The sequence below is a fragment of the Methylobacterium sp. SD274 genome, assembly GCF_017355285.1.
In the GTDB taxonomy this organism is placed as follows: Bacteria; Pseudomonadota; Alphaproteobacteria; order Rhizobiales; family Beijerinckiaceae; genus Methylobacterium.
The window spans coordinates 1-57,312 of sequence record NZ_JADIJP010000026.1 but is presented as its reverse complement, the minus strand read 5'-3'; the positions used below and the strand labels follow the sequence as shown (position 1 = coordinate 57,312).

Here is a 57,312-nt window from a genome sequence, read left to right as displayed (position 1 = left end):
AAGGCTCGCGCCATCCGTGACGACATCGATCACGCTCTCGCCGATAGCCGGCGGGGAGAGCGTCTGCGGGAGGGTTACGTCGTGGTTCTCTCAGGGCCGCCCAATGCCGGCAAGTCCACGCTGCTCAATGCTCTCAGCCAGCGCGATGCCGCGATCGTTTCTGCCATTCCAGGCACGACCCGCGACCTTATCGAGATTCGTTGCGATCTCGGCGGGCTACCGGTCATCATCGTGGATACGGCCGGCTTGCGGGATACGACCGATCCAGTGGAGGCCGAAGGCATCCGGCGCACCCGCAACCGGATGGACCAAGCCGATCTCATCCTTGCGCTCCAGCCAAATGACGATCCACACGACCCAGCGAACGACCTGCCAGATCGCACGATCCGGGTTCAGACGAAGTCGGATTTGGGCGTTGCCGTGAATGGGGGACACGCCGTATCCGCGTTGACCGGTGCGGGTATCGACAACCTGCTACGCTTCATTGAAGCGAGGGCGGAGCAGGCCCTTGGCGGCGGCGATGCTCTCATTACTCGCGAGCGGCACCGCGATGGGTTGACCCGCTGCAGCCATCACCTCTCCAGGATCGTGTCGGGCCCTGCCCTTCCGGAGCTGCTTGCCGAGGATCTGAGGCTTGCCGTTCGCGCCTTGGGCGAGGTCGCCGGCCGGGTCGGCGTCGAGGATATGCTCGATCGCCTCTTCTCCGGGTTCTGTATCGGTAAGTGACGGGTGGCGCCAAGGCTGGTGGTCCCTGGCCGTTCGCTGCGGGAAGCTAGGCCCCGTTCGAGATCTCGAAACGGCGACACAGGGCGTCGAGCTCTTCCGGCGTTTCGTAGCGGATGCGAATTTCCCCGCTGCCTTGAGTCTTCGACTTCAGCGATACCGTGACGCCAAGCGCGCGCGCCATGGCTTGCTCCAGGCTACGGACCTGTCCATCGCGCTCCGGCTTGCGCGGACGCCCCGGGCGGGGGGCGTCGCCTTCCGGCACTTCAGCTGAGGCCAGGGCCTCGACCTCACGGACGGACAGCCCTTCAGCCACGATTCGTCGCGCGACGGCTTCGGGCTCCCGCACAGCAAGAAGAGCGCGGGCGTGACCGGCTGTGATTTCCCCAGCGACGACTCGGTCCTGGATCGCGCTGGACAATTGCAGAAGACGCAACGTGTTGGCGAGATGGCTGCGGCTCTTTCCGATGATTTCGGCGAGCTCCGTTTGGCTATAGCGAAACTCGCTCATGAGCCGCTCATAACCAGCCGCCTCTTCGATGGCGTTGAGATCACTGCGCTGGACGTTCTCGAGAATGGCGTATTCGAGGGAGGTCCGATCGTCGATCTCGACGACAACGACTGGGGCCTCGTGCAGCCCGGCACGCTGAGCGGCGCGCCAACGACGCTCGCCGGCGACGATCTCGTAGGTATCCGGAACGCCTGCCAGAGCGCGGACCACGATAGGCTGAATGATGCCGCGGATCTTGATCGAAGCGGCTAGCTCGTCGAGTTCGGCTTCGTGGAAGCGCCGACGCGGGTTTCGCGGATTTGGGCGCAGAAATTCGACGGCGACCTTGCGCTGTGCCTGCGGCTTCCCCGCATCGCCGCTATCGTCGCCGAAATCTCCGATCAGGGCCGCAAGCCCACGCCCGAGTCGAGGCCGCGCCACATCATCCGCCATCGCCACCTGCTTCAACTCCGATACGCTACGCATTCACGAAAAAGAACGAGCGACCTACGCCGCGACTGGAAGCCGCCCCTCGCGTTGGATCACTTCCGAGGCCAGGCGTAGATAGGCCTGCGAGCCGGCGCATTTCAGGTCGTAGAGCAACACCGGCTTGCCATGCGACGGGGCCTCCGAAACGCGAACGTTGCGTGGAATCGTGGTCTCGTAGACCTTGTCGCCAAGGAAGCTACGGACATCGGCCGCAACCTGATTCGAGAGGTTGTTGCGCGGATCCACCATAGTCAGCACCACACCCTGAATGGTGAGACGCGGATTGAGCGCGCTGCGGACCTGATCGACAGTGCGCAGGAGTTGGCTCAACCCCTCCAGGGCGAAGAACTCGCATTGCATGGGCACGAGCACGGCGTCGGCGGCTGCCAGTGCATTGATCGTCAGCAGGTTCAAGGAAGGAGGACAATCGATCAGGACATAGGTCACGCCCTCGGTGGCACCGGCCTTACCGAGATCGATCATGGCGTTGCGCAGGCGGTGAGCCCTGTCGGACGAACTCGCCATTTCCAATTCGAGGCCAAGAAGATCCATCGTCGAGGGGGCGAGAAGCAGCCGGGGTACGGCCGTGGGTACTACCGCTTGGGCCAGGGACGCATCGCCGGCGAGCACGTGGTAGGTCGACAGCTTGCGCGAGCGGCGGTCGATGCCGAGCCCGGTGGAAGCGTTTCCCTGCGGATCGAGGTCGATCACCAAGACGCGTTCACCAATAGCAGCGAGCGCGGTACCGAGATTGATGGCTGTCGTCGTCTTGCCGACACCGCCCTTCTGGTTGGCCAAAGCAAGGATGCGCAACGGCCGCTCGGGCGTCGCCCTGGAGGCGGAGGAGGGTTCGATGGTCATGAATCCACGCGGGAGAGGGCGGTGACGCGGACGATCCGCGCGTCCGACTCAGTACGGCTCGTCACCAGATCGTAAACGAATCTCCACCGTTGCGCTGCATTGGTCAATTCCGCCTGCGCATCACGGCCCTTCGGAAAAAGCCCGATGGTGCCTGTTGTCAACAGCGGTTCCGTCCATTCGAGCAATTGGGGGAGGGGAGCCAAAGCACGGGCGCAGACGGCGTGAACTCCAACGTGTCCGGCGATAGCGTCCTCAATGCGGACGTTGCGAACCCGCGCCGGAGCTTTCGTCAATCGGGCCGCCTCCGTGAGAAAGGCGCATTTGCGCGCATTGCTCTCGATCAGGTCCACCTGAAAACCCGGCCGATCACGTCCTGCGATAGCCAAGATGAGGCCAGGAATTCCAGCCCCCGAACCGAGATCGAGCCACTTGCTGGCGTCGGGGGCGAGATCGAGCAGTTGGAGGGCGTCAGCAATGTGGCGGGTCCAAACCTCCGTGAGTGTGGCGGGACCGACGAGGTTCTTGACGCTTTGCCACCTCCTTAGCTGCTCGACATAGATGTCTAAAGCCTCGGCTGTTTCACGTGAAACATTTGCCTGGGCGAGAACGCGAGTTCGGTCGTCATGCCTAGCGGCCATGGACAGCCGCCGGATTGGAGCGGTCGGCGCGACGAGCATGGGCTGCCAGCAACGTCAGCGCAGCAGGAGTCACGCCCTCGATCCGTGCAGCCTGACCAAGCGTGCCGGGCCTCACCGTTTCGAGTTTGGCCTGCATCTCATTGGACAAGCCGGGAATGGCGCCATAGTCGAGCTTCGTTGGAAGCGACAGGGCCTCGTCTCGTCGGAAAGCCGCGATGTCGGCATTCTGGCGATCAAGATAGACGGCATAGGTCGCATCCGTTCGGAGGCGATCCGAGATACGAGGAGACACGCTCTGAAGCTCGGGCCACACCTCGGTCAGACGGTCCCAGTCGATCTCCGGATAGGAGAGCAATTGAAAGGCACTTCGGCGAATACCGTCCTGGTTAAGCGCGATCTCATGCCGAGCCGCTGCGGCCGGTGTCAGGCTGAGCCTATCGAGCAGCCCCCGCGCTGCCTCCAGTTCACCTTGTGACCGAGCGAAATGCTCGGCCCTCTCGGAGCCGACACAGCCGAGAGCGGCCCCGCGCGGGGTCAGGCGCTCATCGGCATTGTCCACGCGGAGGGACAGCCGATATTCCGAGCGCGAGGTGAACATGCGATAAGGTTCGCTGACGCCGTGGGTCACGAGATCGTCGATCATCACCCCAAGATACGATTCGGCCCGGTCGAAGCGCGACAGGGTCGATCCCCCGGCGAGCCGGGCGGCATTGATCCCAGCCACTAGCCCCTGCCCCGCGGCCTCCTCGTAGCCGGTCGTGCCGTTGATCTGTCCAGCCAGGAACAGGCCGGGCAGTCGCTTGGCCTGGAGGGTCGTGTCGAGCTCGCGAGGATCGACGTAGTCATACTCGATGGCATAGCCGGGTCGCACGATGGCCGTACGTTCGAGACCCGGGATCAGAGCGATGACATCGCGCTGAACGCTCTCCGGCAGCGCGGTGGAAATGCCGTTGGGGTAGACGGTCGGGTCGTCCAGCCCCTCGGGTTCCAGGAAGATCTGGTGACCTTCGCGGTCTCCGAAGCGCACCACCTTGTCTTCGATGGACGGACAGTAACGCGGCCCCCGGCTGCTGATCCCCCCCGAATACATCGGCGAGCGGTGAAGATTCGCACGGATGAGATCGTGCACTGCCTGGGTCGTACGCGTGATGCCGCATTGGATCTGCGGTGTGGTGATCCGTTCCGTGAGGGTCGAGAACGGCACCGGATCGTCATCGGCCGACTGCATGTCGAGGCCCAACCAATCAATAGTGCGGCCATCGAGACGGGCAGGGGTGCCGGTCTTGAGACGTCCGAGCGCAAAACCCAGCCGGTCCAGCGTCTGGGCGAGGCCGATGGATGGCCCCTCCCCGACGCGCCCGGCGGGAATCTGCACTTCTCCCATATGGATGAGGCCTCGAAGAAACGTGCCGGTGGTCAGCACGACAGCGGAGCAGGCAACCGTTCTCCCATCCGACAGAATCACCCCGGCGACCTGTGCGGCTGCAATGTGAATGTCCCCGACTTCACCCTCGATGACATGAAGGTTCGCGATGCTGGCGACGGCTTCTTTGATGGCCCGCGCATAGAGTTTGCGGTCGGCCTGGGTGCGCGGTCCGCGCACTGCCGGCCCCTTGCGTCGGTTGAGCAGGCGGAACTGAATGCCGGCTGCGTCGGCGGCACGGCCCATCAGTCCGTCGAGGGCATCGACCTCGCGAACGAGATGACCCTTGCCGAGACCGCCAATGGCCGGGTTGCAGGACATCGCGCCGATCGTGGCAGCTGAATGCGTGACGAGGGCGGTACGGGCGCCGATGCGGGCTGCAGCAGCAGCGGCTTCCACGCCAGCATGGCCGCCTCCGACCACGACCACGTCGAAGGAAAGACTTGTCTGAGACATAGGGTGATTAGGCGCGACCGGAGCGAGTCGTCAACGAGGAGTGCGAGCGTATCCCATCCTCTGCCGAATCCGGCCGATTCACATTCGAAGTCGAAGCCCGTCCTGCCATGGAGGCATCGCGGGAAGGACGATCGGAGACGGACGACAGATCGCGTCAGCCACGCCGACGCGCCGCCTCCGTGGCGATGCGCAGGAGCGTCGCGGAAGCATGGGCATGGGCGAGGTCAGGCGGGGAGCGTCGACAGGCAAGCACGGCCTCCTGAAGCAACTGCACGGCGTGGCGGAGGGCAACGGGAGACCAGCGCCCAAGCTGGGCTTCGACGAGCGCCTTACGGCGGAAATGCAGCCCACGCCAATTGCCAACCATCATGCTCGGACTCTGTCCTTCACCTGCAATCCGTGTCGACAGCAGAGTAAGAGCGTGGCGCAGCGCAGAGCCAAGCATCATCGACGGATCCATACCTTCGTGCCGGAAGCGGCGGTAATCCCGTTCGACCTCCTCGCTCCGTCCGACGAAGGCGGCATCGATCAGCGTATTAAGGACGCTGCCGGCGACGTCGCTGATCACGGCCTCCACATCGTCCAGGGTAATCTCGGTCTGGCCCCTGGCATAGAGGGTCAGTTTCTCGATCTCCGACAGGCTCGCTCGACGATCACCGCCCAGGCTCATCGCCAGGATGTCGCGCGCCTCGCGGGCGATCCGCTGGCCATTCTCCTGAAGCGTGCGGTCGATGAGCTCCGCCAAGGCCCGCTCGTCATCGGCGTAGCAGGGCAGGGCGAGCGCCCGTGTGGATTTCTCGCAGAGTGTTCGCAACGGTGCGCTCTTTGCGAGGTCTCCCGCCTCTACGACGATGCGGGCGCCGGCGATCTCTGCCTTCAATGCCGCGTCCACGGCCGGGGCGTAATTGCGGCTTCCGGCCCGTACCCAGATGCTACGCTGACCGCCGAACAGGCCGACGGTGCCGGCCTCGTCCACGAGGCGACCTGCATCCGAGGCGAGGGTATCGCCATCGATCTTGACCAGCGCAAAAGGATCGGAGGGATCGGTGACGAAGCTCTCGGCCAGACGCTTGGCGCGCTCGAAGACCAGGCCGGTATCCGGTCCGTAGACGAGGATCACCGCGATCTGCGACGCGGGTCCGCGTCGCAGCAACGCTTCGATATCGCCAGCCTTTACGGCGGTCAGGGCTTGGTCACCAGCACGGATGCGACCCGCGTCTTGATCTGGTCGGCCAAGGTCTTTGCCAGCCGGATCTCAGCGTCGCGGGCCGCACGCAGCGAGGCGAAGCGCTGGATCGAGCGGTCATAGGTGGTGGTGGCGACGGCCACACCCTCGGTGATGATCTTCGAACCGTCCAGGGATTCGAGCGAGAAGCGGATGGTGCCAACCAGCGTGCCGGCCTCGGCGCGTCCAGTCTGTGACGACACGATGGGGGTCTTCACGGATTCGCTGCCCTGCATCTTCAGGCGGTAGCGCTTGGGAGAAGGCTGGCCCGAACCATCGAGATCGAAGATGAGTTCGCTGCGCAGATAATGGCCAAGCCGCTCCTGCCCGGCAGCGGTGGAGACGTCGTCCACTTGGATCGAGGCGAGGAGCGCAGCCATGGGCTCGCCCGACGCGGTCGGTCCATAGAGCGGGCGAAAGCAGGCCGAGAGATTGACGGCCATAAGGGAGACCAACGCGATTTTCGCCGCGCGGGACCGTACCGCCTGTCTCAGCCCATGGATCATCATCGCAGCAATGCTCTCCGTCCGGTCTCGCTCTTTACGGCGATCCCGCCTGTCGCGTCACCTGTATAAGCGGCAAGCTTTACGATTCCTCTGCGGCAGGACGATGGTGGTGCCCGAAACGACATCGCCCTGGAGGGGCGTCCTTCGTCCTGCCGTTATGCAAAGTCTCGCCCTGCCCGGGCCTTGGCGAGATCTGATTTGCGAAGCCGCGCCTCGCTCACACCACGAGATTCACGATCCGACCCGGCACGACGATCACTTTGCGGGGGACACGGCCTTCGAGCGCCTTCTGCACGGCCTCGTCGGCCAGAACGAGCGCTTCCACCGCGGCGGTGTCGGCCGTGCGCGGCACGGTGACATCCGCCCGCTTCTTCCCGTTGAGCTGAACGGGGAGGGTGATCTCGTCCTCCACAAGCAGGGCACGATCGACTACCGGCCACGCGGCTTGAGCGACCAGTCCCTGCCGTCCGAGGACCGACCAGCATTCCTCGGCCAGATGTGGCATCATCGGCGCAACGAGCTGCGTGAGGATGCCCGCGGCTTCCGTCGCCGCATCGCGCGAGACGGTAGCCGTACGGATCGCCTCATCGAGAGCGTTCGACAGCGTGTAGATATGGGCGACGCAACGGTTGAAGCGGAGGCGCTCCACATCCTCTTCCACCGCAGCAAGAGCCTTATGGGCGGCCTTGCGAAGCGCAGCGTCCGACGCTCCGCTCGCTGCCGGCACGCCCACCGCGAGGGAGACCAAGCGCCAGACTCGCTGAACGAAGCGGGCCGCGCCCTGCACTCCATCCTCCGTCCAGATCACGTCACGCTCGGGCGGAGAATCGGACAGCATGAACCAGCGAGCGGTATCGGCCCCGTAGCTCGCGATGATGTCGTCCGGGTCCACCACGTTCTTCTTAGACTTCGACATCTTCTCGATGGAGCCGATAGCGATCGGCGCATCTGTTTTCACGTGAAACGCCTGGCGCCCGCCGCCCTCGGCGGTGATGCGGATATCCGCAGGCTGAACCCATGCGCCCGCTGCGTCCTTGTAGGTCTCGTGGACGACCATGCCCTGTGTGAACAGGCCGGCGAAAGGCTCCGAGACGCCGGACCAGCCCGTCGCCTGCATCGCCCGGGTGAAGAAGCGGGCGTAGAGCAGATGCAAGATCGCGTGCTCGATGCCGCCGATATACTGATCCACCGCCAGCCAGTGATCGGCCGCAGAACGGTCGGTCGGCGCATCCTTCAGCCAGGGAGCGGTGAAGCGGGCGTAGTACCAGGACGAATCCACGAAGGTGTCCATCGTGTCGGTCTCGCGCCGGGCGGCAGCGCCGCAGCGCGGGCAGGGCACGTTACGCCAGGCATGGTCGCGTTCCAGCGGATTGCCGGGTGTGTCGAACGAGACCTCGTCGGGCAACTTCACCGGCAGGTCGGAGACCGGCACCGGCACCGGACCGCAGGAATCGCAATGGATGATGGGGATTGGGCAGCCCCAATAGCGCTGGCGCGAGACGCCCCAATCCCGCAAGCGGAACTGAACCTTGCGCGCCGCCACCGGCTCGCCGTCCAGGATCTCGCCCTCCAGGCGGTTAGCTACGGCATGGAAGGCCTCGTTCGTCGTCATGTCGTCGAGGAAACGCGAATTGATCATCCGTCCATCGCCGTCATAGGCGGTGTCGGTGACGACAAAGCTCGCTGCGTCCTGCCCCTCTGGACAGACCACGGGCGTATTGCCGAGGCCGTACTTGTTCGAGAAGTCGAGGTCGCGCTGGTCGTGAGCCGGACAGCCGAACACGGCGCCGGTGCCGTAATCCATCAGCACGAAATTGGCGACATAAACCGGCAACAGCCAGGACGGGTCGAGGGGGTGGCGCACCCGCAAGCCGGTGTCGAAACCGAGTTTTTCGGCGGTATCGATCGCTGCCTGCGCCGTGCCGGTGCGGCGACATTCCTCGATGAAGCTCTGGAGTTCGGGCCGCGTGGCAGCCACGGACGCGGCGACCGGGTGGTCGGCGGCAATGGCCAGGAACTTCGCGCCGAACAGGGTGTCGGGACGGGTCGTGTAGACTTTGATCTCGCCGTCACGCGCGTCGAAGGCGAAGCGGACCTCCAGCCCTTCCGAGCGGCCGATCCAGTTCTTCTGCATCACCCGGACCTTCTCCGGCCAACGCTCCAGGCCGTCGAGTGCGTCGTAGAGATCCTGCGCGAAATCGGTGATCTTGAAGAACCACTGGGTCAGCTCGCGCTGCTCTACCAGCGCGCCCGAGCGCCAGCCGCGCCCGTCGATGACCTGCTCGTTGGCCAGCACGGTATGGTCCACGGGGTCCCAGTTCACCTTGGCCGTGCGGCGGGTGACGAGTCCCTTGTCGAGGAAGTCGAGGAACATCCGCTGCTGGTGCTTGTAGTAGTCGGGATCGCAGGTGGCGATCTCCCGGCTCCAGTCGAGGGACAGGCCCATGCTCTGCAACTGGCCGCGCATGGTGGCGATGTTGGCATAGGTCCAGTCGCGCGGGTTGACCTTGCGCTCCATGGCGGCGTTCTCGGCCGGCAAGCCGAACGCATCCCAACCCATCGGATGGAGCACGGCGAACCCCTTCGCGCGCTTATAGCGGGCCACCACGTCACCCATGGCGTAGTTGCGGACGTGGCCCATATGAATGCGCCCCGACGGGTAGGGGAACATCTCCAGCACGTAGTATTTCGGTCTCGGGTCGTCGTTGCGCGTGGCGTAGATGCCGTGCGCGGCCCAGGCCTCCTGCCAGCGCGGCTCGGCATCCTTGGCGTTGTAGCGCTCGGGAACGGGCATGGGGGAGGAGGTCATGAGAGGAACTCTGAGATACGGGCCAGGATGGCCTGGCAAGGCGCCTCACGCGGCGCCGGAGAGGTTGGATGCCGGACTAACACGGCCTGTTTGCCGGTCAACAGAGCCGTCACCGCCAAAGCCCGGCGCTTGCGGACCACGTTGCGGGTGTTAGGTCAGGCAGGACCTGCCCTTCCTCTCAAGGCCGACGAGACATCATGCCCGACTCTACCCCGCCGAGATACGCTCATCCGCACGCGGCCGACGTCGTCGCCGGCTTGAAGGCCGTGCGCGAGACCATCGTCCAGGCGGCCCAGGATTCCGAGCGGAATCCGGCCGAGATTTCGCTGGTGGCCGTCTCGAAGCTCATCGATGCGGATGGGATCATCCCCGCCCTAGAGGCAGGTCATCGGGTTTTCGGCGAGAATTACGTTCAGGAATCGAAGGCGAAATGGCCGGCTTTGCGTGAGCGCTTTCCCGATGTGGAGCTTCATCTCGTTGGGCCGCTCCAATCGAACAAGGCGCGCGAGGCGGTGGAATTGTTCAACGTGATCCATGCCCTCGACAGGCTGTCACTGGCGGCGGCCCTGGCCAAGGAGATCGACCGTACCGGGCGGACGCCAAAGCTGCTGGTTCAGGTCAACACCGGTGACGAACCGCAGAAAGCCGGCGTCTCGCCGTCGCAGGTGGATGTTCTTCTCAGCGAATGCCGAGAGACCCATGGCCTGGCGATCAACGGTCTCATGTGCATTCCCCCCGCCGAGGACCCGCCGTCGGCGCATTTCGCCCTCCTGGCGCGCATCGCCGAGCGCCACAACCTGCCCATCCTCTCCATGGGCATGAGCGCGGATTTCCCGGCGGCGATCCAGATGGGGGCCACGCATATCCGCGTCGGCACAGCGATCTTCGGCGAAAGGCCGCGCCCCGCCGGAGCGTGATGCGGTTCCAAGTGGGTTAGCCGGCCGGGGAGGGGGCTGGTTGGTGAGGAATGGAACGCCCTTCCCCACCGGCGCCAGCTTTCCCGGGCCTGCGGAGCGGAGCCCGGGATTTGCCGCACCCTAGCCGAATGCGCCCACCTCATGCTGGATCATGCCCGACAACTCGCGGACACGAGCGAAGGACTGGCGGATCGGGCCGAAGATCGTCTTGTGCTCCGATTCATAGGTGCCGACATCGCGCGGGCCGGCGGGCTCACCGAAATTGAGACCGAGCGTCGGGTCCGGCGTGATCGGAAAGATTTCGTCGAGCATGGCGAGGCAGCCGTCGATGTCGAGGCGCAGGAAGCGCTCGATCAGTTGCTCGCGAGTGATGCCCGATTGCGGGCGGAAGCCCGGAATGTGCACCGCCAGGAACCAGATCCGGTGGATCAGGGCGAGGCGCAGGGCATGAAGCATGGTCAGCCGCACCGACATCTTGCCGAGGTCCGGGGCGGCTGATTGCAGACTCAGCCAGTCGCTGGTGAGGCGCCCGAACAGACGGCGCAGATCGGGCGCAAGCCGCAGGCGGTCGAGGGCGGTGGCGATGACGAGGAGTTCGTCGCGCCGGTCGTCGCGCTGTGTGCGCCGTGCCCGTTCGAGCCACATGGCCGGGTCGAGCGTATCGATATAAGCGCGCAGCACATCGAGGTCGCCCACCGCCGAGGCATGCTGGGCGAGGCGGAACGCGCGCGAGAACCGAACCGAATCGCGGCGCATGTCACGGAACAGATCCGGTGCGCGGCTCGCCGCCCGGCCGAGGCCGTGGAGCGAATTCGCGAGATAGCCCAGCTGGTGCAGGATCGCGTTGTTCGGAATCGCCCGCATCTGGCGGGGATGGGTGATCATGCTGGGGCCGCCGCTATCGGTCTGGCGGGCCACGGGACGCGAGCCGGTGCGGTCGAGCAGGCTCGGGCCGAACGTGCCCAGCAGCGCCGCGTAGCCGGGATCATCCACCAGGGCTTCCATGTCCTGCCGGGCCACGGTGAAGAACTCGGCGGCGAAATCGGCCTCACCGTAGATCGGGTCGTCGGTCTCGTCCGCCCCCGGCGCGTCGGACAGAACATAATCGGCAAAGGAATCGTCGTCGGCCGTGTCGAAGGCGAAGACGTGTTCGGCGATCCGCTCCACCGTCGAGCGGGCAAGGGCCTGGGTGCCGAACATGAGGTAGCCGTCCGAGCCCTGGAAGCTCGATTCCAGGCGCACCTTGATCCCCGCCTTCCGGTTCTTGTGTCGTGAATCCTCCGGCGCGAGATAGGCGAGGCGGTCCCGAAGTGAGGTCGGATGGGCACCGCGGCCGATCGATTCGCCGTGGGTATCGAAGATCGCCAGTTCGATGCCGGACAGGCCGTTCTGCGTCATCAGGTCGGTGATGCGCAGGCGCAGGCGCTCGATCCAGAAACTCGCGGCGAGCTGGCCGACATAGCGCCCCGAATCCGAGTAGCCGAACTGCACGGTTAGTCGGCCGATGCGCTTGAGATAGGCGCGCCAATGCGGGTTGCGCAGGGCGTCGTCGAGGACGCGGATGCCCTGTTCCAGTGCACTCGCCGTCTCGAAGAGCGGCGTGATCTCGACCTTGTCGCTGATCCCGTAATGCCGGGCCAGCCAGAGGGCGGCGAGAAGGGTGTAGCCGGTCTCCGTCTCGGCGATGAGGAAGCGCACCGGATGGGTGCCGTCCACGTGTTTCAGGATCTGCGCGATGGTCATCATCAGGCGCGCGGCCGAGGCCCGCTCGGCGGCGAGCGCTCCGAAATCCACGGCCACCGGCTGCACATCGTTCAGAAGGGCATGGATGGTGGCGAGATGCGAGCGCCGGTGGGCTGCGTCCGTCGGCTCGCCGTCGAGATCGATGACCCGGCGCACGGCATTGTGGATCTGGCTGGCGTTCAACCGGAAATGCGGCAGGGCGTTCGACAGGCCGTGTGTCGCGATGCCGGAGCGCAGGAGGGCGATGGCGCGCCTGTCCTCGTCACTCTCCACGCCGCCTATGGCTCCGGCGAGGCCGGCCAGGATCGGTCCGGAATCGGTCTGGGCCCGCTCGCGCTCGATGATGAGCGCCAGCGAGAAGCGGTGCACAGCCTCCAGGGTAGGTTTGGTCCCGAGGCGCGGGGCAACGGCGAGCTGCCGGTTCACGGCCGCCAGCGCGCCTTGCGTCAGCTCACGCACGACGTTGGTGGCCGGCACGTCAGGCAGGTGGCGCATCACCCGGTCGAGCTGCATCCGCTTCGATTCCAGGCGATAGCGCAAGGTGTCCCACCAGCCGATATCGGTGCGTCCATCCGTGTCGCAGCCGACCCAGGATGCGATGGCGAAGGGTTTGGGCACCAACTCGGTCCAGCGGTCGGGCCAGCGCGCGCGGGCCGCATCGAGGAGGGCGGCGTTGAAGCTGTCCAAGGCCGTACGACCGTGATTGGCCGCGAGGCAGGCTTGTTCGAATTCATCGTCGAGGCTGATCTTTGCATCCGGCCGGGTCGAGAGGGCCGCGGCTTTCTCGAGCAGGGGCAGGCGTGCTGCCTCGCTGTCCTGCGACGTGGCCTCGGCGATGAGCGCCGCCACGGCCTTCGGCATCCCGAATGTCGGGTGGGCAGTGAACACCACGGCGAAGCCGGTACGGCCGACGAGGTCGCGGAAAGTCTCGAAATCCCCCGTTCCTTTCGGAATCGCAGCCACGAGACGGGCAGGCATCGTGTTGTCCGCCGATGTCTGGGTGTCCCGGTCCAGCCCGACATAGCCGCGCAGGCGCTCCGCCCGAGCGATCAACGATTGTGCGCGCAGGCGGGTGAACAGGCCGTCGAGGTCGTCGTCGTCAATCTCTTCGCGGTCGAAGCGGCGGGTAATCGCGAGCGTCACCGCCAGGACGGGATTGCGGAACGGATCCTCGCTCGAACGCTCGCGAGATTCCTCGATGAGGGCGATGAGATCCTGTTCCAGCTCGCCGGGATCGGGCACCGCATTGGCTGGGCTGCGGTCAAGCATGCGCATCGATCAACCTTGTCTGGACAGAAGAAAGAGGACGGCCCCGGAGTCGAGTCGCCTTAGAACAGGTTGGGCATCGCGCCGAAGACAATGCGTGCATGACGACCCGTCATCCACCGACGGATGGCTTGGCCGAACAGCATCACCACCGTGCAAAGCCAATCCGTCCGCATGGTTTCGGCTCCACGTTCCCTCGGCGCAAGGGGTCGAAACGAGACGCAAGGACCGTTCCGACCGCGGTAACCCGAAGTGCGATGCCCGGCCCTTGTGCGAAAGCGCTCCTGTGGTGCGAGACAGGTGGATGCAACCCGGTTCCGGCTGGGGTAACCCTCTGGGCCATGCAGATCCATCAGATCCCGTCCTGTCCTCCCGGCGACCCGAGCTCCGTGTTTCGGGCTCGGAGGATGCGGAGCGGGAGCCGCTTGGCGCTGGTCTCCTGCGTTGCCCTCTTATGCGGAATGCTGGGAGCTGCTCCCGGACTCGCGCAAGAAGACGCCGCCGCACCTCTGGGCGAGGCCGAGGCACCGGCCCCCAAGCCTAAGCCGAAACCAAAGCCCAAACCGAAACCGAAACCCGTCGCCAAACCTGCCGAGATGCCCGATGCTCCTCCGGCCGCGCCCCTGCCGATGCCGGCAGCCAATCTCGCTCCCGTGAAGCTGCCCGAGCTCATCGTCGTCTGCGACAACGGTCAGGGTGCGTTCTACGAAGGGCAGGGCGCGGTCTCGCTCTGGGTGACGCGGAGCGGCACGATCACCGTCGACAACCCGCTTCGCCCCCTGACGCCGGAGGCTACCCGCGTGCTGCAGGTCGTCATCGGCAACAAGGCCGCCACCGCCTTCGGCCCCGACCTCCTGGCCCTGCGCCGGGGCGGCAGCCCCGCAGCCCTGGAGGCGACGATAGGCGGACCGGTCCGCTGGGACGAGCAACTCACGGTGCTGCCGGATTTTCTCAACATCGTTTCCGAGGCGGGCGAGGTCCTGGCGCGTCTCGATTATCGCCGCTGCGGCGATGCCCCGGAGGTCAAGGCGGCGCCGGTCGCCAAGGTGAAGCCCAAACCCGTCGCCAAATCACCGCGCCCGCCCAAGGCCTCCGCCGCCGAGGGAGCTGGGCGAGGGGAGGGCGCAGCCCCTCGCGGTCTTCAATTGCCGCAGGGCGCCATTCCGGCCGGCCAATAATGATCGCCGGACGAGGGAGAACGACATGAAAGCCGCCGAGGTGATCGCCAAGCTGGGGCTCCAGCCCCACCCGGAGGGCGGCCATTATCGCGAAACGTTTCGCGATCCGACGGAGGTCGATGGCCGTTCGGTGGGCAGCGCGATCTACTACCTGCTCGATCTCGGCGAGACCTCGGAATGGCACCGGGTCGATGCCAGCGAGATCTGGTTCTGGCATGCCGGCGCGCCGATGGTGATCACCACGAGCCCGAACGGTCACGATGCCTCCGCTACCTATCTCGGCCCCGACCTCGCCCATGGCCAGCAGCCGCAGATCGTCGTGCCGGCGGGGCATTGGCAGACCGCCACGAGCCTCGGATCGTGGACATTGGTGAGCTGCACCGTCTCCCCGGCCTTCCGGTTCGACGGGTTCGAGATGGCGCCTCCGGGCTGGCGGCCGGTGCCGCGCAGCTGAGGGAGAAGAGTTTCTCCGTTCGCCTTGCCCGGGGCCTAGCCCTCGATCTCGTCCTTCTTCGCGATGAGCGGCACGAGCGGGGTGATCCGCAGGGCGGTGATGCGGTTCTTCGCCTTGCGCAGGACCTGAAACCGGAAGCCGTGGAAATTGAAGGCGGTGCCGGTATCGGGGATCGCCCGCGCCTCGTGGATGACGAGGCCGGCGATGGTCGTCGCCTCCTCATCGGGCAGGTTCCAGTCCATGGCGCGGTTGAGATCGCGAATGGCGACGGAGCCATCCGCATTCACCGAGCCGTCGCCCTGGGGGCGCACCCCGGAAACCGCGACGTCGTGCTCGTCGGCGATGTCGCCGACGATCTCCTCCAGGATGTCTTCCAGCGTGACGAGACCCATCACCTCGCCGTACTCGTCGACGACGAGGGCGAAATGGGTCTTCTTGGTGAGGAAGGCCTTGAGCTGGTCGCGCAGGCTCGTCGTATCGGGCACGAACCAGGTCTCGAGGGCCAGGGTCTCGACCTTCAGGCCTGAGGCGTCGCCCCCGGCGGCGTCGAGGGCGCGCAGCAGATCCTTGGCGTGGAGCACGCCGATGATGTTCTCCGAGGTGCCGCGCCAGAGCGGCATGCGCGTATAGGGCGAGGACAGAACCTCGCGGACGATCTCCTCCGAAGGAAGGTCCGCATTGATGGTGCGCATCTTTGTGCGGTGCACCATGACCTCGGACACGGATAATTCGTGCAGATCGAGCAGGCCGCCGAGCATGTCGCGCTCGGCTTTGGCGACACCGCCCTCGCGGTGGAGCAGGGCGACCTGCCCGCGAATTTCCTCGGTGGGCGAGAGGATCGACTGATGCTGCCCGATACTGACGCCGAAGGGGCGCAGCATCAGCCGCACGACCTTCTCGATGGCGATGGCGGCCGGTCCGAGGAGCGCTACCGCGAAGGCGACGGGCCGCGCCATCACCAGGGCGGCCTGGTCAGGCTTGTTGATGGCGAGGGTCTTCGGCAGCACCTCGGCGAAAACGATGACGAGCACCGACATCACCCCGGTGGCGTAGAGCACCCCGCTCTTGCCGAAGATCGTGGTCAGCACGCTGGTGGTGAAGGCGGAAGCGCCGATGGCGACGATGTTGTAGCCTATCAGCATGGCGCCGATGAACCGCTCGCGCGAGGCGAGGATGCGGTTGACGAGGCGTGCCCGCAGGTCGCCATTGTTCTCCAGGGAGAGCATCCGTGCCCGCGAGGCCGCGGTGAAGGCGGTCTCAGCCCCCGCGAAGAAGGCCGAGAGCAGCAGCGACATCACCACGATGCTCGCGGCGAGCCAGAGATCGGTATGCGTGTCCATCAGGCGGTCGTCGCACCAAGCCATGCCGCACCGGCACTGTGCCGGTTCCGGAAAGCCCCCTCATATACCAACCCAGGAGCGAATCGATGCCGCAGGCGTCGGGATCGGAGGGGATGCGGTTCATGGAGCGCATCATCCCCAGTTGAAGCTCCAGGCCTCCAGTACAGGGAGGCGATCCGGTCACGCCTCGCGTAGTTCGTCCGTCAGGAAGGCCTTTACCTCTGTGCGGTCGATGCCCGGTGCGATGAAGCTCTGGCCGATCCCCCGTGCGAGGATGAAGGTCAGCGCGCCGTCCCGGACCTTCTTGTCCTGGGCCATGGCGTCGAGGATGGCGTCGACGCCCCCGCATCCGCCGGGGACGGCCTGAAGCCGGGTAGGCAGGCCCGCCAGGGCCAGATGGTTAGCCACGCGACCGGCATCCTGGCCGGGGCAGAGGCCGAGGCGGGCCGAGAAGCGGAAGGCCAGCGCCAGACCGATGGCGACGCCCTCGCCGTGGACGAGGCGGGCGGATTCGTAGCCGGTGAGCCGTTCCAGGGCATGGCCGAAAGTGTGGCCGAGGTTGAGCAGGGCGCGCTCGCCGTCCTCGCGCTCGTCGCGCACCACGACGCCGGCTTTTGCCCGGCAGCAGATCGCCACCGCCTCGTCGCGCTCCGGGCCGCCGGAGAAGATGCCGGCCCAGTGGGCCTCGCACCAATCGAAGAAACCGGAATCGGCGATGAGGCCGTATTTCGCCACCTCGGCGTAGCCGGCGCGCATCTCGCGTTCGGACAGGGTGTCGAGCGTGGCGGTATCGGCCAGGACCAGACGCGGTTGGTGGAAGGCGCCGATCAGGTTCTTGCCCAGCGGCGAGTTGATGCCGGTCTTGCCGCCGACCGAGGAATCGACCTGGGAGAGCAGGGTCGTGGGTGCCTGGACGAAGCGGACGCCGCGCCGGAGCGTCGCCGCCGCGAAGCCGGCGAGATCGCCGACCACGCCGCCGCCGAGCGCCACCACGAGGTCGTTGCGCTCGATCCGGTGGGCGAGGAGGCCGTCGCACACCTGTGCGTAGACCGCATAGCTTTTCGAGGCCTCGCCCGGCACCACGGTGACGAGACCGGAGCGCAGGCCCGCCGCCTCCAGGCTCTCGCGCAGGCGTTCGCCATAGAGGCCCGCGACCGTCTCGTCGGTCACGATGGCGGCGGCCCGCGCGCCGAGGGCGGCCACGCGTGCACCCGCCTCGGCGAGGAGGCCCCGCCCGATATGGATGTCGTAGTCGCGGCCCTGGTCGAGGGGGACGTGGACCGTCTGTCCGTCACTCACTGCGCGGCGACGCCTTGGTTCGAGGGGCCGTTGAGATAGGCATCGAGGGCCTCCATCACGTCCTCCACCACGCGATCATGCGACACGTCGCGCGAGGGGATCATCACGTCGGCACTGCCATAGACGGGATGCCGGATCTCCATCAACTGCCGCATCGTCTCCTCGGGGTCGTCGGTCTGGAGCAGGGGCCGGTTGCCGCGCTTGCGGACGCGGCGCATCAGCACGTCGAGTTCCGCCTTCAGCCACACCGAGACGCCGCCCTGAGCGATACGGGCGCGTGTCGCCTCGCGCATGAAGGCGCCTCCGCCGGTGGCCAGCACCAGCGGCCCCTCGCGGATGAGCCGGGCGATCACACGCTCCTCGCCCTCGCGGAAGCTCGGCTCGCCGTAGATGGCGAAGATGTCGGGGATCGTGAGCTTGGCCGCCGCCTCGATCTCGTTGTCGGCATCCTTGAACATCAGCCCAAGTCGCGTCGCCAGACGTCGCCCTACCGTGCTCTTGCCGGCACCCATGAGACCGACGAGCACGATCGAGCGCGCGCCGAGAGCGCGGCGGAGCCTGACTTCAATGGGATCGGGAGCGATGTCGCCCTCCGATGGCTCGATCTCGGTCATCGTTGAAATCTTGATATACCTGTTCTCGCGATCCTAGCGCGTTTCACCGTCCGGGCGAAGCGAGGCCGTAAACCACGACGCGATTCTTAAAGGCGTCTTCATAGGGCCTGCCTCCAAAGCCGCGAAGCCTCCCGATCCGGTGAGGCCGATCGCCGCTCGTCGACCGGGATTCTCTTGCGGTGCACCCTGTGGCTCCGAAGTGCTTGCCATTGTGGGCCCGGCATGGTGCAACCCCTTGGCTTGGCTGTGCAATGACTTGCCTGCCGATCTCGCGGACCGAAGCCGTCCATTTCCGCAGAGTTCCCTCCGACCGAGGTTCGTCCGAGTGCCGACCCTGTTTCGTTTCCTCGCCACGCTCGCCATCCTCGGCGGATTGGTCTTCGCGGGCATGTTCGCGCTCGCGACCTTCGTTCAGCCCACGCCCCGGGAAATGAGCGTCAGCATTCCCGCCGCGAAGCTACAGCCGCCGAACCGGTGACGGGCTCGCCCGGGGACGAGGCGGGGACCGACAGCCCCGCTCTCATCGTCGCGTATCTCGACATGCTCGCGGCCGAGCGGGGTGCCGCCGCCAATACGCTCGCCGCCTATCGCCGCGACCTCGACCACTACCTCGCGGCTCTGACCGCTTCGGGACGTGACCCGCTCGAGACCGATGCGGGCGAGGTCCGCGCCTATCTGGCGGATCTCGAAACCCAAGGGTTGAAGGCCTCCTCCGCCGCGCGCCGGCTGTCCTGCATTCGCGGCTTCCACAAGTTCCTCTACGCGGAGGGGTTCGCCGAGGCAGATCCGAGCGCGCCCGTGGGTGGTCCGCGCAGGGGGCGCACCCTGCCCAAGGTGCTGTCAGTGGCCGAGGTGGACGACCTGCTGCGCACCGCCCGCGAGCGAGCCGTGGCGTCGGAGACCGGAGACGCTCCGGGCGAGCGGCGGCGCGCGGTACGGATGCTGTGCCTGCTCGAAACCCTCTACGCCACCGGCCTGCGCGTGTCGGAACTCATCGCCCTGCCACGCTCGGCCGCCACCACGAAACAGCGCTACCTCGTGGTGAAGGGCAAGGGCGGACGTGAGCGGCTGGTCCCGCTCACCGATCTCGCGCGGGGCGCCATGCGCGAGCACCTGGCTCATCTCAGCGGAGAGGGTCCCTTCCTGTTTCCGGCCGACAGCGAGAGCGGCCACCTGACCCGGCAGGCTTTCGCCCGCGACCTCAAGGTGGCGGCGGCGGCGGCGGGGATCCGTGAGGACCGGGTGAGCCCGCACGTGTTGCGCCACGCCTTCGCCAGCCACCTCCTGCAGAACGGGGCCGACTTGCGGATCGTGCAGGAGCTTCTGGGACATGCCGACATCTCGACGACGCAGATCTACACGCATGTCCTCGACGAGCGGCTGAAGAGCATGGTCCGCGATCTCCACCCCCTCATGGACGAACCGGCTGAACCCGACAGCGCTCCCATCTGAACGGGCCACCGCGCCGTTCCGGCCGTGTTTCACCCGGCGATCTGCCTCCCCTTGCTGACCGCGATCGTCGCCCCACCCATGAGCGAGAACACGATACCTGCGTTGCGCAAGGCACCGACCACCTGATTGCGGTTGGCGACCGAGACGGAGGCGATGCAGCCTTCGAGCCGCCGGATCGTCGAGAGCGACACTCCCGAGGCTCCGCTCAGATCCGCCATCGACCAGTCGAGCAGCGCGCGTGCCGCGCGGATGTGCCCGGCTTCGAGGCTCTGTTCTAGGCCGAGCAGAAGGCGGCCGGTGGGCCTGATCCGCAATTGGATCGGACCGATGAAGTGGGTCCAGCTTTCGATCTGCCCCGCATCGTTCAGCAGGGGAGCCACTAACAGGCGGTATCGCACGGTGTCGCCGTTCGCCAGCCTGAGGTCCGGCAGCAGATATGAGGCGTGATTGGACGCGTACATCCCCCCGATACGCGCCGACCATGGCGCGCCCTCGCCCTTTAGGAACGGCCGCGCGGGGTCCTGCAGGAGCTCGCTCTCGGGAAGGCCGACGAGGTCGAGCCATTTCTCCGAGAATTTTGTGAAAGGAAACGTGTGCGTGGTCGAGGTGAAGGCCCGGACGGAATCGAAGATCGCCTGGTCTCTCTGCCGCTGCGCTGCCTCGGCGCGGGCCAGCATGGCAGGATCGCTGATATTGGCGAGGATGCCATGCGCGCTCAAGGGCCGGCCATTGGGCGTGGTCGTTACCTCCACGCGGCTCATGACGGTACAGATTCCGGAATCCGGTCGGACGATGCGGAAGATCGAGGGCGGTACCGTGTCCGATTGCCTGACGAAGTCGGGTTCCATGGTCCGCGGGCAATCATCCGGATGAATGAGCCGGAACAGAAGCGTGTAGTCGGGCCTGATGAGGCCATCGGGAAGCCCTAGGATCGGATAGAGCCCGGGCGACCAGACATGAGTGTTGCCGACGAAATCCCAGTGCCAATGACCGACGGTGCCAAAATGTTTGATCTGGCTTGGAACGTCATACGAAAGGCTTCTCGGTACCCCACCATACATTGTGAAACCGCGATCTCACGACAATCGTCAGAGCTATGGCCAAGCCAATGGGAGCGACGACCTGAAGCAACGGATACCTATCTTTTGATAAGATCGCAATATTTCTCGCAGAAATACCCTCATCGCAACGTGAGATTGTAGGACGATCGTCGGCCTTATTGGTCGGTATGTCTAAGCCCCCCTTGGGGAGACGCCTCGATCTCGATCCCGGATCTCCGACGCCGCTTCACGATTACTGGAACAAGGGCGATCATTTGGATGACGGTGGCCATTTAAGATGGCAATGCAAATGCGTCGGGTGGACCGTCGATCCATCCGCTCCGCGTCGTCGTCTCGGGTGTTGTCGTCAAGTTTGGCCGACAGCGTCGCGCTTAGACGCTCGCGTCCTCGTCGAGCGTGTCCTCGATATAGACCTGTTCCAGCACGACCTTGATCACCGCCATCAGCGGCAGCGCGAGGGCGATGCCCCAAAGGCCGAACAGCACGCCGAGCACGAGCTGGCCTGCGAAGATGGTGGCCGGCGGGATGTCCAGAGCCTGCTTCTGGATGAAGGGCGTCAGCCCGTAGCTCTCCAGGCATTGCACCACGAGGTAGACACCGAAGGCGCCGAGAGCCGCGTTGGTGCCGGAGGCGAGGCCCGCCAGCACGATGACGACGCCGGCGATCAGCGGGCCGATGGTGGGGATGAAGGCGAGGAGCCCCGCTTGCAGGCCGAGGATGAGGGCGCCACCGATGCCGAGGAAGCTCAGGCCGGCCCAGATGCAGACGAAGATCACCGCCATGGTGATGAGCTGGCCGAACAGCCAATGCCGGAGGGTCTCGCCCATCCCGTCGAGGAGGGCGGTGGCGCGGGGACGGTAATGGGGCGGCACGAACCGCACCGCGCCGTCGCGGTAGCTGGCGGGATCGGCCGCGCAGGCGAGGCCGAGGAACACGATCACCAGGACGTTGCCCAGCGCATTGAACAGGCCGGTGATGACGGTGGCCGCCGGTCCGAGCATGCTGCCGGCATCGGAGAGAAGGGAGCCGGGGCTCTTGATCGCACCCGAGGCGAGGCCGCCGAGGCCCCCGGCCTTCTTGTCCTTGTCGGTCTCGGTGTCCTTGGCTTTGTCAGTGTCCTTGGCTTTGTCGGTGTCCTGATCGCTCGGCGTTTCGCTCGGTACCGGGAAGGCCGGCAGATCGATCCCGTATTCCTTCAGGCGGTCACGGACAGACCCCGCCTGTTTCGTGACGGTCTGGCCGAGCTCCCTTCCCTGCTGCACCACCGTCGCGCCGCCGAAGGCGAGAAAGCCGAGGGTGAGCCCTCCAAGAATCAGGCTGACGATGGTGAGCCGGAGCCCGCGACCGAGCCCGATGGCCTGGCCGAGCAGGCGCGTCAGCCCATCGAGGAAGACCCCGAGCAGGATTCCGGCGAAGATCAGGAGCAGGGTCGAGGCGGCGGTCCAGGCGAGGATCAGGAGGGCGATGAACGCCACCACGGCGATTCCCGAGGCCGTCGGCGACCAGTTGGCGGGGTGCGGACCCGGCTCGTCCTTGATCGGCGTACCCTGCTGCATCTGCCCGTCCCCTCGCGCGGTCTACCGAAGCGCGGTGCGAACGGGCGCGCGAAACCCGTTACAGACAAGGGGCGCAAGGCATGAGGCCCACTCTCCTCTGTGGACGGACCGGAGGCGAATCGCCGCCGGTCTGCCCTCACGTCCAGCGTGACGCGGCCTCATCGTCGGCGCCCGTGGCCTCGACCCAGCCCCCCATGGTGCCGTCCGCCAGATGCTCACGCTTCCAGAACGGAGCCTTCGTCTTGAGATAGTCCATGAGGAAGCTCGCCGCCTCGAAAGCGGCGACGCGGTGGCTTGCCGCCGTCACCACGAGGACGATGCCGTCGCCCGGCGCGACGAGGCCGTGCCGGTGGATCACCCGCACCGCCTGGAGCGGCCAGCGGTCCTGCGCCGCCTCCACCACCCGGCCGATCTCCGCCTCGGCCATGCCGGGATAATGTTCGAGTTCGAGCCCGGTCAGGCGCCCGCCCTCGTCGCGGCACAGGCCGGTGAAGGTAACGATCGCCCCGGTCCTGCCGTGAAGCGTCCCGCTCAGCGCGGCCATCTCCGCGGCCACGTCGAAGGGCGCACTCTGGATGCTGATCGCGGGTGCGGGCTGATTTCCCGCCGTCATCTCGCCTGCCGACATCCATCGATTCCTTGACGCATCGGCGCGAAAGCCCTCGCGACCGGGTTTGATCCCCCTTAAGGGATGCGCGACATTGCAAAGTCCGCGCGGTGGTTCCACGCTGTTGCGCGTCGTTCCGGCAACACCATTCCGGCGCCCGGCCTTTACCACTCGACCGGCATGGGTGCCATGCCCAGTCGGTCCCATACCCGGTCCACGCCACCGGCTTCGAAGGAATTCCCCTCGCGTGACGCCTGAGTTGATCCTGCCCCATGACGGCGTCCTGCCGGTCTTCTCGGCCCGTCCGGTCTGGTGCGGGCGCGGAAGCACGGTCATCGGCGCCGCCACGATCGGTGCCCAGGCCTGGCTCGGCGACGACAGCGTGATCCGTGCCGACGGCGAGGCGGTGACCGTCGGCGAGCGTTTGTGGCTCGGCCATCGCTCGACGCTCCATATCGCCACCGATTCGCATCCCACCCTCGTCGGTGACCGGGTGACGGTGGGCCGTAACGCCGTGGTCCATGCCTGCACGGTCGGGTCCGACGTGGTGATCGAAGACGATGTCATCGTCCTCGACGGGGCCACCGTGGAGGACGGGGTGCTGATCGAGGCCGGTGCCACCGTCTTTCCGCGCTCGCACCTCGCCGCCGGCTTCGCCTATGCCGGCAGCCCGGCGAAACCCCAGCGTCCCGTCACCGCGGCCGAGATCGCCGAGCGGGCCGAGCGCGTGCGCGAGGCCACGGGAGATACCCCGTCGCCCGTCGCCGGCGACGAGGTCGATGTCGATCCCAGCGTCTACGTCGCCAGCACGGCGCGCCTGCGCGGCCGCATCGCCCTCGGCGCGGGATCGAGCGTGCTGTTCTCCTGCGACCTGCATGCGGAGGTCGGCCCCATCCTCATCGGCGCCGACACTAACATTCAGGACAACACCGTCATCCGTGCACGGGCCGAAGGCGTTGTCATCGGCCGCGACACTACGATCGCGCATAACGTGCGGATGGCCGATTGCCGTATCGGCGCGCGCAGCCTCATCGGCATCGGCTGCGTGCTGGCCCCCGGCACCGTGGTGGCCGACGACGTCCTGCTTGCCGGCGGCTCCACCACCGATCCGGGCCAGCTCCTCGAGACCGGCTATCTCTGGGGCGGCCGGCCCGCCCGCATCCTCGGCCCCCTCGACGCGGACAAGCGCGCGATGATGACCCGCATCGTCGCCGGCTATTGCGAGCATGGGCGGGTGTATCGCCAGATGGAGGCGGGGGGGAACTGACCGGATGCCGGAAGTGCGTCTGCCGTCCGGTTCTCGAATGCGACGATCACCCGGTAGGTGCCGGTCCGCACCAGCGTCAGTGGCGGCATCTCTTAAGGCATGATGGCATGCAGGAGGGCAGCGCATGGTCGCTTCGTCCAATGATGCTCATGAGACGTGCTTCATCGCGTTGATCGGCGCGGTGCTTCTGGCCCTCGCCGCACCGGTCACGGCTTCGGCCGAACCGGCACCCCAGCGCTTTTCCGTCACTTATCGCCTGCTCTTCCTCAACCTTCCCGTGGGTGAGGCGGATCTCTCCGTCGATCAGACCGGTGGGCGCTACGCCTACGATCTGAAGGCCGGCCTGCGTGGCTTGGCAGGCGTCTTCTTCGAAGGATCGGGGACGGCATCCGCGTCGGGGGAGCGGTCGCGGACCGGGGCGCTCACCGGCACGTTCCGGTCCGACAGCCTGTACGGCCGTAAGCCGGTTCAGGTCTCCATGACCCTGTCGAGCGGACGCGCGCATGACGAGAGCGTGGAGCCGCCCCCGACGCCGATGCCCGACAGGATTCCCGTAGCGCCGCAGGACAAGGTCGGCGTCGTCGATCCCCTGACCATGCTGGCGATTCCGCTGGGCCGGGCATCCCTCGACCCCACCCTCTGCGAGCGGCGCATCCCGGTCTTCAACGGGGTGACCCGGGCGGATATCGTCCTTTCCCGCGGAGTGCTGGTGACCGTCCAGGAGGGACCCTATCGCGGACCGGCCCTCGATTGCCGGGCGCGCTGGGTGCCGATCTCGGGCCACCGCCCCAATGGCAGCAGTGTGCGCCGCATGGCCGAGAACGACGACATCCGCGTACGGCTCGCGCCCGCTCCCGGCGGGGCGATGCTGTTACCGCTGACGATCTCCCTGCCCACCGGCTGGGGCAATGCGGGGATCGAGGCGACGCAATGGGGCCCGAAACCGGAGCCCTCGGGCCGCACTTCCGTGAAGGTCCATTTGCCCAACGCACGGTAGGGCCGTCCGACCTATTCCTCCGCGAACAACCCCGTGGGCAGCCCATCCATGCTGCGCGCGTTCTTCTGGCGGCGATAGGCGTCGAGTTCGGCCTCCGTCTTGGCCTGGGCCCAGCGGTCGAGGGTGGGACGTTCCTCGCGATAGTCGAACAGGGGCACGCCGAAGCCGCAGGAGGTCTGCACGAGATCGATCGTGAGGCGCACCATCTGGCGCGCTCCGGGCGGCTCCTGTCCGTCATACGCGCCTGCCAGCAGACCGGCATAGGCGTCGCTGCCGCGCGCCAAGATCTCCCCGCGCCCATAGAGCCGCAGGATCGTCGGCGCGCCTTCGAAGGCGCAGAACATCACCGTCAGCCGTCCATCCACCCGCAGATGTGCAGCGGTTTCGTTCCCGCTCCCGGTACGGTCGAGATAGATCACGGTGTTCGGGTCGATGACCCGAAACGTGTCGGTTCCGCGCGGTGACAGGTTGATCCGCGTGCCCTCCGCCGCCGATGCGGTGAAGACGATATGCTGCCGGGCGATGAAATCGAGGTGGCGCTCGTCGAGGGCCGGAAACTGCTTGGCCATGGGGCTTTCGGACGACAGGGGCGGGCTTTGAAACCTACAGCATCGTGCCGGATCTCGCATCCACGGCTATGCTGACAAACGCTTCCGAGAAGGAATGGCGGATCAGCGCAGGAACCGCCCGACCAGCAGCCGCGCCAGGTCGCGCGGCGGCTCGGGGGTCAGGACGGCGAGCTTGTTGGAAATGGAGAGAGAGGCGAGCCCGTGAAGGCCGGCCCAGAGGGTCGCCACCGCCTGCCGTCTCTCGCTCGCATCCGGAATCATGGGTTCGAGCACCCCGTCGACGAGGTCGGTCGCCTGGGCCAGCGCGGCGGCGTACCAGTCGGGAAAGGCTGAATCCGGTGCCAGGGAATGTTCGAAGACAAGGCTCCAGACTCGCGGGTCTGAAGCCACGAAGGCGAGGTAGGCATCGGCGAGGGCAAGGGCGTTGTCGCGCGGGGCGGCGTCGGGACGGATCGCGCCGGTGAGCGCCGCGTGCAGGCGCTCCAGGGTGCGGGCGTTGACCCGCATCACCACCGCATCGAGATCGCCGACACCGTTGTAAATCGAGTTCGGTGCGTAGCCGATCACCGAGGCGAGCCGGCGCATGCCGAGGCCGCGCAGGCCCTCCATGCGGACCAGGCCCTCTGCCGCCTTGGTCACCAGGGCCTCGAATTCCTCGCGGTTATGCTCGCCTCTGGGGCCGGTGCCGCGCCGTGCCGATTTGGTTGCCTTCGCCACTCTGTCCCCACGCTCGCGTGCCGCCCGGCACGCCACCAGCGCATAGATTGCACGACGTGCAAAATCAACGTTGCCGCCATCCCTGCCGGGCGTTAATTTGCACAACGTTCAAAAATCGCGGCCGTACCGGATTTGACGGTTCGTTACAGGGTGGGCAGTCATGGTCCGCCCCGAGGAGACCAAGATGTTCCGTAGCTTGATGACGACGCGCCGGTTCGCGCCCCTGTTCTGGTGCCAGTTCTTCTCGGCATTCAACGACAATTTTCTGAAGAACGCCCTGGTCTTCCTGATCCTGTTCAAGGTCGCGGGCGCTGGGGGAGAGGCCGCCCATCCGGGCATCCTGGTGACCCTGGCCGGTGCCGTCTTCATCGGCCCGTTCTTCATCCTGTCGGGTCTCGGGGGTGAGCTCGCCGACCGCTACGACAAAGCGCTCATCGCCAAGCGGCTGAAATTCGCGGAGGTCTTCGCCGCCGCCGCAGCAGCGATCGGCTTCTTCCTCCATTCCGTGCCGGTCCTGTTCGTGGCGCTCGGCCTGTTCGGCACGGTGGCGGCCCTGTTCGGCCCGATCAAATACGGCATCCTGCCCGACCACCTGAAGCGCAACGAGCTCACCGCCGGCAATGCGCTGGTCGAGGCGGCGACCTTCCTCGCCATCCTGCTCGGCACCATCGTGGCCGGCTTCGCCAGCGCGCTCGGCGGCGATGCGCTGGCCTTCAGCGCCCTGATCATGGTGTTCGCGATCCTGTGCTGGCTCTCGGCCCGACAGATCCCCTCCACCGGCGAGGCGGCGCCGACGCTCAGGATCGATCCCAACGTCGCCCGTTCCACCGTGGCCCTGCTGCGTGACCTCTATGCCGATACCCGGCTGTGGCGCGGCTCGCTCATCGTCAGCTGGTTCTGGCTGGTGGGCGCCGTGGTGCTCGCCCTGCTGCCGGTGCTGGTGCGCGAGAGCCTGAACGGCTCGGAGACGGTGGTGACCCTGCTGCTCGCGATCTTCTCGGTTGGCATCGCCATCGGCTCGGCGCTGGCCTCCTGGCTCGCCAGCGGACGCATCGTCCTGCTGCCGACGCCGATCGGCGCTCTGTTCATGGGCCTGTTCGCCCTCGACCTCGCCTGGACCATCTCGCACCTGCCGCCGGTCTCCGGCGAGGTGATGGGGGCCGGCGCCTTCCTCTCCACCGGGACGGGCCTTCGCGTGGCGGCGTCCTTCGCCGGCCTCGCCATCGCGGGCGGCCTCTACATCGTGCCCTCCTTCGCCGCCGTGCAGGCCTGGACCGACAAGGACAAGCGCGCCCGCGTCATTGGCGCCGTCAACGTGCTCACCGCCGCCTTCATGGTCACCGGGGCGCTGGGCCTCGCTGCCTTGCAGGGCGCGGGCTGGTCGATGGCCTCGCTCCTCACCCTCATCGGCGTCGCCAACCTCGCCGCCGGCGTGATCGTCCTGAAGGTGATGCCGACGAGCGCCTTCCGCGACTTCCTCTCGATCCTGTTCCGCGCCTTCTACCGGCTCGAAGTGCGGGGCCTGGAGAATGTCGAGAAGGCCGGCCCCAACGCCATCATCGCCCTCAACCACGTCTCGTTTCTCGATGCACCGCTGGCCCTTTCGCTCCTCGACAAGGAGCCGGTCTTCGCCGTCGACCACGGCATAGCGCAGCGCTGGTGGGTGAAGCCCTTCCTGCGGGTGACCAAGGCGATGCCGCTGGACCCCACCCGGCCGCTGGCCACCCGCACGCTCATCAATGCCGTCAAGAACGGCGAGACCCTGATCATTTTCCCCGAAGGCCGCCTCACCGTCACGGGCAGCCTGATGAAGGTCTATGACGGCGCCGGCCTCATTGCCGAGAAATCCGGGGCCAAGGTGGTGCCGGTGAAGATCGAGGGGCTGGAGAAGACCGCCTTCTCGCGCCTCTCCCGCAATCAGGTCCGCCGCCGCTGGTGGCCGAAGGTCATCGTCACGGTGATGTCGCCGGTGGCGCTTACCGTCGATCCCGCGCTGAAGGGCAAGAACCGGCGGCGCGCGGCAGGAGCGGCACTCTACGACATCATGTCCGATCTCGTCTTCGACACCGCCTTCATCGACCGTAGCGTGATGAGTGCCCTCATCCAGGCCGGTGCCGACCATGGCTGGCGTCGCACCGCGCTGGAGGACCCGGTCACGGGCACGCTCAGCTATTCGCGCCTCGTGATGGGCGCCAACATCCTCGGCCGGAAGCTGATGCCGCTCGCCGCCGAGGGCAAGGCCATCGGGCTGATGCTGCCCAATGCCAACGGCGCGGCCGTGACTTTCTTCGCCCTGGCCAGCGCCGGGCGCGTGCCGGCGATGATCAACTTCTCGGCCGGCCCTGCCAACGTCCTCTCGGCCTGCTCGGCGGCGGAGGTGGACACCATCCTCACGTCACGCGCCTTCATCGAGAAGGGCCGCCTCGGCGGCCTGATCGAGGCCATCCAGGGCAAGGTGAAGCTCGTCTATCTGGAAGATATTCGCGCCAGCATTACCGCCGGCGACAAGATCCGGGGCTTCCTCAGCCCCCGCAAGCCCCTCGTGGCGCGGAGCGGCGACGATCCGGCGGCGATCCTGTTCACCTCGGGCTCGGAGGGCACACCCAAGGGCGTGGTGCTCGCCCATCGCTGCATGCTCGCCAACACCGCCCAGGTCGCGGCTCGTATCGATTTCGGGCCGAGCGACAAGGTGTTCAACGTGTTGCCGGTGTTCCATGCCTTCGGACTGACGGCGGGCCTGATCCTGCCCCTGGTGTCCGGCGTCCCGGTCTATCTCTACCCGTCGCCGCTGCATTACCGGATCGTTCCGGAACTGATCTACGGCTCGAATGCCACCGTCCTGTTCGGCACCGACACGTTCCTCTCCGGCTACGCCAAGACTGCTCATTCCTACGACCTGCGCTCGCTCCGCTACGTGGTGGCCGGGGCCGAGGCGGTGAAGCAGGCGACCCGGAAAACCTGGAGCGAGAAGTTCGGCCTGCGCATCCTCGAAGGCTACGGCGTCACTGAATGCGGGCCGGTGGTCGCCCTCAACACGCCGATGTTCAACCGCTTCGGTACAGTCGGCCGGCTCCTGCCGGGGATCGAATCCCGCCTCGAACCGGTGCCCGGTATCGAGGAGGGCGGCCGTCTCTCGGTGAAGGGCCCGAACGTGATGCTCGGCTATCTCAGGGCGGAGAAGCCCGGCGTGCTGGAAGCGCCGCCGGAGGGCTGGCACGATACCGGCGACATCGTCGCCATCGACGCGGAAGGGTTCGTCACGATCAAGGGCCGCGCCAAGCGCTTCGCCAAGATCGCCGGCGAGATGGTGTCGCTCGCCGGCATCGAGGCCATTGCCGGCGAGCTCTGGCCGGATACACCGAGTGCGGTGGCGGCGGTGCCGGATGCGCGAAAGGGCGAGCGGCTGATCCTGTTCACGGAGCGCAAGGACGCCACCCGCCCCGCCTACCAGGCCTTCGCCAAGGCCAAGGGCGCCACCGAGATTGCCATCCCGGCCGAAGTGGTGGTGCTGGACAAGCTGCCGATGCTGGGTACCGGCAAGGTGGATCAGGTCGGCGTGGTCAAGCTCGCGCACGAGCGGGCCGGCGGCGAGGCCACCGCTGCGGCGTAGGTCTAGCGAACCCTCTCCCGGAAAGGGGGGAGGGTTCGTGGCCATTGTCCCCTTACCGCGTTGGCCAACCCCTCCACCTGCGCCTCCGTATGCGCGGCGGAGAACGCCACTCGCAGCCGCGCCGTCCCGGCCGGGACCGTTGGCGGGCGGATGGCGACGACGAGATAGCCCCGTTCCTCCAAAGCGGCCGAGAGGCCGAGCGCGGCGTCCGCTTCGCCGACGAGAATGGGGATGATGGGGCTCTGCGCTTCGGGCAGGCCCAGATGCGTGGTGAAACGGCGGGCGAGGGTCAGGGGGCGCGCGGCGAAATCCGGTTCGGCCTCGACGATATCGAGGGCGGCCAGGGCGGCGGCGGCCGAAGCCGGCGGCAGGCCGGTGGTGTAGACGAAGCTCCGGGCGCGGCTCGTCATCAGGTCGACCACGGCGCGGGACGCGCAGAGATAGCCGCCATAGGAGCCGAGCGTCTTCGACAGGGTGCCCATTTCGAGGGGCGCCCGCGCGTCCTCCCCGATGACGCCGAGGCCGTGGGCGTCGTCCACCAGGGTCCAGGCATCGTGCGCGTCGGCGAGAGTCAGGATGTCGGTGATCGGCCCCCGGTCGCCGTCCATGCTGTAGACGCGCTCCGTGAGGATCAGTGCGTGCTGGTGGCGAGAGCGGTGCTTGGTCAGGAGCGCTTCGAGATCGCCGATATCGTTATGGGCGAACCGCATCACTTTCGCGCCGGAGAGCCGCGCACCCGCCCAGAGGCAGGAATGGCCGAGTGCGTCCACGAGGATCAGGTCGCGCGGGCCGGCGAGCCCGGAGACGATGCCGAGATTGGCGAGATAGCCGCTACCGAAGACGAGAGCCGCCTCCGTCCCCTTATGGGCGGCGAGGCGCTCTTCCAGGGCGGCGAGGGGCGGGTGGCTGCCGGTGACGAGACGGGAGGCGCCGGCGCCTGTGCCGTAACGCGCGGTCGCAGCCTGGGCCGCTGCGATGACCCGCGGATCCTGCGAAAGGCCGAGATAATCGTTGCAGGAAAACGAGACGAGGCTGCGCCCGTGCCGCGTCGCCGCCGCCTGCGGGCCACGCGTGGTGGGATTGAGATGCCGGCGCAGGGAGGTCTCGTCGAGGCGGGCGAGATGGTCGCGGGCGAACGCTTCGAGGCTGGTGGGGCGGTCGAGGTCGGACATGGGAGCGGGAAGGAAGCCCGCGCCATCGCGATGTCAAGCGAGTGGCGCGACCACTCGCGCGGCCGATTCCTTTCGATGAGGCTGGGGCGTGAAGCGTGAGGAACTGTGCCGGGGACGAACTCGGGTCTCGTGAGAGGCATAGGATGGTCCCGGAGAAAAACCGGATCCCTTTGGAAGGCCGGTCACCGACCCTGCCTCCGGCGGCTTTCAGATCGGGTTGCGGCTCGCTCCCTTGACCGTTCGGCCTCGCGCGCTCATCCCCCGACCCATGCCTGCCTCACCTCCGCCCGCGCTTCCGAAAAACTCCCTCTGGCGGCCCTATACGCAGATGAGGAATGCGGCGCCTCCGCTCGAAGCCGTGCGCACCTCCGGCTCGCGGATCGTGCTCGCCGACGGACGCGAACTCATCGACGGTATCGCGTCGTGGTGGACCGCCGTCCATGGCTATAACCATCCCCACATCCGCGACGCGGTCGCGGCCCAGCTCGACACCATGCCCCATGTGATGTTCGGCGGGCTGACCCATGCGCCGGCCGAGCGCCTGGCGTCCCGCCTCGCCGCCTTGGCGCCGGGCGACCTCGACCACGTGTTCTTCACGGATTCCGGCTCGGTGGCGGTGGAGGTGGCGCTCAAGATGGCGGCGCAGATGTGGCTCAACCGGGGCATCGCCGGACGCAGCCGCTTCCTCGCCTTCCGTGGCGGCTACCATGGCGACACGATGGGGGCGATGTCGGTCTGCGACCCGGAAGAGGGCATGCACCGGCGCTTCGGCGCCTATTTGCCTGCCCAGGTCTTCTGCGATCTTCCGCGCGACGACGCCACCGCCGACGCCCTCGACCGCGCCCTGGCCCTGCATGGCGCTACCCTCGCGGCGATCATCGTCGAGCCCCTGGTCCAGGGGGCCGGCGGCATGGTGATGCACGCGCCCGAGACATTGGCACGGGTGGCGCGGGCGGCCGAGCGGCATGGACTGCCTCTCATCGCCGACGAGATCTTCACGGGTTTCGGCCGCACCGGCACCCTGTTCGCCTGCGAGCAGGCCGGAATCGTGCCCGACATCCTCTGCCTGTCCAAGGCGCTTACCGGTGGCACCATGGCGCTGGCCGCGACGATCGCGCGGCGTCCGGTCTTCGAGGCTTTCCTGTCCGACGATCCCGCTGCGGCGCTGATGCACGGGCCGACCTTCATGGCTAACCCTCTCGCCTGCGCCGCCGCCAATGCTAGCCTCGACCTGTTCGAGACCGAGCCGCGCCTGGATCAGGCGCGGGCGATCGAGCTTCGCCTGCGTAATGGGCTCTCCGGCCTTCGCGGCCTCGCCGGTATCGCCGACATCCGCGTTCTCGGCGCCATCGGAGCCGTCCAGTTCGCACGCGCACCCGATCTCGCTGCGCTCAAGGCGCGCTTCGTGGAGCAGGGGGTTTGGGTTCGTCCCTTCGGCGACATCGTCTACCTGACGCCGGCCCTGACCATCGCGCCGGGCGATCTCGACCGGCTCTGCGAAGCCGTGACCCATGTGGTCCGGGCATCGGTCGACGCTGAGGCGCAGAGCTGAAAATCTGTCCGCTTCCACCCTGCAACCTGAACGGATGTTTATCGTTGGATCAGGTTGGGTCAAACGGTGAAGGGTGGGCATCGTGGTGAATGAGACGACGCGCTCGGACGACGACAGGCCGGTGATCCTCCTCGTCGAGGATGAAGCCCTGACAATCATGGACCTCGGGGATGTCCTCGAGGATGGCGGCTATGAGACGGTGCAATGCGCGTCTGCGGAACGCGCCCTCGGCATCCTGCAGGCCCGGCCCGATATCTGCGGGCTGATCACGGATGTGGAATTGTCGGGCAAGGTCAACGGGTTCGAACTCGCCAACGCGGTGTCGGAGGCCCGGCCGACTTTGCCGATCGTCATCGTGTCTGGCCGCGCCGCGCCTGATCCGGAGCGGATTCCCGCAGGCGCCCGCTTCATCTCCAGGCCTTGCACCGGAGAGGACATCCTTCAGCAGATCAGGAGCCTGATGCCCTGCTGAGGCCTCCGCATAGGTTCGGACCACCTCAGCACGGAGCCGGTCGGCGAAGAGTCCTTTGCCGACCGTCGATTTGGCGCGAATTTAAGCCGACTGTCATCCCAGCTTTAAGCCGACTGTCATCCCAGCTTCACGAGCCGGACGCCACATGCGCCCAAATAGCCCGCTGATCCCGCCTGTGCCATCTGGCCGTGCGGGAAGAGCGTGGCTGTCTGCAAGTGTGGAGTCGGGCGGCGATGGTTTCGGCTGATCAGCGAGGGACGGTGTCGTCCGGCAAGGCCTCACCCTCGGGCAAGTCCGCAATGGACAAATCCGAAACAGGCAAGCTCGGCGAGGCCGATAGGGATAGCGAGCAGACGATGGGCAAGTCCGACAAGCGTATCCGTCCTCCCGGTTCGAAGAGTGTCGGCTGGGCCCTGGTTCAGGCCGCGCGGCTGCATCGTTCCAGAGTCGGCGACCGCTTGGCCGCCCTCGATCTATTCGCCGGACAGGAACAAGTGGTGCAGGCACTGGCTGTTGCCGGAACCATGACCATGGGAGATCTGGCCGCCACTTTGAGGGTTCGTCCGCCCACCGCCTCCAAGACGATCTCGCGCCTCGCGGCCCTTGGTTTCGTCGAGCGTCGTGCAGAAGCCGGGGATGGTCGCGTCGTGCGCGTGCGGCTTACCGATACGGGCCTCGCCAAGGCGGAGGCCATCGAGCGCATCTGGGACGATGTCGAAGCCGAAATGCTCGACGGTTTCGACGGCAAGGAGCGGCGTCGCCTGCGCAAGCTCTTGCGCAAGGCCGCCCGCAACCTCGCCGACGTGTCCGGCGTCACTGGCCACGAGGTCGACGGAGACTCGGATATCGAACTCGACGACGACGAGCCCGATGCGCTGGTCGTGCCGATCCAGGCAGACCGCCTCGACTGAACCTTATGGGGTTCTACTTTTCGGTCAGCGAATCGGTGACGCGTCACTGGGGTGGAAACCTGCGCGTGCCGAACTGAGGAGCGCCCTCAGATTTTTCTGGCGATGCCCGAGTTCGCGTGGACACCCAGCTTAGGCTTGGGCGCGCGCCGCAGCTTGCGGCGCTCCAACCGGCGCGCGAGACGTCCGGCAAGCCGGTCGATCATCATGATGATGGCGCTGACGATGATGGCGAAGGCGCAGGCGCTCCCGATCAGGATACCGATGACGCCTGGTGTCGGGATCACCATGAGGCAGACGAGACCGAAAAGGGCCGTTAGCGGAATCCATTTTGCCATTTCGCAGACGGTCCCTCGGTATCGTCGGACCGACGTTGCCACACCTCCATAAAGACACTCTTAAACCAATGGCGAGCGTTGCAGAAAAGCCCGCCGGCCTTCCCTGTCGCGGGAAGGCCGGTTCGGATTCGCCTCAGCGGCGGTGGTGGTGGTTGCGGTAGTGGCGACGCGAATTCATGCGCGTCCGGTAGGCCCTGCGACCCGGATCGATCCCGAGCGCGCCGTTGACGGTCCCGACTGCGCCGCCGACCGCGCCACCCACGATGCCACCGATCGGTCCGCCGACCCGGTCACCCTCGGCCGCGCCGCGACGGACACCACCGGGAAGGCCCTGGGCCTCGGCCGCGCCCGACAGCGCAAAGGCGGATAGGACGAGGGTGGCAGCAAGCAATGCCTTCTTCATGACGGCTTTCCTTCTCTTTCGTTCCTAAACCGGCCGCATGTTCGCGGCCGGTTCGGCTTCGAGCGTTCGGATCGGCGCCGTCCTCGACAAGGACGGCGCGCCGTCACGCATAGACTGATAACGGCCGAGCTTCGAAAAGGTGGCATCGATCCCGCCGGGCGCTCGCGGTTCCATGGTGGACCGGGTCCAGGAAGAGGAGATGAGAGGCGCATTGGGATGGCTTCAAGCGATTGCCCGTTGACTCTCGCACCGCTGCTGGTTTCTGCCGTCCGGCGCTGCTAGAAGCCGGGAATGCGCGTTCTTGACGTCCCGCGCGGCGCGAGCCGCCTTCGAATTACGAGCCCGGCCTCCGCCTGAAGGCCGCTGCGGCGGCCCGAGCGGGAGCCGGGAGGGCGGTCGCACCGCCTCCGTTCGCCGACATCGGCCCAATGCCGACCGTCTTGAAGATCAGCGCACCGTTTCGCAGAAGATTCCATGACCGATTCGACAGCCACCGACGCCGGCCTGCCCGCCCGCGACTATTCGCAGACCCTGTTCCTGCCCAAGACCGAGTTCCCCATGCGGGCCGGATTGCCGGTGCGCGAGCCTCACCTGCTGGAGCGTTGGGCCGCCATCGACCTGTATGGCCAGATCCGCGTGAAGGCGGCCGGCCGGCCGAAATTCGTGCTCCATGATGGGCCGCCCTATGCCAACGGCAACATCCATATCGGCACGGCGCTCAACAAGATCCTGAAGGACGTCATCGTCCGCAGCCAAGGCGCCCTCGGCTACGACGCCAATTACGTTCCGGGATGGGACTGCCACGGCCTGCCGATCGAGTGGAAGATCGAAGAACAGTACCGTGCCAAGGGCCGTAACAAAGACGACGTTCCGGTCATCGAGTTCCGCCAGGAGTGCCGGACATTCGCCGCGCATTGGCTCGACGTGCAGCGCGCCGAGTTCAAGCGCCTGGGCGTCACCGGCGATTGGGAGCACCCCTACGCCACCATGGCGTTTCCGGCGGAAGCCGCCATCGCCCGTGAACTCATGACCTTCGCCATGACAGGGCAGCTCTATCGCGGCTCGAAACCGGTGATGTGGTCGGTGGTGGAAAAGACCGCCCTGGCCGAGGCCGAGGTCGAATACGAGGACCATGTCAGCGACACGATCTTCGCGGCGTTCCGGCTCACCGCAGGCGCGCCCGATGACTTGGCCGCTTCGCGGATCGTGATCTGGACCACGACCCCCTGGACGATGCCGGGCAACCGCGCCGTCGCTTATTCGAAGCGCGTCGCCTACGGGCTCTACCGGGTGACTCAGGCCGCCGAAGAGAATTGGGCCAAGACCGGCGACAGCTATATCCTGGCCGATAGCCTGGCCGCCGGGGTCTTTACCTCGGCCCGCGTGGAGAAGTTCGAGCGTGTCCGGGACGTCACGGCCGCTGAGCTTGGCGGCCTCACCCTCTCGCATCCGCTTGCCGGGCACGTCCCCGGCTACGATTTCGCGGTACCCCTCCTCGACGGCGACCACGTCACCGACGAGGCCGGTACAGGCTTCGTCCATACGGCGCCGGGCCATGGCCGCGAGGATTTCGAGGTCTGGACGGCCAATGGCCGGGCCCTTGCCCAGCGCGGCATCGAGACCCGTATCCCCTACACCGTCGATGCCGACGGGGCGCTCACCGAAGAGGCGCCCGGTTTCACGGGAAAACTCGTTCTGACTCCGAAGGGCGACAAGGGAGACGCCAACAAGGCGGTCATCGCCGCATTGACGGAGGCCGGCTCCCTGGTCGCGCGTGGCACGCTCAAGCACAGCTATCCGCATTCCTGGCGCTCGAAGAAGCCGGTGATCTTCCGCAACACGCCGCAATGGTTCATCGCCCTCGATAGGCCGGTGGAGGCGCTCGGCGAGAAGACGCTGCGCGACGTGGCGCTGAAGGCCATCGACGAGACGCAATGGGTGCCCACCCAGGGCAAGAACCGCATCAACGGCATGGTCGCCAACCGCCCGGACTGGGTGGTGTCGCGCCAGCGCGCCTGGGGCGTGCCGATCACCGTCTTCGTCAAGCGCGGCACCAGCGAGGTCCTGCGCGACGAGGCCGTGAATGCCCGCATCGCGGCAGCCTTCAAGGCGGAAGGGGCGGATGCCTGGTTCACCGATGTCGACGGCGCTCGCTTCCTAGCCCCGGATTACGATCCGGCCGAGTACGAGAAGGTGACCGACGTCCTCGACGTGTGGTTCGATTCCGGCTCGACGCATGCTTTCGTGCTCGACGACCCTGAGATGTTTCCCGGCCTGTCGGGTGTCGTGCGTAAGCGAGACGGCGGCCTCGACACGGTGATGTATCTCGAAGGCTCCGATCAGCATCGCGGCTGGTTCCAGTCCTCGCTGCTCGAATCGAGCGGGACCAGGGGACGTGCGCCCTACGACATCGTCCTCACTCACGGGTTCGTCCTCGACCCCAAGGGGCTGAAGATGTCGAAATCCAAGGGCAACGTCGTGGCGCCGCAAAGCGTCATCAAGGATTCCGGTGCCGATATCCTCCGCCTGTGGGTCGCGGCCTCGGACTATGCCGACGACCTGCGCATCGGCCCCGAGATCATCAAGACTTTCGCCGAGACCTACCGCAAGCTGCGCAACTCGCTTCGCTGGATGCTCGGCTCGCTGGCGCATTTCGAGGCCGGGCCGGCCGTGCCCCATGCCAAGCTGCCCGAACTCGAGCGGCTCATCCTGCATCGCCTCTGCGAGCTCGACGGTGAGATCCGCGAGGCCTACGCCAGCTTCGACACCAAGCGCGTGGTGGCCCTGCTCAACGGATTCATGACCGGCGATCTCTCGGCCTTCTATTTCGACGTGAGAAAGGACGCGCTCTATTGCGACCCGATCTCGTCGCAGGTCCGCCGTGCCTCCCTGCAGGTGATCGACGAAACCTTCCGCCGGGTGACGATCTGGCTCGCGCCCGTGCTCGCCTTCACGGCGGAAGAGGCCTGGCTCGATCGCTATCCGTCAGCCGTCGGTTCGGTCCATCTCGAGACCCTGCCCGAAACGCCGACGTCCTGGCGCGACGACGCATTGGCTCAGCGCTGGCAGAAGATCCGCCGCGTCCGCCGGGTCGTCACCGGCGCCCTGGAAATCGAGCGCGCAGCCAAGCGCATCGGAGCGAGTCTCGAGGCGGCGCCGACCGTGTTCATCGCCGATCCCGACCTGCTCACGGCCCTCGACGGAATCGACTTCTCGGAAGTCTGCATCACCTCCGGCATCACCATCGAGACGGGGGAGGGGCCGGCCGACGCTTTCCGGCTCGATGACGTGCGGGGCGTGGCGTTGGTCCCAGGACTTGCCCAGGGACGGAAATGCGCCCGGTCGTGGCGGGTCTCGGAGACTGTCGGGTCCGATCCCGCCTATCCGGACGTGACGCCGCGCGATGCCCAGGCGTTGCGCGAGTGGGACGCCGTCCATGGCGGGGCGGGGGCGGCGTGATCCGAATGCGCCGGGCGGCCATCCCTCTTTTCCGTGGGAGGCCGGTCATGAAGCGACCGGAGGAGCGGGCGCCGTCTCCGAGCGACGCGGCGCGTCCCTCACCTGACCTAAGCTCAGGCGAGGGCCGACCTCGTTCGCGACCGGGAAAGGGACGAGTGTGGCCATGACCTCCTTCCGCCTTGGTACCGTCGTCCTCCTGACCACCCTCGTCCTCGATCAGGCTTCCAAGCTCTGGCTCTATTTCGGCACCGACCTGGTGCTGACGCAGCCCTGGCACCTGACCGCCTTCGTGGATTTCGTCGTCGTGTGGAATCGCGGGATTTCCTACGGTCTGTTTCAGCAGGATGGCGGCCTGGGTCGCTGGATCCTGGTGGCAGTCTCCGTGGCGGCCTCGATCGGGATGATCGCCTGGATGCGCCGTGCCTCGTCGGCACTCCTGGCCGCCGCCCTCGGCCTCATCGCGGGCGGGGCGATCGGCAACGCCATCGACCGTGCGGCCTACGGCGCGGTGTTCGACTTCGTCCACCTCCATGCAGGAGCATGGTCCTGGTACGTCTTCAACATCGCCGATGCGGCCATCGTCGCCGGTGTGGTCGGCCTCCTCATCGACAGCCTGATCCCGGTCCGGCGCCCTCGCGACGGGGCCTCGCCCGGCGAGGCCTGAAGATTCGCGTGGCTGTGTTCCGTAAACCACAATACGGATCCTTATCTCCGTGAGGCTGGTGCGCTGCGGTCAAGGCGCCATACGATCGCCTGAAACCGCCGTCAGGCCACGAGGGCAGGATCGGCATCGACCAACGAACGCCGGTGCCTTCCGGGCAGGCACGCATTCGAGCCGGCGCAATCTGCGAGCCGGCGTAATTTGGGGGCAGCATGATCGGGCATCGTGGGTTCATCCTGGGCCTTACCGGACTCCTCGCCGCGAGTGGCGCGCAGGCGCAGCAGGGCGTGTTCATGCGCGACACCCTGAGCAGCATGGGCCTGATCGAGGCCGATAAGCCGGCCATCACTTACCGTGAGCGGGCGCCCCTGGTGATGCCGCCCAAGCTCGACGGCAAGGCGCTGCCGCCGCCGCGCGCCGCCACCGCCACGCCGCAATGGCCCAAGGATCCCGAGATCGTCCAACGCGAGCGCGAACTCGCCGACGCGAGGAAGCCGATCTCCCGCGGGGCACAGGGGCGGATGGACGACAACAACATGACGCTCTCGCTCGACGAGATGCGGGGTGGTCGCCGTGCCGACGCGAGCGTGCGTACCGAGCCGGGTCGTCCCGAAAGCGACGGTGCTTCGTCTTCGATCTGGAGTCCCTTCGACATTTTCGGCAAGCGCGAGGAGAAGGCCGAGCCGATTCTCGTCGAGCCCGATCGCGATACGCTGACCGATCCGCCGAACGGATACCGCAAGGCTCCGAAGGCGGTCGCCCGGAACAACAGCGACCCGATCAACAATCCCTCGCGCGAGCGTGAAGAAGCCGATCCGGGTGCCTACATCCGGGGACGTTAGGCGCGTTCGAATCTCGGACCTGCCTGGTCCGGCTCTTCGAGAGGGCGAGGGTAACGCCCGGCCGGTGTCGGTACGGGATTTGCCCTGACTTCGTTCCTCGGGCTCACGGCATCCGAGGAGTGCGCAAGAGGCATTGCGCTCATGACGGGCGGTCACGTGTGGCCGACGTATCAAGGAAAAGACGATGCATCTGCTGCGTAAGGATACGCCCGGGTTCTCGCTCAACCGCCGCTACGGCCATGCGGGCCGGGCCGAGGCTGCGCCCTTCGGCCGGTCCGAGGCAGGTGGTCCCGAAGTCTCCGCCTTCGCCCTCGATAACGGCCTCGACGTCGTGGTGGTGCCCGATCACCGCGCCCCGGTGGTGACTCACATGGTGTGGTACCGCAACGGTTCTGCCGATGATCCGATCGGACAGTCCGGCATCGCGCATTTCCTCGAACACCTCATGTTCAAGGGCACCGAGAAGCACCCGGTCGGCGCGTTCTCGCAGGCCGTCTCCGGCCTCGGCGGGCAGGAGAACGCCTTCACCTCCTACGATTACACCGCCTATTTCCAGCGCGTCGCCCGCGACCATCTCAAGACCATGATGGAGTTCGAGGCCGACCGCATGACCGGTCTCGTCCTCGAAGATTCCGTCGTGGCGCCCGAGCGCGACGTGGTGCTGGAAGAGCGCCGCATGCGGGTCGAGACCGATCCGTCGGCGCAGCTCTCGGAGGCCATGGCTGCCTCGCTGTTCGTGCATCACCCCTACGGCACGCCGATCATCGGCTGGATGCACGAGATCGAGGATCTCAACCGCACCCACGCCCTGGATTACTACAACCGCTTCTACACCCCCGAGAACGCGATCCTCGTCGTCGCCGGCGACGTGACGCCCGATGAGGTTCGCCGCCTTGCCGACGATACCTACGGCCTCGTGACGCCGCGCGGATCGCGGCCGGTGCGGGTCCGCGCCAAGGAGCCGGAGCCCCGCGCCCTGCGCCGCCTCAGCGTCGCCGATCCGAAGGTGGAGCAGCCGACCCTGCAGCGCCTCTACCTCACCCCGTCCTGCATGACCGCCCGCGACGGCGAGTGCCATGCCCTGGAACTCCTGGCCGAGGTGATGGGCGGCGGCTCGACCTCGTTCCTCTACCGCAAGCTGGTGATGGAACTCGGCGTCGCCGTGAATGCCGGTGCCTGGTACATGGGCTCGGCCATCGATGACACCCGCTTCTCGGTCTACGCCATCCCGGCCGAGGGCGTCAGCCTGGAGCGGCTGGAGGAGGAGGTCGACCGCGTCCTGCGCCGCGTTCCCTCCGAAGCGCTGGGCCCGGAGGCGATCGAGCGGGCCAAGACCCGGCTCGTGGCCGAAACAGTCTATTCTTCCGACAGCCAATCCTCGCTGGCCCGAATCTACGGCTCGGCCCTCGCGATTGGCGAGAGCATCGAGGAGGTCCGTCGCTGGCCCTCGGATATCGAGGGGGTCACGCAGGCCCGGCTCGCCGCCGTCGCCGAGCGCTACCTGATCCCCGCCCGCTCCGTGACCGGATACCTGACGAAGACGCGCGATCCCGACGCCGCCGCTGCGTGAGGCGAGCCCTTGCGCGATCCCGCTGATGCCGGCCCGGGCGCCCAGAAAAAGAATGAGGTTCTCATGAACTCGGTCGAAGCCAATCTGGTCGATACCACCGCCCGCGGCACTGACGCTCCCACGGTGGCGCTTCCGGTGGCCGCCGCTGCCGGGATCGAAGCCTGGCACGTGGAATCGCCCGTGGTGCCGATGATTGCCCTGGCATTCACCTTTGAGGGCGGTGCCGCGCAGGATCCCGAGGGCAAGGGCGGCGTCGCCCAGATGCTGGCCCGCCTCCTCGACGAGGGCGCAGGCGATCTGTCCTCCGACGCCTTCCAGGAGCGGCTGGCCGCGCGGGCCATCGAATTGTCGTTCCATGCCGGCGCCGATGCGGTCGGCGGCTCCCTGAAGATGCTGGTCAAGCACGCCGACGAGGCCATCGATCTCCTGGCCCTCGCGCTGGCCAAGCCGCGCTTCGACGCCGACGCCATCGAGCGGGTCCGTGCCCAGACCCTCGCCGGCCTGCGCTACCAGCAGAACGATCCGGGCGTGATGGCCTCACGCCGTTTCTTCGCCGAGGCCTATGCGGGCCATCCTTATGCCCGGCCGTCCTCCGGCACCCCGGAGAGCATCGCAGCCATCACCCGTGACGACCTCGTGGCGATGCATCGGCAACTCATCGGCCGCGGTGGACTCAAGGTGGCCGCCGTCGGCGCCATCGATTCCGACCGTCTGGCCGATGCCCTCAACCGCGCTTTCGGCGTGCTCGACGAGGCCGGACCGTTGAATACCGTGCCGCAGACGCAGGTCGGCCAGCTCGGTCGCCGCGTCGTCGTCGATATCGACGTGCCGCAATCGGTCCTGCGCTTCGGCATGGGCGGCGTGCCGTGGAAGGACCCGGATTTCATCCCCGCCTATGTGCTCAACCATATTCTGGGCGGCGGCTCTTTCACTTCACGCCTGTTCCAGGAAGTGCGCGAGAAGCGGGGACTGGCCTATTCCGTGGGCACCTCCCTCGTCAGCCACCGCGCCAGCGCCATGACCTGGGGCTACACGGCCACCAAGAACGAGCGCGTCGGTGAAGCCCTGTCGGTGATCGGCGACGAGATCGGCCGGCTCATCAGCGACGGTCCGTCCGACGAGGAGTTGCAGAAGGCCAAGGATTATCTCACCGGCTCCTATGCGCTCGGCTTCGACACCTCGACCAAGATCGCGCATCAGCTCGTGCAGATCTCCTTCGAAGGGCTGGGGATGGATTACTTCGCCCGCCGCAACGAAATGGTGACGAACGTAACCCAGGCGGATATCCGCCGCGCCGGCGCCCGCACCTTCGCCGACGGCAGGATGCTCGTTGTAGCGGCGGGGCGGCCCACCGATTTCCTGTAGGATTCGCATGCCTCGCGGCGTGTCGGCCGGGCCCCGGATCGGGTGCCTTTCGCGCCCCACGCATCGGGGGACGTCACCGTCCTGCCAAGTCTACCTGATTCTGCCCGCCGTCGCGTCGGCACGACCGTTGCCAGGACCGATCACGTCCTGCATTCAGGACGGGTGATGGCCTTCGGGGCTTCGGGGAGAGTAGGGATGACGCGTTTCGTTCGAATTCTGCCGGGTCTGGCATTCGGCCTCATGGCTGGTCCCGCCCTGGCGCATACCGGGCAGGGCGATGCGTCGGGGCTCGCCCATGGCTTCCTCCATCCGCTCACCGGCCTCGACCATATGCTCGCCATGGTGGCGGTGGGCCTCGTCGCCGCGCAGGTCGGCGGCCGCGCGATCCTTCTCGTCCCGCTGTCGTTCATCGGCATGATGGTGGTGGGCGGCGCGCTCGGTGCGTCCGGTGTGGCGCTTCCGCATGTGGAGACCGCCATCGCCTTGTCCGTCGCCGTGTTCGGTGCCGCCGTCGCCCTGCGCCTGACGATGCCGGTCGCGGCCGCCATGGCGCTCGTGGGCGTCTTCGCAGTGTTCCACGGCCATGCCCACGGTGCCGAGATGCCGGAGGCGGCCTCGGGCCTTGCCTACGGCGCCGGCTTCGTCGCTGCCACCGCCCTGCTCCACGCCGTGGGTCTCGGTCTCGGCCTCGGCATGGGCCGCCTCGGTGAGCAGAGTGGCCGTCCGGCGCTACGTGTCGCCGGCGCAGCCTTCGCGGCCGCCGGTCTCGGCCTCCTGGCCGGCGCTTTCTGAAAGCGTAGCCCTACAGCCTTCGCGCCAGGGCTTCGGCTTTGGCGCGGGCCTCGTCACGGGATTGCCGGTCGAGATCGGCTCCCATCAATCCCTTCTCGACCGCGATCTGGTGGACGTCGGTGATGCCGACCATGCGCAGCCAGGTGGCCATGTAGGTCGATTGATGGTCGTAGATCTCGGCCGGGAAATCCGCGCCGATAGCGACGCCGCGCGCATTGATGACGACGGCCGTGGCATCGAGCATGCCGTTCTGGCCGCGCTCGTCGAAGGTGAAGAGAAGATCTTTCTGGGAGACCAGATCGAACAAGTGCTTGAGCTTGTAGGGGATGGTGTAGTTCCACATCGGCACCGCGAACAGGATCAGGTCCGCCGCGCGAAACCTGTCCGCAAGGGCGCGGATCGCCACCCAGGCCTCCTCCTGCGCGGGGCTCAAGGTTTCGCCCGCCAGGGCCGCGTACTTGCCCGCCAGCGCTTCCCCGTCGAAGTCCGGAAGCGCCGTGTTCCAGGCATCGAGCATGTCCACTTTGCCCTCCGGATGCGTCGCACGCCAGGCATCGAGGAAGGCGCGAGCGACCTCGATCGATGCCGAGCGTTCCTTGCGCGGTGACGCTTCGACGTAGAGCAGGTGGGGCATGCGGGAACTCCGATGGTCGGTGAGCGAGGGATCTATCGCGCATTCCGCCCCGGCCTAGGGGCACGCTCCCTTCGCGGATGGTACGCAGGGGCATCGCATTCCGGCGTCGGATGACCCATGTCAGCGTTCCCTCGTCATTCGAAGGACAGGCTGATGCACCTCACCGGACTTCATCACCTCACGGCCATCACCGCGCGGGCCGCCGACAATGCGGCATTCTACACGCGGAGCCTCGGGCTGAGGCTCGTGAAGAAGACGGTGAATCAGGACGATGTCTCGGCCTACCACCTGTTCTACGCCGACGGCGTCGCCTCGCCCGGCACCGACATGACCTTCTTCGACTGGCCGGCGCCACCCGAGCGCCGGGGCACCGACAGCATCGTCCGGACGGCGTTCCGCGTCTCGGGGGAGGGCACGATCGCCTGGTGGCGCGAGCATCTCGCGCGAGACGGCGTGATCCACGAGGAGCCCGTCCTGCGCGACGGTCGCCTCACCCTGGATTTCGAGGATCGGGAAGGCCAGCGCCTGATGCTGATGGATGACGGTGGCGCGGGAGAGGCCCATCCCTGGCCCGCCAGCCCGGTGCCGGTAGAGCGGCAGATCCGCGGTCTGGGGCCGATCCGTCTGAGCCTTGCGCGGATCGAGGCGACCGAGGCGGTTCTGGCCGACGTACTGGGGATGAGCCAATCCCGCACCTATGAATTGCCGGAAGGCGAAGTCCGCGTCTGGCAGATGGGGGACGGTGGCGCCGGTGCCGAGCTTCACCTCATCGCCCAACCCGACCTGCCGCCCGCGCGCCAGGGAGCGGGGGCGGTTCACCACGTCGCCTTCCGCGTCCCCGATGCGGACTACGCAGGTTGGGCCGACAGGCTGAAACAGCGCCGCATGCCTTCCAGCGGCCCGGTGGACCGCTACTATTTCAAAAGCCTGTACTTCCGCGAGCCCAACGGCATCCTGTTCGAGATCGCCACCGACGGTCCGGGCTTCACCGCCGACGAGCCACTGGAGACTCTGGGCGAGCGCCTGTCCTTGCCGCCCTTCCTCGAAGGACGCCGCGCTGAGATCGAAGCCGGGCTGAAGCCTCTCTGACCGCAAGACGACTACCCCGAGCAGGTTCGGCATGAGACGAGCCCCGGCGCGGACCGGTTTCGGCTAGCAGGTTCAGCAAAAGTGGTCACCGGTTCTGCGTCCTCGAACCGGTGACCGTTTAGAGGCCAGAGCGAGGTGAAGCTTTGGCTGGCCAATGCGAACTACTTACGTCAGACGACGAAACCGGGAACGGGCGTCGATTGCCCGCGCCGCCGTCATTTTTCGCCCGAACCAAGTCACCAGCACTCACTTTGTCAGCGTGATTCTGTTCGAGGGAAGCAACGAATGGATGCCTCTGCGCGTCCGCTCCATTAGATCGACAAGCATCCGCAACACTCAGCAATGATCCCCACTTCGTCTAGATCAACCCTGTTGGGGTGATCGGACCAATTCTGGCGGCTTGCTGACAGATACATCATGACGGTGAGCATGATCCCCCTTCTTCCAGAACGGCTGAGTCTGGAGTGGGGGAGCCGGGATCCCGGCGGAAAGAGCATTGGCCTGTCGTTTCAGTCTGCTTTATCTGAGTAATTCTTTGGAAAACAGTAATCGCCTGAAAAGGCGATCGAATTAAGAAATATTTAGCCCGTATTGGCGATAACGCACATCGGAGGCGAAACCTCCCGTCGGCAAGAGCAGTGAAAAGGCCTCCGACATTCTCCCATCCCATCGGAACTCAGGCTGAACGATGTTCAAGTTGTCGATCGCGAAGAAATTGGGGTTTTTCTCAGGCCTTGGCATTCTAATGGCGGTCGGATTGGTCGCCAACCAGTGGATGGGAAACCAGCGGATCACGAGCTCTATCGAAGCCGTTGGCCGAGAGCAGACGATCCTCGACGGCATCAAGAACGCGCAGCTCGGCCTGTCCCAGATTCAGGTCGCCTTCCGTGACGCGCGCCTGTCCGAAACGGAAGAGGCCTACAAGGAGGCCGTCGGCCGTATCAGGACGCGCTTCGATTCAGCCCATGAAGGCCTCAAGGCACCGATCCGTATCGCCCTGAAGCCCGACGTCCTCAAGGATATCGATGCTGGGCTGGCGCAGTTCACGGAACTCGCCCTCAAGTCGGCAGCCACCATTACGTACGAACAGGGTCGCAAGAGGACCGACGAGGCGGCCCTGGCGTTGACGGGGGAACAGCGGAACGGTGTTCGCAAGAAGGCCCTCGTCGCCATCGAGCAATCGCTGTCCAATGCGCAGCGCTTCACGGACGAGGCGCGGCTGTCGTCGGCCGGTGCCGTGGAAACCGCCACCCTTCTGGGCCTCGTGATCGGTGGTGTAGCGATCCTCCTTCAGGCCGGCTCGGCCCTCTTCTCGATGATCGCGGTCGCCCGGCCGATACGCGGAATGACGGACGCGATGAACCGGCTGGCAGCAGGCGATGTCGAGGTCGCGATCCCGGATCGGACGCGCACGGACGAACTCGGCGCCATGGCGTCGGCGGTGCAGGTGTTCAAGGACGGCATGATCCGCAACCGCGCCCTCGAGACGGAAACCGAGCGCCTGCGCCTCGTCGCGGAGACGGAACGCAAGTCCGGAATGCATAGCCTCGCCGACGAGTTCGAGGCGGCGGTCGGCGGGATCGTGAGCATGGTGTCCGCCGCGGCCACCGAAATGCAGGCTACCGCCTCGCAGTTGACGGCCTCCGCCGAGGAGACGTCGGCGCAGTCCGGCGCGGTTCTGTCGGCCGCCGAGGAAGCTTCGGCCAACGTCACCGCCGTGGCCGGTTCGGCCGAACAACTGGGCGCCTCGGTGGCGGAGATCGGTCGTCAGGTCGCACGTTCGGCGGACATGACCGCCGCCGCCGTCCGTGAGGCGGAGCAGACCGCACTGGCGGTGTCGGAACTTCGCGAAGTCGCCGCCAGCATCGGCGATGTCGTGAACCTCATCTCCAACCTCGCCGGCCAGACCAATCTCCTCGCTCTCAACGCGACGATCGAAGCTGCGCGGGCCGGAGAAGCGGGCCGGGGCTTCGCGGTGGTGGCCTCCGAGGTGAAGGAGCTCGCGAACCAGACCGCCAAGGCCACGACGGAAATCTCCGCGAAGATCGGGGCGATCCAATCCTCCACCCGGCAGGCAGCCAGCGCCATCGACGGGATCTCCTCGACCATCCACGGGATCGACGAGACGGCCGCCGCCATCTCCGCATCGGTCGCGCAGCAGGATTCCGCGACTCGGGAGATTGCGGGCTCGGTGGCACAAGCCTCGATCGGCACCGGCGAGGTCAGCGCCAACATCACCGGCGTTGCCCGTGCGGCGCAGGAGACCGGCGCCGGCGCCAGCCAAGTGTTCACCGCCTCGTCGGAACTCGCACGGCAGGCGGAGCGGCTGAGCGCGGAGGTGCAGAAGTTCCTGCATACGGTGCGCGCCGCCTGAACCGAGGGCCGATCGCCCTTCTCCGGTCGAGGACTATCAGCGCCGCCCGCCTCTCGATGAGGCGGGCGGCACGCGTCGTGATGCAGCCCACCGCCTTGGGCGGACACTCTCCCTCCCTCCCGGTGAGGGCACGGGAGCCCCGCGAACGCCCTTCCCACCTGCGTTCCCGCATGATCCTGAGAAGGAATCGGGACGAGGTCGCATCGCCCGAGGCATCGCCGCCCTCAAGTAAGAGCAATTCCAGACAGTTGGCGGTTTCGCTGCCTGCGCGCCTGCTATGCCTTGACGGGCGTGCCGCAGGTGCGAGAAGACCCGGCTGAAGGCCGAGATTCGCAAGCGAAGTTTGAGACGGACCCGTCGATGAGCAAGTTCAACGAGGAGCGTGTACTGAGTGTCCATCACTGGACCGACACGCTGTTCTCTTTCCGCACCACCCGTGACCCCGCGTTCCGCTTCCGCAACGGCGAGTTCGTGATGATGGGAATCGAAGTCGAGGGCCGTCCGCTGTTGCGCGCCTACAGCGTGGTCTCGGCCAATTACGAGGAAGAGCTCGAGTTCTTCTCGATCAAGGTCGAGAACGGCCCGCTCACCTCCCGGCTGCAGCACCTCAAGGTCGGGGACCCGATCATCGTCGGCAAGAAGCCCACCGGGACGCTGGTGCTCGATAATTTGATGCCGGGCAAGAACCTCTATCTTCTCGGCACCGGCACCGGCCTCGCGCCGTTCATGTCGATCATCAAGGACCCGGAGACCTACGAGCGCTTCGAGAAGGTCGTTCTCGTCCATGGTTGCCGACAGGTCTCGGAACTCGCCTATGGCGAGACGATCACGCAGGACCTGCCCAACCACGAGTTCCTCGGCGAGGTCATCTCCGCCGGCCTGATCTATTACCCTACGGTCACCCGCGAGCCCTTCCGCAACCGCGGCCGGATCACCGACCTGATGACCTCCGGCAAGCTGTTCGAGGATATCGGCCTGCCGCCGATGTCGGTGGAGAACGACCGGTTCATGCTGTGCGGCTCGCCGGACATGATCCGCGACACCCGCGAGATGCTGACCAGCGGCGGTTACGTGGAAGGCAACCATGGTGAGGCCGGCCACTACGTCATCGAGAAGGCTTTCGTCGAGAAGTGACGTGCGCGCCGTCTTCGTCGCCGGCGCCGGCACCGAGATCGGCAAGACCTACGTCACCGCGTCCCTGACGCGTGCCCTGCGCGCGCAGGACTGCGCCGTTTCGACCCTGAAGCCTCTGGCGAGCGGTGTCCCGCCCTTCGGCGATCCGGCATTTCGTGAGAGCGACACGGCGATCCTGCTGGACGCACAGGGGATGCCGCTGACGGCCGAGACGGTGGAGGCCTGCTCGCCCTGGCGTTTTGCCGCGCCGCTCAGCCCCGATCTCGCCGCCGCCCGCGAAGGGAGGAGCCTGAGCCTTTTCGAGCTCGTGAGCTGGTGCGAGGCCCGGCTCCAGGGGGGCGCCCCGGAGGCGATCATCGTCATCGAAGGCGTCGGCGGCCTGATGAGCCCGGTGACGTCGGAGGCGACGGGCCTCGACTGGCTCAAGGCCCTGGCCCTGCCGACGATCCTCGTCTCCGGCAGCTATCTCGGGGCGATCAGCCATGCGCTGACGGCGGCGGAGACCCTGCGCTGTCACGGCCAGCGGCTGCTCGCCGTCGTCGTCTGCGAAAGCCTCGGCGCTCCTACGTCGCCGGAGACGGTCGCCGACGCCATCGCCCGCCATGTGCCAGTTCCGGTCGTCTGCATCGCCCGTGACGGCGAGTGCCCGGAGGCTCTGGCGCGGCTGGTACAGGCCGGCTCGTTAAACCTTACCGCCTGACGACAGTATCAGCGTTCCGGAGATGGCGAGTCTGTCTCGTCCCACCGGGGATTCGCCCAGGGACCGCGCACGATGTCGTCACTTGTGCGATGCGGGGCCATACACCATGGACGGCCCGTCCGTTACCCTTAGGTTCGATACACTCGGGTTCGATCCGGCGGATGCCAGCGTCTTCGGCTTGTCCGTGCAAGGAGTACTCCATTGGCCCACCAGGAAACGGCTCATGGAGCGCCGACGGACGCGCGCGTCGCGCCCCGCGCCAGCCTGCCCCTCCTCCTCGGAGCGCTCGGCATCGTCTATGGCGATATCGGAACGAGCCCCCTCTACGCGTTCAAGGAGGCTGTGCGGGCGGCGAGCGGAGGCGGTCCACCGGCCGCCATCGCGGTCGTCGGCGCGGTATCGCTCATCTTCTGGGCGCTGATCCTCATCGTCTCGCTGAAATACGCGGTGCTGATCCTGCGGGCCGACAACCGGGGGGAGGGCGGCATCGTTGCCATGCTGGCGCTGCTCGGCGCCCGCCATGCAAAGCCGGGCACGCGGCAGGCCGCGCTCCTCGTCGTCGGCCTCATCGGCGCGGCCCTGCTCTACGGTGACGGCGCGATCACACCGGCAATCTCGGTGCTGAGCGCGGTGGAGGGCCTCAAGGTGGCGGCCCCCGGGCTCGATCACCTCGTCCTGCCGATCACGATCGCGATCCTGGTCGGGCTGTTCCTGGTCCAGAGCAAGGGCGTCGCCTTCATCGGCCGCATCTTCGGCCCGGTGATGGTGGTGTGGTTCATCGTCCTCGCGTTGCTGGGCCTCGGCGGCATCTGGCACGCGCCTCAGATCCTCGGTGCTCTCAACCCCTGGCGCGCGGTGGATTTCCTCGTCCATGCGGGCTGGCATGTCAGCTTCGCCATGCTGGGCGCGGCCTTCCTCGCCGTCACCGGCGGCGAGGCGATGTATGCCGATCTCGGCCATTTCGGCGCCAGACCCATCCGCATCGCCTGGTTCGGTCTCGTCCTGCCGGCCCTCGTCATCCATTATTTCGGCCAGGGCGGGCTTCTGCTGGTGGAGCCCGACGCGATCGAGAACCCGTTCTACCGCCTGAGCCCGGACTGGGCCTATTACCCGCTGATCGCGCTGGCGACGCTGGCCACCGTCATCGCCTCGCAGGCCATCGTCTCGGGCGTGTTCTCGCTCACCCAGCAATCGATCCAGCTCGGATTCCTGCCGCCCATGCGGGTGATCCACACGGCACGCGAGGAGCGCGGGCAGATCTACGTGCCGGTGATCAATTGGCTGATGGCGGCCGCGACCCTGACTGCCGTCCTCACCTTCGGCTCATCCGACAAGCTGGCCGGCGCCTACGGCATCGCCGTGTCGTCGCTCATGGCGATCACCACCCTGCTCGCCGCTCTGGTGGCGTTGAAATGGGGCTACAACCCCGTCGCGGTCTTCGCCGTCAACGGCTTCTTCCTCGCCATCGACGTCGTCTTCCTCGGTGCCAATAGCGTGAAGCTGTTCGAGGGCGGCTGGTTTCCCCTGGTGCTGGCCGGCTTCGTCGCCTTCCTGATGCTGACCTGGCGCAAGGGAAACATCCTGGTGGAGGAGGCCCGCGCGACGTTGCGGCAGCCCGAGGCGGAGTTCATCGAGCAGCTGCGCCGCAAGCCGCCGATCACCCTGCCGGGCAACGCGGCCTTCCTGTCCTCGGCCACGAGCGGGATTCCACTCCACCTGTCGCGCTTCGTCGAGCGTAGCCATGCCCTGCACAAGCGCATCCTGCTCGTCACTGCGCTCTACGAGGAGGCGCCGAGCGTGCCGCGGACCGAGCGCGCCGAGGTGACCGAGATCACCCCGGATATCTTCCGCCTCGTCCTGCATTACGGCTTCATGGAGGACGCCTCGATTCCCGACGGGCTGCGATGCGCCGTCGAATGCGGGACCCTGCCGAAGGAGTTCCTCGACGACCTGACGATCTTCATCGGCCACGAGACCATCATCCCGAAGAGCGACCAGCGCGGCATGGCGACATGGCGTGAGACCATCTTCGCCTTCCTCCTGCGCAACGCCGAGGCCACCGGCGCGCAGTTCTGCATCCCCACCCGCCAACTCGTGGAAGTGGGCACCGAAATCGAGATCTGACTATTCGGCGTCGGGGCTGCGCGGCATCCGCGCCGCCACGCATTCGCGCACGGCATCCTCGATCTTCGCCGCCTTGGCGTTGCCGTAGGCGGCGACGTCATCGATGCATTTCAGGAAGTACCCGGCGGTGAAGCTTTCGCTGATGCTGTTGAACGACTTGCCGAGACGTGAGGCGATCTGCATCCGGTCCATGGCCGTGCCCTTGGTCCATTCCGTCAGCGGGTCGTTCATCGACAAAGCCTGCGCCGGGGCGGAAACCAGGAGTGCCATCGCCACGAGGACGGCACGGGCAACTGTCTCGTCGAACATCTCGCATCCTCCCATCGGTTGTACCGGCTGAACACCGTGCTTTCGACGCCGGTTTTTCGGGGCAGTTAGCGAAATTTTCTTGTTCAGGCAATAATCTCAAGTCATGCGCTCAAGCTCAAACAGGTTTGTTTATAAGTACTTATTATATAACCTGCTTTGCTCCTCCGATATCCTCCGCCTGCGCTGGCCGCTGCTGAAGCGTTGCCGCCAATCCGGTCCTCCCCACGCCACCCTCACGTGAGTTACCCCCGCCGCCCTTGCATCCTGCCTCACGGCACCGCACAGACCAGATGGCGTTCTTCTCATCTATCCAGCCGGTCGCAGGACCATCTTCCATGACCGATGTCTCACCCGCCCTGGCCTTGCGTCTGCGTCAGCAGGCCCTGCTCTCGGATTTCGGCGTCGAGGCCCTGCGTGCCACCGAGCTGTTGCCCTTGCTGCATCGCGCCGTCGAGCTCTGCGCGGAAGGCATGAAGGCCGAGTTCTGCAAGGCTCTGGAATATTCCAGAGAGCAGGATTGCCTGCTGATCTGCGCCGGTGTGGGCTGGAAGGACGATGTCGTCGGCAAGGCCATCATAGGGGCCGATCTGGCATCCCCGGCGGGTTACGCCTTGAAGACCGGCCAGCCGGTCATCTCCAATCACCTTCAGGTGGAGACCCGGTTTCGCACGCCGCAGATCATGGCCGATCACGGCATCAAGCGGGCCATCAACGTGCTCATCGCCAACCGCGACGGGCATTATGGGGTGCTCGAAGTGGACGACACCCGCGAGGGCAAGTTCGAGGAGGCGGACATCGCCTTCATGCAGGGTTTCGCCAATCTTCTCGGCGGCGCCATCGAGCGTCAGCGCGGCGAGGCGCGGCTGAAGGCGGCCCTGGAACGGCAGGACCTCCTGTCCCGCGAGATGAGCCACCGGGTCAAGAACAGCCTCGCGGTGGTCGCCGGGTTCCTGGCCCTGCAGGCTCGCGGCTCGGACGACGAGAAGGTGAAGGAAGCCCTGGTCGATGCGCGCACCCGCGTCGAGGCCGTGGCCGCGGTTCACGATCAGCTCTGGCGCCAGCCGACCCTCGGCGCCATCGACGTCTCGGGCTTCCTGGAAGCGCTCTGCGGCAAGCTCCAGGAGAGCGCCCGGCGCAACGTCATTCGCTGCGAGGCGGTCCGTCTCGACATTCCGGCCGATCTCGCGATTCCGCTCGGGCTCTTCGTGAACGAGCTCGTCACCAACGCGATCAAATACGCCTATCCCGACGGCGAGGGTGAAATCCGAGTCACCGCCCGTCCGCATGAGGAGGGCGGCCTCGTCATCGGCGTCGCCGACGATGGCGCCGGTCTGCCGGATGGGTTCGACCCGACCCAGGCCCGGAGCGCGAGCCTCGGCATGCGCATCATCAACAATCTCGGCCGCCAACTCGGCGGTCCGCTCACCGTGGCGCCCGATGTGAAGGGCGCGCATTTCTCCCTCAGGATGGTCCTGCCATCATAGGGAACGCGAACGACGCTTACCCACCATAGCCCCGTCACGAGCGATCGTGACGGGGCATCGGGGGCAAGTCGTCTGAAGGCAGGTGGTCCCCGGACGGTTTTCCGAGGAGGTCTTTCCCGAGTACGGGCCGCAAGGCCCCGTCTTCACACCAGTCCGAGCTTCTGGGCGAGGCCGATGCGCTGGAGCTTACCGGTCGCGCCTTTGGGGATCTCCTCGAGGAAGATGATCTTGGCCGGCACCTTGAACGAGGCGAGGCGCTCCGAGGCGAAGCCGCGCAGCTCCTTCTCCGACAGGACGTCATGGCCCTCGCGCAGGACGATGGCGGCGACCACATCCTCGCCGAGCTTGTCGTGCGGCATCGCGAAGGTGATGCATTGCGACACGGCCGGGTGGTCCATCAGGATCTCGTCCACCTCGCGCGGGGAGATCTTCTCGCCGCCGCGATTGATGATCTCCTTCAGGCGTCCGGTGATCGAGAGATATCCCTCCGGCGAAAGCGTGCCCTGGTCGCCGGTGCGGAACCAGCCCTGCTTGGTGAAGGCGTCGGCATTGGCCTTCTCGTTGTTCTCGTAGCCTGCCATCACGTTGTCGCCGCGGATCACGATCTCGCCGGTCTCGCCGGCGGGCAGCGGCTCGCCATCCTCGTCGACGATGGCGATCTCGGGGCCGGCGGCGATGCCCACCGAGCCGGCATAATGCGGCCGGGGCGGCAGCGGGTTCGAGGCCATCTGGTGGGCGGCCTCGGTCATGCCGTAGGCTTCGAGCAGCGGCGCGCCGAACACGTCCTCGATCTCCTTCATCACCTGCGGCGGCATCGAGGAGGAGGAGGAGCGGATGAAGCGCAGCGGGTTGGCCGCGATGATCTCCTTGTTGCGAGCCGCGCGACCGAGGATCGCCTGGTGCATCGTCGGCACCGCCGTGTACCAGGTCGGGCGAACCTCACTCATCCAGCCGAAGAACTTCAGGGCGTTGAAGCCCGGGGTGCAGCACACCTGACCTCCGGCCGAGAGTGGCGCCAGGATGCCGGCGATCAGGCCGTGGATGTGGAACAGCGGCATGATGTTGAGCCCGCGATCCTCGGCCGTGAAGGCGAGGGTGGTGCGGATGTTGCGGGCCGAGGCGCAGACGTTCGACTGTTTCAGCGGGACGATCTTCGGGCGCGACGTGGTGCCCGACGTGTGGAGCACGAGGCCGATATCGTCGGGATGGGCCGGGCCGCCATTGGCGGCCGGCGTCACGGTTCCGGCGGGGAAGGCAAGGGTGAAGCTGCCCGCGCCCTGTTCAGGCGTCGGGGTGAGACGCACCACCGGCACGCCGAGCTTCTCGGCCACCGCGACAGCCGGGCTCTGCGAGCCTTCCGCCGCCACCAGCAGCTTGGCGTTGAGATCGGTCAGGTAGAACTCGAACTCGTCGGCCTTGTAGGCAGGGTTCAGCGGCGCCGAGGTGGTGCCCGCCGCGATGGCGATGAAGGCGGCGGCCATTTCCGGGCCGTTGTCGAGCACGATGGCGACCCGATCGCCACGGCCGATTCCCTGCGCGTTGAGAGAAGCGACGGTGCTCTCCGTGAGCGCCCGCAGGGCCCCGAAGGTCAGGGGAACGCCGCCGGGGCTAGACAGGGCAGTGGCCTCGTCGGCGCCCGCCTGGATCAGCGCGTGCAGGGTGGTTGCGGTCTCGGCCATGGTAGCTGTGTCCTCATCGTCAGTTGCCTTCGGGGAGGAGAAGGCGGTCCGCCGCATGGGGAGCGGCACATGTTCACGCGGATCGGCGGTCGCGGGCGACCGCCGGGGAAACGGTGGTCAGGCCGTCGCGATGGACAGGCGCCCCTGCGCCCGTTCGAGGCTCTGGGACAGCAGCCGCATCAGGGCATAGACGGTGCCGATATGCGGGGTCGGGGTGTCGGTGAGACGGCCGAGTTCGATGATCGAGCCGACGAGGGCTTCGAGTTCGATCGGCCGCCCGGCCTCCACGTCCTGCAGCATCGAGGTCTTGTGCGCGCCGACCTTCTCGGCCCCGGCGATGCGCCGCTCGATCCCGAGCTTGAAGGTGATGCCGAGCTTGTTCGCGATGGTCTCCGCCTCGCGCATCATGTCGGCGGCGAGCGCCCGCGTCTCCGGGAACTGGCAGATATCCACCAGGGTCGCATGCGAGAGCGCCGAGATCGGGTTGAAGCTGAGATTGCCCCAGAGCTTGAGCCAGATCTCCGCGCGGATGTCGCTGGTGACGGGCGCGCGGAAGCCCGCCTTGATCAGGAGCTGAGCCAGGGCCTGGACCCGCGGGCTCATGGAGCCGTCGAGTTCGCCGAGACCGAAACGGTGGCCCTCGATGACCTGGACCACGCCGGGCTCGGTGAGGACGGCCGCCGGATAGACCACCGAGCCGATCACATGTTTCGGGTCGAGATACTCGGCGATGAGCCGGCCCGGATCGGCGGTTTCCAAATGCGTCCCGGCGAGTTCGCCGCCATGGCCACCCGAAAAATACCACCACGGGATGCCGTTCTGCATGGTCACGACGATGGTATCGGGGCCGATGAGGTGGTGCAGATCGGCCGCGATCGGCCCGACCTGATGCGCCTTCACGGTGAGGAGTACCACGTCGTGGACGCCGGCCTCCTCCATGGACTTGGTGGCCTTGAGGTTCTTCACGTGGATCTCGGAGCCGTTCTCCTCGATCAGGCGCATGCCGTTGGAGCGGATGGCATCGAGATTGGCCCCGCGTGCGATGAAGGTGACGTCCTCGCCGATATTCGCGAGGCGAACCCCCAGAAATCCGCCGATGGCGCCTGCGCCGACGATCGCGATGCTCATGCTGGTATCCTCATTGTCCGGATGTCGTGTCGGTCTGGTCTGTGCGGCTCAGGAGAAGCGGTTCGACAGGATTCCGATCCCCTCGATCTCCACCTCGACCGTGGCGCCTTTCGGGATTGGGCCGGAACCGTTGGAGGTGCCGCAGGCGATGACGTCGCCGGGCTCCAGCGTCATGCCCCGCGAGATCATGGCGACGATCTCGTGTGGGCGGAAGATCATGTCGGAGAGGGGATAGGTCTGGCGCTCGCGCCCGTTCACCCGCACCTTCACCGAGAGCGCCTCGGGGTCGAGATCGGTGGCGATGGCCGGGCCGAAGGGACCGAACCCGTCCAGTCCCTTGGAGCGCGTCCATTGGGCGAAGCTCGGATCGGCCTTCAGAATCTCCAGCGCGGTCACGTCGTTCACGCAGGTATAACCGAAGATATGATCGGCCGCCTCGTCCGGTGTGAGGTCGCGCGCGCTCCGGCCCGCGACCTTGCCGATGACGATGCCGAGCTCGCCCTCGAACAGGATACGACCGGCGCAATCCGGCACCGCGATCTCGGCGCCGCTCGGGCGATAGGTGTTGGCCGGCTTCAAGAGGAACAGCGGAGCGACCGGAGGGGTCAGCCCCTGTTTCTCGGCCATGGCGGAGAAGTTGTTCCATAGGGCGATGACCTTGCTCGGCCGGCAGGGCAGGTCGAGGACCACCTCGGCGAGGGGCAGGATCTCTCCCGTGGCCCGGGGCGCGTCGAACAGGTCGCCCTCGTGGACAGTGACCTGCTCTCCGTCGAGGCGGCCGAAGCCGGCGCGTCCGTCGTGGCGATATCCGATCCAGCGGGCCATGGTTCAGATGCTCCGGGCAACGATACGGGCA

Annotated in this window: 48 protein-coding genes (1 of these 48 only partly in view); 24 read left to right on the top strand and 24 right to left on the bottom strand. The window is 66.6% G+C overall.

Annotated features, from left to right (window positions below; translation table 11 throughout):
- Window positions 1-726: the 3' portion of a tRNA uridine-5-carboxymethylaminomethyl(34) synthesis GTPase MnmE gene (mnmE, locus tag IPV08_RS19385; RefSeq protein WP_207413070.1), read on the top strand. It extends 582 nt beyond the left edge of the window; only the last 726 of its 1,308 coding nucleotides appear in the window; its start codon lies beyond the left edge, outside the window; the stop codon is at window positions 724-726.
- 46 nt (window positions 727-772) lie between these two features.
- Here the strand turns inward: mnmE and IPV08_RS19380 are convergent, their stop codons facing one another.
- The 7 genes from IPV08_RS19380 to leuS form a co-directional block, all read right to left on the bottom strand.
- Complete coding sequence (locus IPV08_RS19380) at window positions 773-1,666, bottom strand: ParB/RepB/Spo0J family partition protein (RefSeq protein WP_056423097.1); 894 nt, start codon at window positions 1,664-1,666, stop codon at window positions 773-775.
- Window positions 1,667-1,720: 54 nt separating this feature from the next.
- Window positions 1,721-2,563 carry a ParA family protein gene (locus IPV08_RS19375; protein WP_056423099.1) on the bottom strand — a complete coding sequence of 281 codons (843 nt, stop codon included), beginning with the start codon at window positions 2,561-2,563 and terminating at the stop codon, window positions 1,721-1,723.
- Window positions 2,560-3,201 (bottom strand): 16S rRNA (guanine(527)-N(7))-methyltransferase RsmG, encoded by a 642-nt coding sequence (gene rsmG / locus IPV08_RS19370; protein ID WP_207413069.1) that lies wholly within the window; start codon window positions 3,199-3,201, stop codon window positions 2,560-2,562. Before rsmG ends, IPV08_RS19375 begins: the two co-directional genes overlap by 4 nt.
- A complete protein-coding gene (gene mnmG / locus IPV08_RS19365; RefSeq protein WP_207413068.1) occupies window positions 3,191-5,080 on the bottom strand; it encodes a tRNA uridine-5-carboxymethylaminomethyl(34) synthesis enzyme MnmG in 1,890 nt (629 codons plus the stop codon). Before mnmG ends, rsmG begins: the two co-directional genes overlap by 11 nt.
- A 154-nt stretch (window positions 5,081-5,234) precedes the next feature.
- Window positions 5,235-6,266, bottom strand: a complete 1,032-nt coding sequence (holA, locus tag IPV08_RS19360) for a DNA polymerase III subunit delta (RefSeq protein WP_207413085.1) — start codon at window positions 6,264-6,266, stop codon at window positions 5,235-5,237.
- A complete protein-coding gene (gene lptE, locus IPV08_RS19355) occupies window positions 6,263-6,814 on the bottom strand; it encodes an LPS assembly lipoprotein LptE (RefSeq protein WP_207413067.1) in 552 nt (183 codons plus the stop codon). Before lptE ends, holA begins: the two co-directional genes overlap by 4 nt.
- Window positions 6,815-7,028: 214 nt before the next feature.
- On the bottom strand, window positions 7,029-9,620 hold the full coding sequence (gene leuS / locus IPV08_RS19350) for a leucine--tRNA ligase (RefSeq protein ID WP_207413066.1): 2,592 nt from the start codon (window positions 9,618-9,620) through the stop codon (window positions 7,029-7,031).
- Window positions 9,621-9,817: 197 nt separating this feature from the next.
- Here leuS and IPV08_RS19345 point away from each other — a divergent pair, with 197 nt between their 5' ends.
- Window positions 9,818-10,537, top strand: a complete 720-nt coding sequence (locus IPV08_RS19345; RefSeq protein ID WP_207413065.1) for a YggS family pyridoxal phosphate-dependent enzyme — start codon at window positions 9,818-9,820, stop codon at window positions 10,535-10,537.
- Between the two features lie 120 nt (window positions 10,538-10,657).
- Here IPV08_RS19345 and IPV08_RS19340 read toward each other — a convergent pair whose 3' ends face one another.
- Window positions 10,658-13,555 (bottom strand): phosphoenolpyruvate carboxylase, encoded by a 2,898-nt coding sequence (locus tag IPV08_RS19340; protein WP_246748061.1) that lies wholly within the window; start codon window positions 13,553-13,555, stop codon window positions 10,658-10,660.
- A gap of 416 nt (window positions 13,556-13,971) precedes the next feature.
- Here IPV08_RS19340 and IPV08_RS19335 point away from each other — a divergent pair, with 416 nt between their 5' ends.
- Both IPV08_RS19335 and IPV08_RS19330 read left to right on the top strand, forming a co-directional pair.
- On the top strand, window positions 13,972-14,724 hold the full coding sequence (locus IPV08_RS19335) for a hypothetical protein (RefSeq protein ID WP_246748059.1): 753 nt from the start codon (window positions 13,972-13,974) through the stop codon (window positions 14,722-14,724).
- Window positions 14,725-14,749: 25 nt separating this feature from the next.
- The gene (locus tag IPV08_RS19330; protein WP_207413064.1) at window positions 14,750-15,178 is read left to right on the top strand and encodes a cupin domain-containing protein; all 429 of its coding nucleotides are present in this window, start codon (window positions 14,750-14,752) and stop codon (window positions 15,176-15,178) included.
- 35 nt (window positions 15,179-15,213) lie between these two features.
- Here IPV08_RS19330 and IPV08_RS19325 read toward each other — a convergent pair whose 3' ends face one another.
- The 3 genes from IPV08_RS19325 to IPV08_RS24745 form a co-directional block, all read right to left on the bottom strand.
- Complete coding sequence (locus IPV08_RS19325) at window positions 15,214-16,518, bottom strand: HlyC/CorC family transporter (RefSeq protein WP_056423389.1); 1,305 nt, start codon at window positions 16,516-16,518, stop codon at window positions 15,214-15,216.
- A 180-nt stretch (window positions 16,519-16,698) separates the two neighbouring features.
- Window positions 16,699-17,817: a 3-dehydroquinate synthase gene (gene aroB, locus IPV08_RS24750; RefSeq protein ID WP_207413063.1), complete on the bottom strand. Its 1,119-nt coding sequence runs from the start codon at window positions 17,815-17,817 to the stop codon at window positions 16,699-16,701.
- Window positions 17,814-18,431: a shikimate kinase gene (locus IPV08_RS24745; protein WP_056423131.1), complete on the bottom strand. Its 618-nt coding sequence runs from the start codon at window positions 18,429-18,431 to the stop codon at window positions 17,814-17,816. Before IPV08_RS24745 ends, aroB begins: the two co-directional genes overlap by 4 nt.
- 325 nt (window positions 18,432-18,756) lie before the next feature.
- Between IPV08_RS24745 and IPV08_RS19310 the strand changes: the two genes are divergently transcribed.
- A complete protein-coding gene (locus IPV08_RS19310) occupies window positions 18,757-18,909 on the top strand; it encodes a hypothetical protein (protein WP_056423134.1) in 153 nt (50 codons plus the stop codon).
- Window positions 18,906-19,883, top strand: coding sequence for a tyrosine recombinase (locus tag IPV08_RS19305; protein WP_207413062.1), 978 nt, complete (start codon window positions 18,906-18,908; stop codon window positions 19,881-19,883). The genes IPV08_RS19310 and IPV08_RS19305 overlap by 4 nt, the downstream gene beginning before the upstream one ends.
- A 29-nt stretch (window positions 19,884-19,912) precedes the next feature.
- On the opposite strand, the gene IPV08_RS19300 is transcribed toward IPV08_RS19305, so the two are convergent.
- From IPV08_RS19300 to IPV08_RS19290, 3 genes are all read right to left on the bottom strand, one after another.
- On the bottom strand, window positions 19,913-20,731 hold the full coding sequence (locus IPV08_RS19300) for a helix-turn-helix transcriptional regulator (RefSeq protein ID WP_246748057.1): 819 nt from the start codon (window positions 20,729-20,731) through the stop codon (window positions 19,913-19,915).
- A gap of 584 nt (window positions 20,732-21,315) precedes the next feature.
- Window positions 21,316-22,500: an AI-2E family transporter gene (locus IPV08_RS19295; RefSeq protein ID WP_207413060.1), complete on the bottom strand. Its 1,185-nt coding sequence runs from the start codon at window positions 22,498-22,500 to the stop codon at window positions 21,316-21,318.
- A gap of 136 nt (window positions 22,501-22,636) precedes the next feature.
- On the bottom strand, window positions 22,637-23,128 hold the full coding sequence (locus IPV08_RS19290) for a molybdenum cofactor biosynthesis protein MoaE (RefSeq protein WP_207413059.1): 492 nt from the start codon (window positions 23,126-23,128) through the stop codon (window positions 22,637-22,639).
- Window positions 23,129-23,354: 226 nt separating this feature from the next.
- On the opposite strand from IPV08_RS19290, the gene IPV08_RS19285 reads away from it, so the two are divergent.
- A complete protein-coding gene (locus IPV08_RS19285) occupies window positions 23,355-24,374 on the top strand; it encodes a gamma carbonic anhydrase family protein (RefSeq protein WP_207413058.1) in 1,020 nt (339 codons plus the stop codon).
- A gap of 124 nt (window positions 24,375-24,498) precedes the next feature.
- Window positions 24,499-25,371: a DUF3108 domain-containing protein gene (locus IPV08_RS19280; RefSeq protein ID WP_207413057.1), complete on the top strand. Its 873-nt coding sequence runs from the start codon at window positions 24,499-24,501 to the stop codon at window positions 25,369-25,371.
- Between the two features lie 11 nt (window positions 25,372-25,382).
- Here the strand turns inward: IPV08_RS19280 and IPV08_RS19275 are convergent, their stop codons facing one another.
- Window positions 25,383-25,940, bottom strand: a complete 558-nt coding sequence (locus IPV08_RS19275; protein ID WP_207413056.1) for a pyridoxamine 5'-phosphate oxidase family protein — start codon at window positions 25,938-25,940, stop codon at window positions 25,383-25,385.
- A 102-nt stretch (window positions 25,941-26,042) separates the two neighbouring features.
- Window positions 26,043-26,657, bottom strand: coding sequence for a WHG domain-containing protein (locus IPV08_RS19270; RefSeq protein ID WP_207413055.1), 615 nt, complete (start codon window positions 26,655-26,657; stop codon window positions 26,043-26,045).
- A gap of 184 nt (window positions 26,658-26,841) precedes the next feature.
- Here IPV08_RS19270 and IPV08_RS19265 point away from each other — a divergent pair, with 184 nt between their 5' ends.
- Window positions 26,842-30,267 (top strand): acyl-[ACP]--phospholipid O-acyltransferase, encoded by a 3,426-nt coding sequence (locus tag IPV08_RS19265; RefSeq protein ID WP_207413054.1) that lies wholly within the window; start codon window positions 26,842-26,844, stop codon window positions 30,265-30,267.
- A 2-nt stretch (window positions 30,268-30,269) separates the two neighbouring features.
- Here IPV08_RS19265 and IPV08_RS19260 read toward each other — a convergent pair whose 3' ends face one another.
- Window positions 30,270-31,439, bottom strand: coding sequence for an aminotransferase class I/II-fold pyridoxal phosphate-dependent enzyme (locus IPV08_RS19260; RefSeq protein ID WP_207413053.1), 1,170 nt, complete (start codon window positions 31,437-31,439; stop codon window positions 30,270-30,272).
- Window positions 31,440-31,707: 268 nt separating this feature from the next.
- Between IPV08_RS19260 and IPV08_RS19255 the strand changes: the two genes are divergently transcribed.
- The 3 genes from IPV08_RS19255 (at window position 31,708) to IPV08_RS19245 (ending at window position 34,374) form a co-directional block, all read left to right on the top strand.
- The gene (locus tag IPV08_RS19255; protein WP_207413052.1) at window positions 31,708-32,991 is read left to right on the top strand and encodes an adenosylmethionine--8-amino-7-oxononanoate transaminase; all 1,284 of its coding nucleotides are present in this window, start codon (window positions 31,708-31,710) and stop codon (window positions 32,989-32,991) included.
- An 82-nt stretch (window positions 32,992-33,073) separates the two neighbouring features.
- A complete protein-coding gene (locus tag IPV08_RS19250; RefSeq protein WP_056423399.1) occupies window positions 33,074-33,463 on the top strand; it encodes a response regulator in 390 nt (129 codons plus the stop codon).
- A gap of 356 nt (window positions 33,464-33,819) precedes the next feature.
- Entirely contained in the window at window positions 33,820-34,374 is a 555-nt protein-coding gene (locus tag IPV08_RS19245) for a MarR family winged helix-turn-helix transcriptional regulator (protein WP_156467655.1), read from the top strand.
- Between the two features lie 86 nt (window positions 34,375-34,460).
- Here the strand turns inward: IPV08_RS19245 and IPV08_RS19240 are convergent, their stop codons facing one another.
- Entirely contained in the window at window positions 34,461-34,709 is a 249-nt protein-coding gene (locus IPV08_RS19240) for a hypothetical protein (RefSeq protein ID WP_207413051.1), read from the bottom strand.
- A 133-nt stretch (window positions 34,710-34,842) separates the two neighbouring features.
- The gene (locus IPV08_RS19235) at window positions 34,843-35,112 is read right to left on the bottom strand and encodes a hypothetical protein (protein ID WP_207413050.1); all 270 of its coding nucleotides are present in this window, start codon (window positions 35,110-35,112) and stop codon (window positions 34,843-34,845) included.
- Window positions 35,113-35,586: 474 nt separating this feature from the next.
- Here IPV08_RS19235 and ileS point away from each other — a divergent pair, with 474 nt between their 5' ends.
- From ileS to IPV08_RS19205, 6 genes are all read left to right on the top strand, one after another.
- Window positions 35,587-38,571, top strand: coding sequence for an isoleucine--tRNA ligase (ileS, locus tag IPV08_RS19230; protein ID WP_207413049.1), 2,985 nt, complete (start codon window positions 35,587-35,589; stop codon window positions 38,569-38,571).
- 163 nt (window positions 38,572-38,734) lie between these two features.
- Entirely contained in the window at window positions 38,735-39,235 is a 501-nt protein-coding gene (gene lspA, locus IPV08_RS19225; RefSeq protein ID WP_207413048.1) for a signal peptidase II, read from the top strand.
- A 209-nt stretch (window positions 39,236-39,444) separates the two neighbouring features.
- A complete protein-coding gene (locus IPV08_RS19220; RefSeq protein ID WP_207413047.1) occupies window positions 39,445-40,074 on the top strand; it encodes a hypothetical protein in 630 nt (209 codons plus the stop codon).
- 184 nt (window positions 40,075-40,258) lie between these two features.
- Window positions 40,259-41,644, top strand: coding sequence for a pitrilysin family protein (locus IPV08_RS19215; RefSeq protein WP_056423183.1), 1,386 nt, complete (start codon window positions 40,259-40,261; stop codon window positions 41,642-41,644).
- Between the two features lie 63 nt (window positions 41,645-41,707).
- Window positions 41,708-43,009 (top strand): pitrilysin family protein, encoded by a 1,302-nt coding sequence (locus IPV08_RS19210; protein ID WP_207413046.1) that lies wholly within the window; start codon window positions 41,708-41,710, stop codon window positions 43,007-43,009.
- Between the two features lie 195 nt (window positions 43,010-43,204).
- On the top strand, window positions 43,205-43,801 hold the full coding sequence (locus tag IPV08_RS19205; protein ID WP_207413045.1) for a HupE/UreJ family protein: 597 nt from the start codon (window positions 43,205-43,207) through the stop codon (window positions 43,799-43,801).
- 10 nt (window positions 43,802-43,811) lie between these two features.
- Here the strand turns inward: IPV08_RS19205 and IPV08_RS19200 are convergent, their stop codons facing one another.
- Entirely contained in the window at window positions 43,812-44,435 is a 624-nt protein-coding gene (locus IPV08_RS19200) for an NAD(P)H-dependent oxidoreductase (RefSeq protein ID WP_207413044.1), read from the bottom strand.
- A gap of 153 nt (window positions 44,436-44,588) precedes the next feature.
- Here IPV08_RS19200 and IPV08_RS19195 point away from each other — a divergent pair, with 153 nt between their 5' ends.
- The 5 genes from IPV08_RS19195 to IPV08_RS19175 all read left to right on the top strand — a co-directional run bounded on the left by IPV08_RS19195 (window position 44,589) and on the right by IPV08_RS19175 (window position 51,856).
- Complete coding sequence (locus tag IPV08_RS19195) at window positions 44,589-45,524, top strand: ring-cleaving dioxygenase (RefSeq protein WP_207413082.1); 936 nt, start codon at window positions 44,589-44,591, stop codon at window positions 45,522-45,524.
- A gap of 745 nt (window positions 45,525-46,269) precedes the next feature.
- On the top strand, window positions 46,270-47,898 hold the full coding sequence (locus IPV08_RS19190; protein WP_246748053.1) for a HAMP domain-containing methyl-accepting chemotaxis protein: 1,629 nt from the start codon (window positions 46,270-46,272) through the stop codon (window positions 47,896-47,898).
- 360 nt (window positions 47,899-48,258) lie between these two features.
- Complete coding sequence (locus tag IPV08_RS19185; protein WP_056454539.1) at window positions 48,259-49,032, top strand: ferredoxin--NADP reductase; 774 nt, start codon at window positions 48,259-48,261, stop codon at window positions 49,030-49,032.
- Window positions 48,983-49,732, top strand: a complete 750-nt coding sequence (bioD, locus tag IPV08_RS19180; RefSeq protein WP_207413043.1) for a dethiobiotin synthase — start codon at window positions 48,983-48,985, stop codon at window positions 49,730-49,732. Before IPV08_RS19185 ends, bioD begins: the two co-directional genes overlap by 50 nt.
- Before the next feature lie 264 nt (window positions 49,733-49,996).
- A complete protein-coding gene (locus IPV08_RS19175) occupies window positions 49,997-51,856 on the top strand; it encodes a KUP/HAK/KT family potassium transporter (protein WP_207413080.1) in 1,860 nt (619 codons plus the stop codon).
- On the opposite strand, the gene IPV08_RS19170 is transcribed toward IPV08_RS19175, so the two are convergent.
- A complete protein-coding gene (locus IPV08_RS19170; RefSeq protein ID WP_246748051.1) occupies window positions 51,857-52,165 on the bottom strand; it encodes a hypothetical protein in 309 nt (102 codons plus the stop codon).
- 335 nt (window positions 52,166-52,500) lie between these two features.
- Between IPV08_RS19170 and IPV08_RS19165 the strand changes: the two genes are divergently transcribed.
- The gene (locus IPV08_RS19165; RefSeq protein ID WP_056430889.1) at window positions 52,501-53,649 is read left to right on the top strand and encodes a histidine kinase dimerization/phosphoacceptor domain -containing protein; all 1,149 of its coding nucleotides are present in this window, start codon (window positions 52,501-52,503) and stop codon (window positions 53,647-53,649) included.
- 143 nt (window positions 53,650-53,792) lie between these two features.
- On the opposite strand, the gene IPV08_RS19160 is transcribed toward IPV08_RS19165, so the two are convergent.
- From IPV08_RS19160 to IPV08_RS19150, 3 genes are all read right to left on the bottom strand, one after another.
- On the bottom strand, window positions 53,793-55,328 hold the full coding sequence (locus IPV08_RS19160) for an acyl--CoA ligase (RefSeq protein WP_207413042.1): 1,536 nt from the start codon (window positions 55,326-55,328) through the stop codon (window positions 53,793-53,795).
- A gap of 117 nt (window positions 55,329-55,445) precedes the next feature.
- Window positions 55,446-56,456 (bottom strand): 2-dehydropantoate 2-reductase, encoded by a 1,011-nt coding sequence (locus IPV08_RS19155; RefSeq protein WP_056430895.1) that lies wholly within the window; start codon window positions 56,454-56,456, stop codon window positions 55,446-55,448.
- 48 nt (window positions 56,457-56,504) lie between these two features.
- Window positions 56,505-57,281, bottom strand: coding sequence for a fumarylacetoacetate hydrolase family protein (locus IPV08_RS19150; RefSeq protein WP_207413041.1), 777 nt, complete (start codon window positions 57,279-57,281; stop codon window positions 56,505-56,507).
- Window positions 57,282-57,312 lie beyond the last annotated feature (31 nt).

Excerpts from the sequence above, each read along its gene's own strand:
- IPV08_RS19380 (WP_056423097.1), bottom strand. The coding sequence starts at position 1,666 with ATGGCGGATGATGTGGCGCGGCCTCGACTCGGGCGTGGGCTTGCGGCC.
- IPV08_RS19375 (WP_056423099.1), bottom strand. The coding sequence starts at position 2,563 with ATGACCATCGAACCCTCCTCCGCCTCCAGGGCGACGCCCGAGCGGCCG.
- rsmG (WP_207413069.1), bottom strand. The coding sequence starts at position 3,201 with ATGGCCGCTAGGCATGACGACCGAACTCGCGTTCTCGCCCAGGCAAAT.
- mnmG (WP_207413068.1), bottom strand. The coding sequence starts at position 5,080 with ATGTCTCAGACAAGTCTTTCCTTCGACGTGGTCGTGGTCGGAGGCGGC.
- lptE (WP_207413067.1), bottom strand. The coding sequence starts at position 6,814 with ATGATGATCCATGGGCTGAGACAGGCGGTACGGTCCCGCGCGGCGAAA.
- leuS (WP_207413066.1), bottom strand. The coding sequence starts at position 9,620 with ATGACCTCCTCCCCCATGCCCGTTCCCGAGCGCTACAACGCCAAGGAT.
- IPV08_RS19345 (WP_207413065.1), top strand. The coding sequence starts at position 9,818 with ATGCCCGACTCTACCCCGCCGAGATACGCTCATCCGCACGCGGCCGAC.
- IPV08_RS19340 (WP_246748061.1), bottom strand. The coding sequence starts at position 13,555 with ATGCGCATGCTTGACCGCAGCCCAGCCAATGCGGTGCCCGATCCCGGC.
- IPV08_RS19330 (WP_207413064.1), top strand. The coding sequence starts at position 14,750 with ATGAAAGCCGCCGAGGTGATCGCCAAGCTGGGGCTCCAGCCCCACCCG.
- IPV08_RS19325 (WP_056423389.1), bottom strand. The coding sequence starts at position 16,518 with ATGGACACGCATACCGATCTCTGGCTCGCCGCGAGCATCGTGGTGATG.
- IPV08_RS24745 (WP_056423131.1), bottom strand. The coding sequence starts at position 18,431 with ATGACCGAGATCGAGCCATCGGAGGGCGACATCGCTCCCGATCCCATT.
- IPV08_RS19300 (WP_246748057.1), bottom strand. The coding sequence starts at position 20,731 with ATGGAACCCGACTTCGTCAGGCAATCGGACACGGTACCGCCCTCGATC.
- IPV08_RS19295 (WP_207413060.1), bottom strand. The coding sequence starts at position 22,500 with ATGCAGCAGGGTACGCCGATCAAGGACGAGCCGGGTCCGCACCCCGCC.
- IPV08_RS19290 (WP_207413059.1), bottom strand. The coding sequence starts at position 23,128 with ATGTCGGCAGGCGAGATGACGGCGGGAAATCAGCCCGCACCCGCGATC.
- IPV08_RS19280 (WP_207413057.1), top strand. The coding sequence starts at position 24,499 with ATGGTCGCTTCGTCCAATGATGCTCATGAGACGTGCTTCATCGCGTTG.
- IPV08_RS19275 (WP_207413056.1), bottom strand. The coding sequence starts at position 25,940 with ATGGCCAAGCAGTTTCCGGCCCTCGACGAGCGCCACCTCGATTTCATC.
- IPV08_RS19265 (WP_207413054.1), top strand. The coding sequence starts at position 26,842 with ATGTTCCGTAGCTTGATGACGACGCGCCGGTTCGCGCCCCTGTTCTGG.
- IPV08_RS19260 (WP_207413053.1), bottom strand. The coding sequence starts at position 31,439 with ATGTCCGACCTCGACCGCCCCACCAGCCTCGAAGCGTTCGCCCGCGAC.
- IPV08_RS19255 (WP_207413052.1), top strand. The coding sequence starts at position 31,708 with ATGCCTGCCTCACCTCCGCCCGCGCTTCCGAAAAACTCCCTCTGGCGG.
- IPV08_RS19245 (WP_156467655.1), top strand. The coding sequence starts at position 33,820 with ATGGGCAAGTCCGACAAGCGTATCCGTCCTCCCGGTTCGAAGAGTGTC.
- IPV08_RS19240 (WP_207413051.1), bottom strand. The coding sequence starts at position 34,709 with ATGGCAAAATGGATTCCGCTAACGGCCCTTTTCGGTCTCGTCTGCCTC.
- IPV08_RS19235 (WP_207413050.1), bottom strand. The coding sequence starts at position 35,112 with ATGAAGAAGGCATTGCTTGCTGCCACCCTCGTCCTATCCGCCTTTGCG.
- ileS (WP_207413049.1), top strand. The coding sequence starts at position 35,587 with ATGACCGATTCGACAGCCACCGACGCCGGCCTGCCCGCCCGCGACTAT.
- lspA (WP_207413048.1), top strand. The coding sequence starts at position 38,735 with ATGACCTCCTTCCGCCTTGGTACCGTCGTCCTCCTGACCACCCTCGTC.
- IPV08_RS19220 (WP_207413047.1), top strand. The coding sequence starts at position 39,445 with ATGATCGGGCATCGTGGGTTCATCCTGGGCCTTACCGGACTCCTCGCC.
- IPV08_RS19215 (WP_056423183.1), top strand. The coding sequence starts at position 40,259 with ATGCATCTGCTGCGTAAGGATACGCCCGGGTTCTCGCTCAACCGCCGC.
- IPV08_RS19210 (WP_207413046.1), top strand. The coding sequence starts at position 41,708 with ATGAACTCGGTCGAAGCCAATCTGGTCGATACCACCGCCCGCGGCACT.
- IPV08_RS19205 (WP_207413045.1), top strand. The coding sequence starts at position 43,205 with ATGACGCGTTTCGTTCGAATTCTGCCGGGTCTGGCATTCGGCCTCATG.
- IPV08_RS19200 (WP_207413044.1), bottom strand. The coding sequence starts at position 44,435 with ATGCCCCACCTGCTCTACGTCGAAGCGTCACCGCGCAAGGAACGCTCG.
- IPV08_RS19195 (WP_207413082.1), top strand. The coding sequence starts at position 44,589 with ATGCACCTCACCGGACTTCATCACCTCACGGCCATCACCGCGCGGGCC.
- IPV08_RS19190 (WP_246748053.1), top strand. The coding sequence starts at position 46,270 with ATGGCGGTCGGATTGGTCGCCAACCAGTGGATGGGAAACCAGCGGATC.
- IPV08_RS19185 (WP_056454539.1), top strand. The coding sequence starts at position 48,259 with ATGAGCAAGTTCAACGAGGAGCGTGTACTGAGTGTCCATCACTGGACC.
- bioD (WP_207413043.1), top strand. The coding sequence starts at position 48,983 with ATGGTGAGGCCGGCCACTACGTCATCGAGAAGGCTTTCGTCGAGAAGT.
- IPV08_RS19170 (WP_246748051.1), bottom strand. The coding sequence starts at position 52,165 with ATGTTCGACGAGACAGTTGCCCGTGCCGTCCTCGTGGCGATGGCACTC.
- IPV08_RS19165 (WP_056430889.1), top strand. The coding sequence starts at position 52,501 with ATGACCGATGTCTCACCCGCCCTGGCCTTGCGTCTGCGTCAGCAGGCC.
- IPV08_RS19160 (WP_207413042.1), bottom strand. The coding sequence starts at position 55,328 with ATGGCCGAGACCGCAACCACCCTGCACGCGCTGATCCAGGCGGGCGCC.
- IPV08_RS19155 (WP_056430895.1), bottom strand. The coding sequence starts at position 56,456 with ATGAGCATCGCGATCGTCGGCGCAGGCGCCATCGGCGGATTTCTGGGG.
- IPV08_RS19150 (WP_207413041.1), bottom strand. The coding sequence starts at position 57,281 with ATGGCCCGCTGGATCGGATATCGCCACGACGGACGCGCCGGCTTCGGC.